We start from the raw sequence: 48765 nt of genomic DNA, 5'->3' as shown, positions 1-48765 counted from the left end.
CTGCTCTTCGTCAGAGACAGAATTCAACGCAATACCAAGTTTTCATCTTAACCCTGTAAGCTAAGATATTCTCATGTATCGCGTCGGGATGAGTGCATTATAGGGGAAAAAAATTAGTACGCAAGCACTTTTCCAAACACATGCACTCGACCGTCTCTTTTTTACTCAAATAAATTAACAACAAAGCTTAATTTAAGTATATATCATTGATATAAAACAGAAAACTATATGGAAATTTATTTTCATTCTTTTTTGATTTTGATATCTATTATCTTAATAGATTGTTTAGGTACGTTCTGATGGGCTCCATCATTGGTTGTTGGCACTTTTACAATGCGATCAACGACATCCATACCTTTAACCACTTTTCCGAAAACTGCATAACCTGCATTACCAGCTGAGCGATTTAGAAAACTATTATCAGCAACATTAATAAAGAACTGACTAGTAGCTGAATCAGGATTTGCGGTACGAGCCATTGCTAAGGTTCCGCGTGTGTTAGCAATTCCATTTCCAGCTTCGTTCTTAATTGGTGCTCGAGTAGTTTTTTCCTGCATATTTGCAGTAAGTCCACCACCCTGTACCATGAATCCAGGAATTACGCGGTGGAAGATCGTATCTTTATAAAAGTTCGACTTTATATAGCTTTTAAAATTCTTCACACTGATTGGAGCTTTCTCATCATAAAGCTGTATTTCAATGTTGCCTAAATTCGTTTGCATTTCAACTAAAGTGTCAGCCCAGACTGAATGACTGCTTAAACCCAAGCAACATAGCATTAATAATTTTTTCATATCTTCCTACAGTAAAATGCAAAACTTAATAAAGGTTAAATTTAATCGTCTATATAAAAGAATTCTAGTGAGTATTTATTATCTTTTATTTAAAGCCTTATATTTTAGATTTGAGTATAAGCCCACGTTCCACGTGAAACATGGACCAAACTATTATTTAGCTATTTTTATCCCAGAATTTTCTAAAGTTTTTACTGAACTCGATGGTGTAACGTTTGGCCTTTTTAGAAATAGGCGTCAAATTTATAAATCCATGAGTTTGATCTGCGTATTCTTCATAATGCATTTTGACGCCATTTTGGCGTAGCTTATAACTATAGATTTTTCCTTCATCATGTAATACGTCATGCCCAGCAGTAATCACAAAAGCCGGTGGATTCTTTTTCAAGTTACCATAGGTTGGAGAGATAATAGGATCGTCTAACTCTACATTATGCTGAGTTGCATAATATTGAGTGACATTATTGATATCGTTATCTGTCAAAACCAATCCTTCGTTATAAGCATAAAAGGATGGATGTCGGCTCTTGAAATCCACTGCAGGGTAAATAAGAAGTTGTGCCTGTGGAGCATAAGGTTTATTTACTGATCTTTGAGCCACGACTGTACTGATGTTTCCACCTGCACTGTCACCCGCTACAGCAATTCGACCTTTTAATATTTTTAATTGTCTACGATTTTGATATACCCAAGCCAAAGCATCTTCGCACGATTGGATTAAATGTTGAGGAGAAACCTCAGGTGCAAGAGGATAATCAATACTGAGTACTTGTACTTTTGCATATTTTGCTAATAAGCGGCAAACCTCATCATGAGTATCTAAACCACCAACAACAAACCCTCCTCCGTGATAGAAAACAAGAAGAGGTAATTTTTTACTAGGTGCCGGATGATAGTGTCTTGCGAAAACAGTTCCGCTTTGGAGCGGTAACCGAATATCTTCTACTGAATCAATATCTGTTGATTTCTGGCGTATAGCCAGCATTTGAGTATCGAACAGCCTTCTAGATTCAATTGGGTCTGAACCAATGAAACCGATACGACCCTGTTTAATTTGTACAGCCATGAGACATTTAGTAAATGAGTCGAGATCTGGATATTGGTAAGAATATCCAAGAATTTTGGCAAGTGATTCTTGAGCTAATCGAGGTAACTTATCAAGAGCTCGAGCAGCGGGGCCTTGGCCCTTATCTAGCAATGTTTGAATTTTTTGATTGAATGCTGTCATGCCTATCTCCATGAATTCCTCTTATCCTTCATATTTTCTACAGAATTCTGTTGTTATTTGACTATATTCGCATACAACTCATGTAATCAAGATACAAAGGTAAAACCCAAATTACGCTAATCTGATTTAAAGCAAATGTCATTAACAAATGTGTCACTTAAAACAGGAATTTTTTGCCAATTATTGTTACCAGACAAAAAGAGGTACGGTTATGTCAACAAAAATAGTTGTTACTTTATTAGCAACCAGTCTTTTAACTGTAGGCTGTGTGGCTTATACGGACGATCCTTCTTATCGTAGTGGTTATGGTTACCATGATACTAATCGCTATGATCGCAATGATGGACGTCGATATAATGATTGGGAACGAAAACGTTGGGAAGAACGTCAAAGAATATATGAACAACAACGAAGAGTTGCTCGCGAACAGGACCGAAACCGTCATGAATGGGATAAAAGACGCCATGACGAGGATAAAAAACACCGTGATGACGATAAAAGACGCCACGAATGGGATAAAAAACGGGTAGAAGATCGTGATCATCGAGATTATCGTCATGATGACTAAATTCTTTACTATATAAAAAGCCCCAATAAGCTACGTCTTTTGGGGCTTTTTTGAGAATTCTAAACTCTCTTAATTATAGAATAATGAGTAGCAGCTCATTTCATATATAAATCGGCATCTTGAATATATGTATTCTATAATCTTTTAACTGTTCTTATCGCTAAGAATTACTGAGCAGTTGCAGAACCTGAAACTGAACCTGAAGCACCAGCATCAACTTGACCTGGTTGTGCTTGGCCAGAAACGCCAGCATCAACACCTACACCAGCTTCTACGCCAGATGGGCTAGCACTTGTTTGAGCAGAACCTGATGCATTTAAACCAGCTTCAGATGCACAACCAACAGCTGTAAAAGCAACACCAGCAAGTACTACAGAGATAAGACCTAATTTTTTCATAATCATTTTCCTTTCATTACGACAAACACTTAAATGCAAAGTTCATCTTCGCGCTGCCTATAATTCACAATTTTTTTTTCTGGCGTGCGTATCATTGGTTGTCTTTTGTAGTAATAGAAGTACAAATTGTGCAATTTTTTATTAAATTCACTTCCCTACCCTTACTCCTATCTTTTATATAAATGCTTGAGGCTAAGCTTTTGTTTAACTTTATCAATTTCTAATTTTTATATTGCACTTTTTATTGGCTTAAAAAATTTCTCTTTATAGAAACGCAATATAAGGTACGTAGACTGTTACAGAGATTTTTCGCTTAAAAAATCCTCTTTCCCACAAAAAAAGCCGTGTATAGATCACGGCTTTTTTAAAAATTTAAGATATATGGCTTTAAATTATGGCCATTGCATCTCGCTTTTTACAACTTTTGCACCTAACTCGAGGCTATCCACACTTTTTAAGGCTGGATATTGTTTTTGCATGAGCTGACTCAATTCGCTAGCATTCTTACTTACTTTGGCTGCTTTCTCATAATTCTTGAGATAATCGATCGAAAAGTTAACTGCATTCAAACCTTGTGGAGCGCCCTCAACCATATGGGCAGGAACTACCGTTTGAGGTTGAAGAGCTTTGATACTTTCTAGAGATTGAATCACTTCAGCACGATCTTTAGTTTTAGGAGTATCTGCCATCCATAAATGGATACCTGAAGATACTGGAATACCGCCTACTACTGCTTTTGCAGAAGGAATCCACAAATAAGTAAGATCTTTTTTACCTTTAATTTCAATTGCTTCATTCTCAAGTTTTAAAGTTTTGGCAGTGTAAGCTTTAGGCACAATAATTTGGCTAGGTGCATTGGCACCCATCTGTGGTCCCCAATATTTCACTTTCAGTGCTTGAGTATCTTGAATATGTTTAACGGTTTCCGGAGTTGCAATGATTTGTACATTCGGAAAGTATTGTTTAAATACATCTAATCCGAAATAGAAGTCTGGGTCACCATAACTTACGAAAATTGTTTTTAAAGTTTTACCACTATCAAGGATATCAGCCGCAATACGTAATGCTTCAGATTTTGAGAATTGCGCATTCACTAATAAAACTTCTTTATCACCTTCAATTAAAGTGGAAGTCACTCCAAAATGTTCTGGTTTAGCCAGAAAATTTTGGATTTTTAGATCTTGTGCAAAAGCTGAGGGAGCCATCGTTAAAGCTGTGGCAGTTGCTAGGGCTGAAGCAGTTAATTTAAAAAGTTTCATTGTGTATTCTCCAATTTCATAAAGAACACTTTAAATTGCAATTCCTGCAAGATAAATGCCCAAAATTAAGATAAACTGTTGCATATATTGTAATAATGATAAAGCATATGGATACTTTAAAAGCCATACAGGTCTTTGTTTCTATTGCTCAGCACGGCAATTTAACCAAAGCCGCCGAGCATCTTAATTATTCCCGTGCCATGGTTTCTCGCTATCTTGAACACCTAGAGCATACATTCTCAACTCGACTATTTCAGCGGAATACCCGAAAAATATCTCTCACTCCAGCCGGTGAAAAAGCCCTACTCTACTGCGAAAATATTTTACAACAACAACAACTTCTACAAGAGCTGGCAGCACCCGAACAACATAACGGTACGATTCGCTTTACCTGTGGTTTATTTTTATTTCAATTGGGTGTTGGGGAATGTATTCGTCAATTTAAAAAACAACATCCACATATTCAATTTGACGTATATCTTACTGAAAATACAATTGACTTGATTGATGCACAGGTCGATTTAGCCTTGCGTATAACGCAAAAAGTTGCAGATGGATTAATTGCGAGACCAGTCTGTCAGATTGAATCGATATTTTGTGCTCATCCAGACTATTTAAAAGAGCATAGCCCCCTCTCTCACCCAAGACAACTTATTCAATATGAATGTTTAACTCACCATAGCCAACATCAATTTTGGACACTTTTTGATGAAGAACAACAACCGCAGAATTATCCTTTAAACGTCACCTTTAAAAGTAATGATGTAAATGCTGTTTATGATATGTGTCTACATGCCCAAGGTGTGGCTATGTTGCCGTCACTATTAGTTAAAAAAGATTTAAAAGAAAAACGACTAATTCCTTTATTTAAAAACTTTTCAGCTCCGGAATTAAGTCTGTCAGTGGTATATGCATCGAGGCAACATTTACCAAAAATAACGCAGGAATTTATTGCTTTTATGATCGAAAATTTAGATTTTTACTTAAAACCGCAAAATTAAAAGTTTTAAATTGCCGTGTACGCTTGAATTTTTAGGCAATGCCCATACTTCATCCCTATTAATGAATTACAGCATATGCATGGCAGTTCAGGTTTTACACAGTAAATACTGATGCCAAAAGGACTGTACATGTTTAAAAACCCATTTAAACGGAGATCATCAATGGCTAATGAGCAAAATGAGCAAGCTCAAGACATTCAACACGAGCAAGCAGAGCAATCTAATGAGCAAACTCAGGCTGAAGGTGGAGAGCAAGCAAACGACGTTACCGTTGAATCTTTACAAGCGCAAATCACTAAATTAGAAGAAAGTCTTAAACTTGAAAAAGCACGTACAGCAAATGCTGTTTACGAAGCACAAAAGAGTGTAGAGCGTATTCAACGTGAGTCTGAAAAGCATAAGGAAACTGTGCTTGAAAAATTTGCAAAAGAATTACTGGATTCTGTAGACAATCTAGAGCGCGCAATTCAAGCGGCGGGTGATGAAGAAACACCGGTACTTGAAGGTATTAAATTAACCTTGAAGTCACTGTTAACTGCGCTTGAAAAATTTGGCGTTGTAGAAGCTGACACTAAGAATGGTTTCAATGCGGAGTTACATCAAGCAGTTGGTATTGATCCAAATGCTAAAGCGAATGAAATCGGTACTGTTTTACAAAAAGGCTATACCTTAAATGGTCGCTTATTGCGCCCTGCTATGGTTATGGTCGGTCAATAAGTAAATTTTTGAGAGTTTTTAGATTTTTTTTAGCTAAAATGCTTGAAAAAAATAGATTCACTCTCATATCGGATAACAAGCAAAAACATTGCAAAAGAATTTTTGAGGAAAACGTCACATGGCAAAAATTATTGGTATTGACTTAGGTACTACCAACTCATGCGTTGCTGTACTTGAAGGCGATAAAGTAAAAGTAATCGAAAACGCTGAAGGCACACGTACAACTCCATCGATCATCGCTTATAAAGATGGCGAGATCTTGGTTGGTCAAAGCGCTAAGCGTCAGGCAGTAACTAACCCGAAAAATACATTATTCGCTATTAAGCGTTTAATTGGTCGTCGTTATGAAGATCAAGCAGTACAAAAAGACATCGGCCTTGTACCTTATAAAATCATCAAAGCTGACAATGGTGATGCTTGGGTAGAAGTAAACGATAAAAAATTAGCACCTCAACAGATCTCTGCTGAAATCTTGAAAAAGATGAAGAAAACTGCAGAAGACTATTTAGGTGAAACAGTTACAGAAGCAGTTATTACTGTTCCTGCTTACTTTAATGATGCTCAACGTCAAGCAACTAAAGATGCGGGTAAAATTGCTGGCTTAGATGTTAAACGTATCATTAACGAACCAACTGCTGCTGCACTTGCGTTCGGTATGGACAAAAAAGAAGGCGACCGTAAAATTGCTGTTTACGACTTAGGTGGTGGTACTTTTGACGTATCAATCATTGAAATCGCAGATCTTGATGGCGACCAACAAATCGAAGTGTTATCAACAAATGGTGATACTTTCCTTGGTGGTGAAGACTTTGATAACGCTTTAATTGAATTCTTGGTTGAAGAATTTAAGAAAGAACAAAGTGTGAACTTGAAAAATGATCCACTTGCATTACAACGTTTGAAAGAAGCTGCTGAAAAAGCAAAAATCGAGCTTTCTTCATCGAATGCAACTGAAATCAACCTTCCATATATCACTGCTGATGCGACTGGTCCTAAACACTTAGTGATCAATGTAACACGTGCAAAACTCGAAGGTTTGGTTGCTGATTTAGTTGCTCGTACAATTGAGCCTTGTCGTATCGCGCTTAAAGATGCTGGTCTTTCGACTTCTGACATCTCTGACGTAATTTTAGTTGGTGGTCAGTCTCGTATGCCGCTTGTACAACAAAAAGTACAAGAATTCTTTGGTAAAGAGCCACGTAAAGACGTAAACCCTGATGAAGCAGTTGCAATTGGTGCTGCGATTCAAGGTGCGGTATTGTCTGGTGACAAAACTGACGTTCTTTTATTAGACGTAACACCATTAACTTTAGGTATTGAAACAATGGGTGGTGTATTAACACCAATCATTGAGAAAAACACGACGATTCCTGCGAAGAAATCACAAGTGTTCTCTACTGCTGCTGACAACCAGCCTGCTGTAGACATTTCTGTTTACCAAGGTGAACGTAAGATGGCTCAACAAAACAAATTGTTGGGTAACTTCCAATTAGGTGACATTCCACCTGCTCCACGTGGTGTGCCACAAATTGAAGTATCTTTCGACATCAATGCTGATGGTATCTTGAAAGTATCTGCTAAAGATAAGAGCACTGGTAAAGAGCAATCGATCCAGATTAAAGCAAACTCAGGTTTGTCTGATGCTGAAATCGAAGCAATGATTAAAGATGCTGAAGCGAATGCTGAAGAAGATCGTAAGTTTGAAGAACTTGCAAAAGCTCGTAACGAAGCTGATGCATTAATTTCAAGCTCGAACAAAGCAGTTAAAGATCTTGGTGATAAAGTTACTGAAGATGAAAAAACAGCTGTAAGTACTGCGGTTTCTGAACTTGAATTAGCAACCAAAGAAAATGATGTTGAAGATATCAAAGCTAAAAATGAAGCTTTACAAAACATCTTAATGCCTATCACTCAACGTGCTTATGAACAAGCACAGCAAGCTGGTGGTGCAGAAGGCTTTGATCCAAATGCATTCCAAGGTGGCGATGCAGGTCAACAAAAAGCTGATGATGGCGTTGTAGATGCAGAGTTTACTGAAGTTAAAGATGACAAAAAATAATTTGTTTCTTTAATAAAAAACCGCGCTTAGGCGCGGTTTTTTATCGGTTACAAAAAATAACAATAGCTTTTTAAGTATATTTTTTAATTGTCTAATGTCAAAAAAGTCAATTATAAAAACTAATCTATTAATTATAAAAAAGATTTTATAAAGTAAAATACATTGTTACTTATTCCATTAATTATTCCATTATTGCCAAGTGTAAAAACATCTTTTTCAATTTTTGTACCAAGATCACAAAGCTCGCCCACTCTCTTGTCTTTTTTATCATTTTGACGAAATTGATTAAGTAGCTAACAATAAGATTTATTTATATTTTTTATTTTGCCATGAAAAAATTTTTATGGTGGGGATTGAGCTTGTGTTTATGCATAGGCTTTCAAACGAAGATCTTTGCTCAAAGTAATCTACCAATGGGTTCATCTCATCAACCTTTGAAGTATCAAATTGCTTTTATTGACCCACGGTTTCAACTCACTAAAGAACAATTTATTGAAGTAAGCCAACAAGCTGCTGAAATCTGGCACAAAGAGACTGGAAAAACCTATTTTATTTATGATTCAGGAGCACAGTTATCAGTTAACTTAATTTATGATGATCATCAAATGATGAAAAGTGAGCAACAGGAAAATTTAAATACACTTTTGCAAAAGCAGGAACAATGGCGCATTAAAAATGAAGAGATTATTTTAAACAAACAAGAAATTGATCAGCTATCATCAGATTTAAACAAAAAAAAGATCAGTCTAAAAGCTGAGTTTGAACAATATCAACGAGACGTGACACGCTTTAATCAAGGAGAACAACGATACTATCGTGCCGATGAGTTAAAAGAGCAGCAAAATCAACTACAGCAAAAATCTGGAAATCTGCAAAACGAATCAAATAATTTAAATATTAAAATTCAATTGCTTAATGCAAAAATTAAAAATCTAAATCAAGAGCAAAGTGATTTAATGACTTTAATGACACAATTTAAGCTAGAGCAAAAAGCCAGTATTCAGCCTTTTCATAAAGGCCTATTTAGTCAAAACCAAATTCAAATTTATGGTTATACTTCTTTAAATGATTTACGTTTGACCCTTGCTCATGAGTTTGGTCATGCTTTAGGATTAAAACATACTACTGATCCTAAATCTTTAATGTACCCGCGTTTAAAAGAGCAAGATATCTATAATTTCAAATTAACAGATTCAGATTTAGAGTTATTAGGCTCTATTTATAGTTCAATTAAGGAAAATCATTAAAGTTAAATGATTAAAAAAACTAAATAAAACCAAATATATTGAATTTTTTCTAAAAAATAATTTGGCATTTGGTAAAAATAACGAGACTAAAGTCTCATTTATTTATTGAAATTGTATATTTTTTGATTGATTTTTCACTTTATATTCTTATAATACGTTTTTTTTAAAATCTCCCCCCATCAATTATGCGTTTAACATCTTTGTTACTAGGCGTAGCCTTTGCTTTTTCTAATTTTCAAGCCAATGCTAATCTTGCCACCCCAGCTCATACTCAAATTCAGCAAAAAACAGGTCAGCATCTGACTTATAAAATTGCTGAAATTGACCCACGTTTTGGTTTGAGCCAAGATCAATTGATTCAGATTAGCCAACAAGCTGCGGATATTTGGAAACAAGGTACTGGGCAGGATTATTTTACTTATGATCCAAATGCAAAGTTAGAAATTCGCCTAGTTTACGATAATGGTCAAAGTCGTTCTGAACAGCGTCAAAAAATTGCAGCTCAGTTCCAGCAAGAACAGCAACGTGTAATTGATGAACAGCAACAAATTAAGCAATTAAAGCAAACCCTTGGTCAAACTCAATCTGACCTTGAAAATAAAAAGCAGATTTTGAATGGAAAATTGAAAAATCTAGACCAGCAAATGATGCAACTTAACCAAGGCAAATTAGCACCTGAATACAGTGCTAAATCTTTGGCTAAAACCCAGAAAGATTTGCAAAAGCAAACTGTTGCTTTAAAGAAAGAAATTGCTGCATATAATGAGCAAGCTAAAGATTTAAATACTAAAGTTACTCACTTTAATCAGATTAATAATGAGTTTAATGATTCATTAAACCAATTTAAGCAAAATGCTCAAGCGGATGTCTTTAAAAAAGGTATCTACAACGGCAAACAAATTGTGATTTACGAGTTTAAGTCTATTGATGATTTACGTTTAACGATTGCTCATGAGTTAGGGCATGCGCTTGGTTTAAAACACAGTGATCAACCAAATGCCTTGATGTACTCCGTTCGTAAAGATGGTGACAAAAAAATCACTGGCCTTACCGATGCTGATCGCGATCTATTAAGTGCTTTACCTCAATAATTAAGAACTTCATATAAAATGATGTATCTATTTCTAAATAGATACATCGAAATTCATGTCAAAGTCATGTTATTGTGGTCATCAAAGCTAACGAAAATAGAATGGAGATGAAGATGAGTTACTATCATATCCTGATTGAAGTAAATGATCATATCAGTACAATTGAACAAACACGTGATATTGAACTGTTTGATATTATTGAAATTAAACCTTACCTTCATTCTATTCTAATCCCCTTTTTCAATGAGCATGAAATCGAGCTTGAAGATGAAAATATTGAATATAAAGATATTCTACATCTTGAAGTAAAACAGACTCTGTTACCGATTGAACATTTAATTGAAGAAGAACAAAAGCAATTACCAAGTGATACAGATGTTACGATCACTGCGTATGAAATCTTTAATGATCGCGATTTAAGCCAAGATGTCACTTCAGTTATTTTTGATATTTTGGAAGCGGTTAAATTAGATTAGCAATCTTATAAAAATATTTATAAAAAAGGTCTGCATGTGCAGACCTTTTTATTATTTTCATTTTATTGCATCATTTTTTGGGCTTGTTCTTGACGGAATGCGCGTAAGATTTGTTGCCCAGCCCGTCCTGTTGGATTTAAACCTAAACGAGTTTGCTCCTGACGAATAGCTACACGGGTTTTATCACCAATAAGGCCATCAACCGCGCCAATATCATAGCCACGATTAATCAAAAATTGTTGAATTTCACGACGTTCCATACGTGAAGTTCCTGGATCATCAGTTGGCCAAGATGTTGCAAAAGGACGAGCGCCTTTTAAACGATCAGATAGGTGAGCAATTGCAAGACCATAACTTTCAGCAGCGTTATAACTATAGATAGCATCAAAATTCTTAAATACTAAAAATACTGGACCATTTACACCTGCTGGTGCCATTAAACCTGCCGAAGTACTGCTAGATAAAGCGCCTTGAACAAGTGGAGAGCCATCAATCCGAGTAACACCTCTTGCACTCCAGCTACTTAAAGCTTTCTTTGAACGTCGCCCTTCTCCATCAATTGACATACCTTGGGGAACTTTTACTTCAAAACCCCATGGCATTCCTGCTTGCCAGCCCGCTTTATTTAAGAAATTCGCTGTTGAAGCCAGTGCATCAGCTGTACTAGACACCAAATCGCGACGACCATCTCCATCAAAATCAACAGCTAATCGTTCATAGGTCGATGGCATAAATTGCGTATGTCCAAATGCCCCAGCCCATGAACCTTTCAGTTGATCTTCGGTTAAATCACCACGCTGTAAAATACGCATGGTGGCAAAAAATTCAGTACGGAAATAACTTTGTCGGCGGCCTTCACAACTTAAAGTTCCGAGTGCCTGTAATAAAGGATATTTTCCAGAAATATCACCAAAATTACTTTCCACACCCCACACTGCCACAATTGTTTCTGGTGGTACGCCGTAGGTTTGAGAAGCACGATTTAAAACATCACGATATTGCGCCAGTTTTTGTTTTCCAAGCTCAACACGCTCTTCGTCGACTAACCCAGAAAGATAATCCCAAATTGGTGTCGAAAATTCTGGTTGATAATTTAATTTATCAATAACCGAATAATCTGGAGTTAAGTTTTGAGTATAACGATCATAAGACGCCCCCGAGACTCCGGCAGCAATCGCTTGAGAGCGTAAATTTGCCAAACAACTTTGGAAATTATTATTAGGCGTATAATTTTCGTTAGTCACTGCCGGAACAGTGGCACTGCTAGATATTGTAGAACCATTAATTACGAGCTCTGCTTGAGCCTGAGTCATTGCTAAAAATACAGAGCCAACAATACAAGAAAAACGTCGCATATTATCCCAGTTTCAATTTTTGAATTTAAATTTTTAAGTACCATACCATTATGAGTCTAAAATTTCAGAGAGAAAACGTAAATTTGAATTCATAATCTCTTCTTTAAATTCATTTCTCGTGTTTTAAATTCAAATACCCTACTTTGTTTTTGAATTTAAAAATTCTGCGATGCACATCACCAGTTTTGAATTCAAAATAATAGCGCATAGTTTAAATTCAAAAAACTTATTTTAAATTTAAACTATAAAACAGGTGCTTCTGTGGATAAACTTATCCACAATCAAGCAAAAATGCCCCTATTTATTGATTCTATTCTATATTCCATCATTTCTTAAACATAGAAAAGTCATTCAAATGAACAATCGGTATTTTTAAATTCAAAAGTTAACCCATGTTTTAAATTCAAACTTGCTACGTTATTTTGAATTTAAAACATTTCAACAAACATCATTCGTTTTGAATTCAAAATAACGTGGCCCTAACGTCTGTTATAAATAGAACCCTCTTGTGGATAACTAACTTTAAATTCAAAACAATGTAAAAAACTTGTTTCCATTTTTTTAAATTTAAAAAAACCCTCAATATTTAAATTCAAAAATTCCTACAAAAAGTTATCCACAACCTCAAATACTCATAATTTATTATTTTTTAAATTTAAAAAACGAAAAAAGCGATCCGAAGATCGCTTTTTAGGAAATTAAAATTACTTTAGAGAGTCATATTTTCTGTTAGAGCGAGTGGTTCTGGCAAAATTTTTGCCAATTGATGGCATAACGTCGTCAATTCATTACTATCCAAAGGCATTAAAGTGATATGACCTAACTTACGGCCAGCACGTTCTGACTTGTTATAAAGATGTAGATGAGCACCATTTAAGGCAAGTACATCTTCAGTTTTAGGATGCTGACCAATAATATTGATCATGACTGTTGGACGAATAACTTCTGTTGAACCTAACGGCAGACCAGCAACAGCTCGAATATGGTTTTCAAACTGAGAACAAACAGCGCCTTCAATTGACCAATGACCTGAGTTATGCACACGTGGTGCCATCTCATTTGCACATAAACCTTGCTCTGTCACAAACAGCTCTAGAGTCAACACACCAACATAGTTGAGGTGACTCAGCAAACGCGTAATGTAGTCTTGAGCAACAGGCTGTAAAGCTTCACTATTCGGTGCAGGAACAATTGAATGCGATAAAATGCCATTATGATGGTGATTTTCAGCCAATGGCCAAGTTTTTACTTCACCATTTTGGCCGCGCACCGCAATAATTGAAACTTCGCGAGAGAATTTAACAAAGCTTTCGGCAACTAGACTTTTTGCAGGACCAAGTTCAGCCCACGCGGTGTCAATCTGGTCTTCTGAACGAAGTACAAACTGACCTTTACCGTCATATCCACCAGTTGCTGTCTTAAGCACAATCGGCAAACCAAGCTCAGCAACAGCCTTTTTCAAACTTTCTAAACTATCTACAGCACGATACGGCGCAACAGGAATAGTAAGTTCATCAAACAATGCTTTTTCTGATAAACGATTTTGCGCAGTCGCTAAAGCAACACGGGGAGGGTGCAATGCTTTGGTTTTTGTTAAAACATCAACATCTTCCACGGGGGTGTTTTCAAACTCAAGACTGAAAACATCAGCACTTTCAATAAAATGCTTTAAACCTTGCTCATCTTGACTAGAAAAGACTTGGCCTAAAACACCTGCTGGACAATCTGTATTTGCTTCAAAAAAAGTACACTGAATATTTAATGGTAATGCTGCTTGAGCCATCATTCGACCCAATTGCCCACCACCAAAAATACCGATAGTTTTATCCATCTCAGCCTCTTACACCTGACCCGGAATATTTTTGCTTGCAACCTTATCGGTTTGCGCAGCGCGGAAATCAGCAACATTTTTTGCGATTTCAGGGCGAGTTAAACCTAAGATTTGTGCCGCCATAATTGCAGCATTCGTCGCACCTGCTGGACCAATCGCTAAAGTACCCACTGCAATACCTGCTGGCATTTGTACGATTGAAAGCAAAGAATCTACGCCATTTAAAATTGATGATTTAACTGGCACACCTAAAACAGGTAAATCAGTTTTTGCGGCACACATTCCAGGTAAATGCGCTGCACCGCCTGCACCAGCAATAATCACTTGAATACCACGATCACGCGCAGTTTCTGCATATTCAAATAAACGATCTGGAGTACGATGAGCAGATACCACTTCCGCTTCAAATGGGACACCAAGCTGTTTAAGCATATTGGCTGTGTTTTCGAGAGTTGCCCAATCAGATTGAGAACCCATAATAATTCCAACGAGAGGTTGAGCGTCTTGTGCTGCGGCCGCATTCATTGCTAATGTTCCAGAGACAAAAGTAAAAGAAGATAAATCTCGACGAGAGCCAAGTTTTAAATGGTTCGGAAGCCCATTATTATAGACTGATTTTTCATCTCACGAAAATTTAACTGACCAGCTCTGCGAATATTTTTAATCTCATAAAAAAAATGTCATGGTTTAACAGTGATACATTCTCAAATTTTATTAATATTATTTAAACATCCTGCAAAATAATCAGGTATTTGGAAAAGTAATAGCTTGTATTGAATAATTGATTCTATACAAGCTATTGCAGTTTATTGGCTTCTAAATACGAAATAGACACAACCAAATAGGCATACCATTGCCCACAAATAATCCAATTTAAATGGCTGCTTAAACAAGAAAAGCATAAACGGTACAAACACAATCAGAGTGACGACTTCCTGAGTAATTTTCATCTCGCCGAGTAGCCAGCCTTGCGCACTCAGCATACGAGTTGCGGGAATCATAAAACTGTATTCAAGCAGAGCAATAATCCAGCCGAATAAAATCGCTTGCCAAAGGGGAGCGTGATGTAAAAATTTTAGATGCCCATACCATGCAAGGGTCATAAAGCAGTTAGAAATAACTAATAACGCAAAAGCTAAAACCGTTGGGCTCAAAGGCACATCCTTCATCTTTACGATGATTTAAGTATTTTAAAGATACAAAACATTATAAAAGATAAAACTGTCATTCAGCTTAAATACAAAAAATAAAAGACACGTTTTCATTGGGGCTTCAACCATATAGAACAACAACGATTTTTGACTATCTTTTCCCGTTTAGCCTTGCTATCGTTGCTGCCAAATTTATCAATAATGAACGCGCAGACACTTGACGTGCTGTGTATAGAAGCAGTGGAGAAGGCGAGCAATGCATCTGCATATCTTGGGTATTTGTGGCACTTTTATGGGCTCTTTAGCACTTTTAGCTCGTGATTTAGGGCATAAGGTAACCGGTTCGGATTTAAACGTTTATCCACCAATGTCTACCCAGTTAGAAAATGCAGGCATTACACTCATGCAAGGCTATGACCGTAGCCATTTACAACCACATCCAGATTTAGTCATTGTCGGAAATGCCATGAAACGTGGTATTGATGCTGTGGAATATATGCTGAACGAAGGCTTGCCATATATTTCTGGTCCACAGTTCCTTGCTGACCATGTTTTACAAGGTAAACATGTACTTGGTGTAGCTGGTACTCACGGTAAAACTACGACTACAACCATGCTGGCTTGGGTACTTGATCAGGCGGGTTTAAACCCAGGCTTTTTAATTGGTGGTGTTCCACTTGGTTTTAGTGAAAGCGCTCGTTTAGGTGGCGGCAAATACTTCTGCGTTGAAGCCGATGAATATGACTCAGCTTTCTTTGATAAGCGCTCTAAGTTTGTTCACTATCACCCAAAAACGGCGATTTTAAACAACCTTGAATTTGACCATGCCGATATTTTTGATGACCTTGCAGCGATTCAAAAGCAATTCCATCACCTTGTGCGTACCATTCCAAGTGAAGGCCGCATTATTGCGCCAATTACGGAAATTCATATTGATGAAGTACTTGAAATGGGCTGCTGGACACCAGTGATTCGTACAAGTCTAGAAGCGAATGAAAAAGCGGCTTTATCTGCTGAACTCATTTCAATTGATGGTAGCCATTTTAAAGTCCTCGAAAATGGCAATGTCATCGGTGAAGTGAAATGGACAATGACAGGACAACATAGCGTAGCTAATGCTTTGGCAACGATTGCAGCTGCTCAGCATGTGGGTGTTGCGCTTGAACAAGCCTGTGAAGCTTTGTCTAACTTTGGTGGCGTGAAACGTCGTATGGAGTTACTCGGCACAGTCAATGGCATTGAGGTTTATGATGACTTTGCTCACCATCCGACTGCAATTGACACGACTTTAGATGGCGCACGTAAACGTTTAGGCGAACGTCGTTTATGGGCGATTATCGAACCACGTTCAAACACCATGCGTATGGGCAGCCATAAAGAAGGTTTAGCACACTCAGCACGCTTAGCAGATGAAGTCATCTGGTATCAGCCAGAAGGTTTAGATTGGGATTTACAACCCGTGATTGAAGCTGCGTCTAACCATGCTCAAGTCAGCCGTTCACTTGATGAAATTATTGAGCGTATTGTTAATGAAGCAGGTGAGGGTGATGCAGTTGTGATTATGTCTAATGGTGGCTTTGGCGGATTACATCAAAAATTAATGAATGCATTAAAAGCAAAAGCTGCTTAACTTTTGCTTTAAAGATTCAATAAAAACGGGTTTCAAATGGAAACCCGTTTTTTTTATTCAGCCGTTTTAAACTTGTTCTGGATCTATATTGGCTATAAATTTATTAGAAACCATTAAACGTAAACTATAGACAATACCCATCGCAAAAACACTATATCCCACGTTATTACAAATAAACGGAATACATAAAATGATGAGGGCCGTAATAGGGTAAAACCATTTGCTGATTCCGGCTAAACATTCAAATTCATATAGCACCCAAATACAGGTGGTATAGAGCACTACACTCACCGCAACAACTATTCCCATATATAAATTGGAAATATGGGCATGATGAGTTGTGACATCCACTGCCGCTGCAAGCGCAGCGCCCACCGTAGCAATACTCACAAAAACAAAGTAATGACCATATCCCCATACAAACGGGCGCACACCTTTCAAATGGTGATGCTGTTCACTACGGTCAAAATAAGCCCACCACATCGCGAACATAAGCATCAATCCACCGATCATTAAAAAAACGGCAGGAATATTAATAGATTGAGCAGTCAGCGCATCGCGGATTGCATTAAAGCTACCAATAATTGATTCACCCAACACAATAATTGTAAGCAGGGCATAACGCTCTACAATATGATGTGGATGCCACGGCGTAGGTGAATATTTTTCTGCATAGTAGGGAACAAATAGCTCCATCGCAGCCAGAAATAAAAATAAAGGGACTGAAAGTACATGGGTAAAATTGGCAACTAACCAACCAATCTGTACCAGTACAATCCCTATTGCATAGCGATAAGCCGTAATACGTCGAGCAGGATCATATTTTGCTGCACGCAACCACTGGGTCACTAACGCCATTCGCATAATGACATAACCGATGATCATTACGTCAAAATCCTGACTATGAAATACATCGGGAATGCCTGCTGCCATCACCAATGAACCTGCAATTTGCACAAAAGTGAGGCATCGATACAACGCATCGTCGTTATCGTAAGCCGAAGCAAACCATGAAAAATTCATCCATGCCCACCACAACGCGAAAAATACCATCAGGTAACTTGGTAACGCATGCCATAGATGATTTTCAATAATAGCGTGATGTAGCTGCTGACCTGCTGTTGCAATCGCGACCACAAAAATTAAATCGAACAATAATTCGAGGGGAGTTGCTGCTCTATGCGGCTGTTCTGGATCTCTTGGAGATAAAGGCCTCAAACTTAATTTTTTCTGTTTTTCTTGAGTAGTCATAAAATAACGTTCTCGAATAAAATGCCAACACGTTAGCACTTTAATATTAACGCCCAGTTCACGCATTAAAAATTATCTAGATTTGCTGTTTAATCTTTACTCACAAACAAACTATATTTCATTTTTGTGACAATTCTTTATCAAGACATTAAACTGAATTCTTTATCATAGCTCACGTTTTTGTTCTTGTTTGGAATATGAATGTCTTTAGAAACACTCAACCTTAGCTTATTCCATGTAATTAATGGTGCTCAGGATGCGAGTCAATTTATCATTCGTCTTGCTGTCTTTTTTGCTAATGATCTCCTGTATATCCTTTTATTCATTCTTACTTTTTTATGGTTCTATGGCGACCAAGATTTAAAAAATAGGGTGGTTAAATCTGTCTTTTTAACATGTGTCTCGCTTTTAGTAGGATACGTTATTTCTCTGTTTTACCATCATTCACGGCCGTTTGTGATGGGTGTTGGTACCACTTTTATCGAACATGCGCCAACCGCGTCTTTTCCCAGTAATCATATGCTGATTTTCAGCACCATAGCCCTGTCTTATTTATTTGCTCAGCGCAAACTGATTGGAATTATTCTTCTATCCTTGTCATTTGTCGTGGCATGGTCGCGTATTTATTTAGGCGTGCATTTCCCTTTAGATATGTTGGGCGCTTTTATTGTAGCGCTATTGGTCAATACAGCCGGATATTACTTCTGGAATGCTTACGGCACACGCATAACTGCATTTTTTATTCATCTCTACAAAATCATATGCAAACCGCTTTTAGATCGGGGTTTAATTAAATAGCTTCTAAATCCATTGTTGTGTTAAAAAACACGAAATTAAGTTCAGTTGCGTAATCCTAAAAAATCTGCCATTCTATGCGTAGTTGGATATGTTTTATCCAAAACAGAATTTAGTTTGACAAGGGGAGTAGCCTCCTCCAAACATAGCAGCAATGTTATGTGTCAGATATCGTCAATACACTTTTATTAAAAAGTCGGTATCTGAGCATCATGAAATTCATGATGTAGGCAAGACCTTGATCATGTTGGTACAGATGTTTTATTCATCTGGCAACGGGTCAAGGTTTTTTTATGCCCCATTGCCGGATGTGGAGGTTTTATGGAATCGATCGGCAATTTATGGCTGTATATAGCGTTCTTTGGCATTGTCATCGTAATGCTCCTGATTGACTTTTTAGGCTTTAAGCAAAAGCAAGGTCAGGATGTTTCAATTAAGCAAGCAGCTTACTGGAGCGTGGCATGGGTGAGTGTCGCGGCATTATTTGGTGGTGGTTTATGGCTGTATCTACAGCAAACTGCTGGTGTGACCTTAGCAAATCAAAAAACCATGGAATACTTCGCAGGTTACTTACTTGAAAAGTCACTCGCAATTGACAACGTTTTCGTCTGGTTAATGATTTTCGCAGCTTTTGCTATTCCACCTGCGCTACAACGTAAAATTTTGCTCTACGGCGTATTAGGTGCAATTGTACTTCGTACTCTCTTTATTTTTATTGGTGCATGGTTCGTTCAAGAGTTTTCTTGGGTGCTTTATATCTTTGGTGCGTTCTTGGTCTACACAGGCTTCAAATTCTTAAAAGGCCAAGAAGAAGAAACCAATATTGAAGACATCAAAGTTCTAAAATGGTTACGTAGGCACATGCGTATTACGCCACAGCTTGAAGGTGACAAGTTCTTTGTTCGTCAAAATGGTTTATTGTGGGCAACGCCGTTATTTTTAGTTTTAATTTTAGTTGAAGCGTCTGACGTCATTTTCGCAGTCGACTCTATTCCTGCTATTTTCGCGGTAACCAGCGATCCGTTTATTGTTCTAACAGCGAACTTAATGGCAATTTTAGGTTTACGTGCAATGTTCTTCTTACTTGCTGGCGCTGCAACTAAACTACATTACTTGCCATACGGTTTAGGCATCATCTTATTATTCATTGGTGCAAAAATGTTGTTGCTTGATGTATTCCATATGCCAATCTGGATCTCGTTAAGCTTTATCGTATTGGTGTTAGCAATTACTGCTTATCTATCATTGCGACACAACAAAAAGCAGTTGCAGTCTTAATTCATCATATCAAGGCATCTACAGATGAGATGCCTTGATATTCAAATTTTCAAAGTAGGCTGTATTTAAAAATACAGAAATATTATATATCCGCCTAAAAGTGCTTTTTATTGTGGCTTCTTCGCAATTAATGAGTGTCATTTAAGTGCATTGCCAACAATCACCTTAATTTTTTAAACATAGACTAGAACGAACATTCAAAAATAGAACCCTTTAATCTTTTGTATTTTAAAAACTTTATTCTCTTTTCCTTTATTAAAAATCTATATTGGCAAGCTCTTTGCATCTCCTAAAAAGAAAAAAGCCCAAATTTTAAGGGCTCGTGAGAGCCCTAATTTTTTAAGGAGTAATGCCATGAATGCTATTCCCACTTTAACGCCGCTTGCTATGCCGTGTAACAGCAGTTTTGATGCAAAAGATTGGGAAATTTTATCTAGTCACTGGTATCCAGTTGCCCGTATTCAAGACGTTTCTACCGCACCGCAACGAGTAACGCTATTAGACGTGAATATGGCCCTGTATAAGACAGAAAGTGGTGAAATTCACCTCGTTCGGGACATTTGCCCTCATCGTGGTGTGCCTCTAACCAAAGGGTGGGTAGAAGGGGAGGAAATTGTGTGTCCCTATCACGGTCTACGTTATAACACCGAAGGGAAATGTACCCAAATTCCCGCACAGCCCGAATTAACCAAAATTTCAGATCGCTTTTCTTTAACAAAATTTCCAGTCGTGCAACGTTATGGCCTAATCTGGACCAGTATTCATGGTCGTGATATTGCTAAAGCCAATATTCCTGTATTAGATACTTGGGACCAGACAGACCATCAAGCGATTTTGCCACCTTTTGTCGATATTGGCGGTTCTAGCGGACGTCAACTTGAAGGTTTTATTGATGTCGCACATTTTGCATGGGTACATCACAACGCATTTGCTGATCGCGATAACCCTGTAGTGCCCAAATACCAAACTGAACGTACCAATTATGGCTTAAAAACGGTCTATATCAGTAATGTCAGCAACTATCCACATGAGCTAAAACATTTAGAGCCGAAAGGCTTTTCATGGAAACGCACCTTTGATATCTATCCACCTTTTTCAGCAATACTTACTGTCGATTTTCCAGAAGGCGGCATTTTAAAAATCTTGAACGCTTGTTGTCCTGTATCAAGCAATAAAACCCGATTATTTGTTCCTTTAACACGTAACTTTGATCAAACAGGTGATTTAGAAAAAGTATATGCATTTAATGCCCAAATTTTTGCCGAAGATCAGGACATCATCGAATCACAAAAGCCAGAAGAGCTTCCTTTGGACTTGATGATGGAAGCTCATTTTGAAGCAGACCGCTCTTCAACAACTTACCGCCGGATTTTGGCTGAATGGGGACTAAGTAAACGTTATACCGTTTAAATCTTGGCTAACTGGGGTACAATCAACCGAAAAAAGTGAAAATATAAAGGCTTTCCATGTCATTGATAGCAAATACCACTGTAGTTCGTGGTCGTTTTTTAGATATCCAACAAACTGTCTCAGAGCCAACTGATATTCCAAATTATGTGCGCTATTTGGAAGATGGTGTATTGATTAGTGAACATGGAAAAATCATTTGGTTTGGCGCATGGGAAGAAGCTCAAAAGCATCTTCCTGCTGGAGTTGAAATTCAACACTATCCAGAACAGTTGATTGTACCCGGCTTTATTGATACCCATATTCACTTCCCACAAACTGAAATGGTTGGAGCTTACGGCGAACAACTTTTGAGTTGGTTAAATACCTATACTTTTCCAACTGAAATCCAGTTTAAAGACAAAGCATATGCAAGTGAAATTGCCCAGTTCTTTGTTCAGGAACTCTTAAAACACGGTACAACCACCGCTCTAGTCTTCTGTACAGTTCATCCTGAGTCAGTAGATGCTTTATTTGAAGCCGCAGAAGACGTTCAGATGCGTTTAATTGCAGGTAAGGTACTCATGGACCGCAATGCGCCAGATGCGCTGTGTGACACACCAGAAACCGCTTACAGCGATACAAAAGCACTTATTGAAAAATGGCATGGTAAAGGTCGTGCTCTTTATGCGATTACCCCACGTTTTGCGCCAACCTCTACTCCTGAACAGTTAGAAAGAGCAGGGCAGTTAAAACAAGAATTCCCTGATGTCTATGTCCATACGCATTTAAGTGAAAATAAAGATGAAATCGCATGGGTGAAATCTCTATTTCCAGAACAATCAGGCTATTTAGATGTCTATCAACATTATGGTTTAACTGGCAAACGATCTGTTTTTGCTCATTGTGTTCATTTAGAAGATGAAGAATGGCAATGTATGCACGATACACAATCGGCCATCGCATTTTGTCCAACTTCAAACTTGTTTTTAGGTAGTGGTTTATTCCCGTTGAAAAAAACATGGGAAAAACAAGTGAAGGTGGGCTTAGGTACAGATATCGGTGCAGGTACATCATTTAGCTTATTACAAACCGTTAACGAGGCTTATAAGGTCCAACAATTACAAGGCGATAAGCTTTCTGCTTTTGAAGCGCTCTATCATGCAACGTTAGGTGGAGCAAAAGCGCTTGATCTGCACGATCAGTTAGGCAATTTCAACATCGGTAAAGAAGCAGATTTTGTTGTATTGAATCTTAAGCCAACAGCATTACAGCAACTTCGCCAGTCTAAATCTAAGTCTGTTGAAGATGCGCTGTTTGCATTATTTACTTTAGGTGATGACCGTAATATTGAGGCGACTTATATTTATGGAAAACGTGCTTATCAAAAAGAAACAGCCCAATAAAAATCGGGCTGTTAAGTTTTTGTTATTATTTGGAATATGCGCTCTTGCATTAAAACGAGATCAACATATTGCTCAAAATGATAAAATTTCAGAGTCATCAAAGGGTGCATGAAAAGTCATTTTGCTTTAAAATTTTACCATTAACTCAGATTTTAGAGGTGTTGCAGGTCAACACCTTTTTTATTTTTTCTTTTATATCTTGTAGGAATCTGACATGACTGTTGCAATGAGCATCATGATTTCAACCGAAGAAATTCAAGCAAAAGTCAAAGAGCTCGGCGAGCAAATTAACGCTCACTACGCCAATAGTGACAAAGAGTTGGTCCTGATTGGGCTACTGCGTGGTTCTGTTATTTTCATGGCAGACTTGTGCCGAACAATTACCAAACCGCATGAACTCGACTTTATGACAGTGTCTAGCTACGGCGGCGGTACGACTTCAAGTCGGGATGTTAAAATCTTAAAAGATCTTGATGGTGAAATTCGCGGTAAAGATGTGTTAGTTGTTGAAGATATTATCGACTCAGGTAATACCTTAAGCAAAGTCATGGAAATGTTGCAAACTCGAGATCCAAATTCAATTCAATTGTGCACATTGGTGAGTAAACCATCTCGCCGTGAAATTGATCTCGAAGTTAAATTTTTAGGTTTTGAAGTTGAAGATAAATTCATTGTAGGTTATGGATTAGACTACGACCAAAAATATCGCCACTTACCATTTATTGGCGAAATTGGCTTATAAATTTCAAAAAAATAGCACCGTGAGGTGCTATTTTTTTTATATAAAACTTTAGCTTCGAACAAAAAAGACACAAAAAGTCGCAATCTGCTACAGACAAAATAGACAGCTCTCAAGCACGATAGAATATGAAGCAAAATCATTAACTTCACCAAAAAAACAACTGGAGAACAAATATGTGGTCACTTATTGTTGCTATTGTGGTTGGTTTCTTTGCTGGTTTAATCGCTCGTGCCTTACATCCTGGCGATGATAAAGCAGGTTTTATCGTAACAACCCTCATCGGTATTGCAGGTTCACTTTTAGCTACCTATGGCGGACGATTACTGGGGCTTTACGGAGAAAATTCAGTGGCGGGCTTTATCGCATCTATTATTGGTGCAGTGCTTATTCTCTTTATTTACAACTTGATTGCACGAAAAAGTTAATTACTTTCAGGCAATAAAAAAAGCACCGAATGGTGCTTTTTTTAATTCATTTTATAGTCCTAACTCTTTCCAAACTGACTGAATTTCTTCGGCAGATCGAGCACCTACCAGTTTAAATCCGTTTGCAAAAATCAGAGTAGGAGTACCATTAAAGCCTAACTTTCTTCCGAGCTCTAAATTACGGTCAATTGGATTAGCACAGCTCGTAACCGTTGGTTTAACACCTTGCTGAATCAGTTTTTTCCATGAATATGATTGATTTGGCGCACACCAAACCTGCCTAGAAACAACGATAGACTGAGGTTTTAAAGGATAGATGAACGTGTAAATGGTCACATCTTTCAACTTGTCGAGTTCAGGTTCAAGCTGCTTGCAATAAGGGCAGTTTGGATCAGTAAATACTGCTAAAACATGCTGTCCATTACCTTTAACCGTTTTAATTGCATCTTTTAAAGGGAGTTGTTTCCAGTCAATTGAGTTCTGTCCTAAAACTAGATCTTTGGTCAAATTCTTCTGATCTTTTAATCGAATCATAGAGCCAACAAACATATGCTGACCATCTTCGCCGACATAGATGATTTGTTCATCCAAATTAGCGCTATATAACCCTTGCATTTCGGTTTTCTGAATATTGCTAATTTTCAAATTAGGGTACTGTTTTTTAATATTTTCCTTAACAGTATCCACATTAGCCAAACTCAAACTTGCCGTTAAGCTAAATAATGCCAATATTCCTAGTTTTTTAAGCATAAAACCGACTCATAGGTAGGAGAGGACCTCATTTTAATCAGTTCCGCTCTTTGAAACAGAACTGATTACCGAGTTATAACCAAACTGCCACTCATTTATGCCAATGTTTCACGTGGAACATAAGTAGGTTTTAGAATATTAATTTCCACGGATATATGCACAATTTCATCATGAATCGATAAGGCATGACGAATCTGGTCTGCGGTTAAAGAAATATCATCGGTTTCGAGCGCCAGAATACAAGAAAACTTGCCTTTTGCGACTTTCCAGACATGAATATCCGTGATTTCAACATACTGTGGAAATTCAGCAATCACTTCACGAATTTCTTCAACCACAGGATGATCCATTTCTGCATCTAGAAGGGTTTTTCCTGTTTCTTTCATTAATCCCAAAGACCATTTCGCGACTAAAATAGCCCCTAAAATGCCTAAAAGTGCATCTAAAAAATCCCAACCGAAATACTTACCCGCACAAAGCGCAATAATTGCAAAAACAGAAGTCACGGCATCTGCAACTACGTGTAAAAAAGCAGCTTTTTGATTTAAATCATGGTGCTGATGCCCATGTTCATGCTGGTGATGGTGATGGTGATGGTGATGGTGATGGTGATGGTGATGGTGATGGTGACCATCATCGTGAAGTAACCATGCGCAAATCAAATTAATGATCAACCCTAGAATTGCAATGGGAATCGCTTCATTATAAAAAATCTCAACCGGATTAAATAAACGTTGTATCGACTGAAACGCCATAAAAATGGCTACAACCATTAGCAAAATCGCACTGCTATAACCCGCTAAAATCTCAATTTTCCAAGTTCCAAAACTAAACCGATGATCTTTGGAATAATGACGAGCCGCACGATAAGCAAAATAGGCTAAACCGAGTGCCAACATATGCGAACTCATATGCCAACCATCAGCCAGAAGCGCCATTGAATTGAAAAACCATCCACCGAATATTTCTAACACCATCATGGATGCCGTTAAAATGGTTGCAATCAAAATACGTTTTTGCGCCAGTGGATTTCCTTCATCAAACTGATGTTGATGATGACGTGATACACTATGATCCTGCATAAAATTCAAACCCAATATACTCCCTACCAGTATATTGAATTATACAAGAGAACACAGATGAGTCACATTGGTCAGGATAAAAAAATACTTAATCGTGTAAAACGACTAAAAGGGCAAATTAACAGTATTGAGCATGCCGTTGAACAGTCGGATATTTCATGCATAGAAATACTACAGCAAGTCGCTGCAATTAAAGGGGCAATAAACGGCCTGATGAGTGAATTGATGGAACAACATTTACATCACCATGTGCTCAAAGAAGCACAGGTTGATCAAAATGAATTAGATGAGTTTTTAAAAGTTCTAAAAAGATACGGCTAACGAGATGACTGAATGACACAGCCATCTGCATCATTCAGTTTTTTAATTATTTTCCAATACAAAACGAACCAAAGATTTTGCCTAATAGGTCATCGGCGCTAAAGTCACCGGTAATTTCACCTAAAGCATTCTGAGCAAGTCGTAATGATTCAGCAACAAGTTCACCTGCGTTAAATACCACAAGTTGTTCATGGGCCTCTGAGAGATAGAGCTGTGTGCGTTTCATTGCGTCTAAATGACGTGTTCTGGCAATAAAGGTGTCTTCCTCAGGATGAAAGCCTGCATGAGCTGTAATCGCGTCTACGAGGCCTTGTACGCCCATCTCTTGTTTGGCAGAAACGGTAATATGACGGAACCCTTGAAAATCGCTTATTTCAGCTAACTGACCAGTTAAATCGCATTTATTACCAATTAACATTAAACGACGCGGCTCAATATGTTCAGCAAAATATTCTTGAGCTAGTTTTAATGGATCATCGCCTTGATTTAAGTCATAAACCAACAATAACAAATCAGCCTGTTCAATTTCTTTAATTGCTCTGCGAATCCCTTCTTTTTCAACGATATCACCCGTTTCACGGAGACCTGCGGTATCTGTTAAGGTAATTGGCAAACCATTTAAACTAATTTTTTCATGTAAAACATCGCGAGTTGTACCAGCAATGTCTGTCACAATTGCACGCTCAACGCCAGCAAGCGCATTCAACAAGCTCGATTTACCCGCATTTGGCTTACCAGCAATCACAACTTGCAAACCTTCACGTAGTAATTGGCCTTGTCGTGCAGACATTTGCACGCCATGTACAGACTGTCGTACATCTTCAAGTAAAGCTAAAATTTTGCCATCAGCCAAAAAGTCGATTTCTTCTTCAGGAAAATCTATTGCGGCTTCCACATGCAAACGTAAATGAATCAGTTTTTCTAAAACGGTATTAATTTTTGTTGAAAAAGCGCCTTGCAAAGAACGAACAGCAGAACGTGCAGCAGCTTGCGATGTCGCATCAATCAAATCTGCAATCGCTTCAGCTTGCACTAAGTCCATCTTGCCATTTTCAAAGGCTCGCATGGAAAACTCACCCGCTTTTGCGGCAATGGCACCAAGTTCAAATAGTCGACCTAGCAAGGCATTTTGGATAACTGGGCCACCATGGCCTTGTAGCTCTACAACATCCTCACCTGTAAATGAGTGAGGATTTGGAAAACATAGAACAATGCCTTCATCCATAATGCTCCCATCGACATCATAAAACTTACGGAAACCCGCCATACGTGCTTCAGGCAAGTTTTTCTGTGTCAGGTTTTGAGCAATTTCATAAGCCTTAGGTCCCGATAGGCGAATAACCCCCACACCACCACGCCCTGGCGGCGTTGCAATTGCGGCAATTGTGGTTTGACTTTGCATATTATTCACCTAAAAACCTAAAATCCAGCCAAAGAAAAATCCGCCTAAGATTACCATCTTAAGCGGATTTATTCAGCAAAAGTTCAACGATTAAGATGCTGATTCAGTCTTACTTAAACGACTTTTTTCAACACTCTTATTAATAAACGACTGCTGTAAAATAGTAATACTGTTGTTCACAATCCAATACAACACGAGACCTGCAGGGAAGAACAGCATAAATACCGTAAACATGATTGGCATAATACGGAACACTTTTGCCTGCATTGGGTCAGCTGGTTGCGGGTTCAGCATTTGCTGTGCAAACATGGTTACGCCCATGATTAACGGTAAGATGAACCAAGGGTCCATTGCTGACAAGTCTTGAATCCAGCCTAACCATGGTGCGTGACGTAATTCCACACTTTCCATGAGTACCCAGTACAAGGCAAGGAAAATTGGCATTTGTAGCAACAATGGTAAACAACCTGAAAGAGGATTCACTTGTTCACGTTTGTATAAAGCCATCATTTCTTGCGAAAAGCGCATGCGGTCTTCACCGAACTCTTCTTTCATGCGTTGCATTTCTGGTGCAATCACACGCATTTTCGCCATAGAACGATAACTTTTTGAAGATAAAGGCCATAAAATCATCTTCACCATAACGGTAAGTAAGATGATTGACCATCCCCAGTTGCCCACAATGCTATGGAAGAATTGAAGACCTAAGAACAATAACTTGGCAATCGGCCATAACCACCCATAATCAACAGTCTGATTCAAGCCAACCGCTAAATCTTTTAATTCAGATTGTACTTTTGGACCTGAATAAAGTTTTGCGTCCACTTCCATTGAAGTGCCTGCCGGAACATTAATCACTGGTGAGGTAAAACCAATGATATTCATATGATCAGCAGATTGACGAGATTCAAGTTTAGCTACATAAGGCTGACCATTTGCTTGAGTCAGTTTAAGATTTCCAGGAATCCAAGCACTTACAAAATAATGCTGAACAATCCCAACCCATCCACCTTTAGCTTCAGTGCTTACTTTTTCTTCTGAGAAATTAGCAAACTTAAGCTTGTTGTAGTGTGAATCAGGTGTTCCCCAAGCTCCACCTAAGAAAGTTCCTAGAGTGAAAATACCTTGAGAAGATTTACCAGGATCGTCAGAGTTATCACGCTTTAATTGTCCGAACATCTGACCTTGCCAGCTTTGTTGGCTACGGTTAATAACTTGATGTCTTACAACAATTGGATATTGCCCTTGGGTAAAGGTAAAAGTTTTAATAATTTCAACGCCTTCAGGTGTTTTAAATACCATCGGAACGTTTAAAACTTTTTCAGATTGACCCTTTTGATCCTGTACACCTTTAGCATCAGCCAAAGTATATGATGTTTTTTCAACAGCATATAATGGTCGACCACCACGACTACTATCTGGTCCATTCAAACCAATTAAGCCAGATTGAGCAACGTATGTACGCTTGGCATCATTTTCAAGCATAACAAATGGCTGATCGCTGTCTTTGCTTTTGTCGTGTGAGAGTAATTCAATACGAACAATATCACCACCTTTTGGATTGATCCAAATATGGTAAAGGTCAGTTTGTACTGAAATAAGCTGTTGATTCACAGGTGCAGTTGCATCTGTGGTTTGTGACTGCGCAATATTTGCTTGTGGCACATCGGAAGCCACTGTTGCATTTTTAGCATTTGGCAAATCAGCAGATACTTCATGTGAACTTACAGCCGCCGCTTGTTTTTGCGGTGCAGTTGCAGCATTTCCATAATCTTTTTGCCAAGCCAAAATGAGCAAATATGCGGTGACAAACATGGCCCCGAGAATTGCAAACCTGGCCCATTGTTGCATATCTATTACCCCAAATGGTTAGAGAGATTTTGCTTCAGTAAACGATCACGAAAGGGTACAGCAACATGATGCGTTTGAGAATCTATTTGATGAAACGAAATAAAACGAATTGCTTTTGGCGGTACCGGATCATATCCAGATCCTCCCCACGGATGACAACGACAAATCCGTTTAGAAGATAACCAAACGCCTTTTATCGCACCATGAGTTTGCAATGCTTCTATCGCATATTGGGAACAGGTCGGAATATAACGACAACGGGGTCCAAGAAGCGGACTAATCGCAATTTGATACAGTCGAATCAACCAACGTAGAAAACGAACCATTGGCTATCTCTTAATTTTGCGAGGTTGTGCCAACTTTAGAATGTTTTTTTGCCAAACGTTGTAATTTTTGCCAAGCAAAATCTAATTGTTGATATAGCTCAGCATTCGTAATCGTTTCTATACCAACTTTCGGCATGACCACAATATCTATGTCTGATCCAAAATTCGGCTGATGTAGACGAAAGCTCTCACGAGCAAGACGTTTTATTCGATTTCTTTCATGCGCACGGCGCACTTTTTTCTTAGCAACAACAATACCCAAACGGCTATTAGGCTGTTCGGTTAATTTTGCAAGAAATAAAAAATGGGGTTGATGCACTTTAAAAAGCGCACCATCGAACACACTTTTATAATCTGCAGCACAGCGTATTCGCACATCTGTGCTAAAATTGTAAAGTGTCATCACACCCAAGTCTGGTCAGCGTAACAGTATTAAACAGTTAAGCTATGACGACCTTTTGCACGGCGACGAGCTAATACTTGACGACCAGCTTTAGTTGCCATACGAGCACGGAAACCATGAACGCGTTTACGCTTTAATTCAGATGGCTGGAAAGTACGTTTCATATCGAAACTCCCAAAAATGATCTTTTATAAGGTCCGCGATTTTATTGTGCAATGTTTACGCTGTCAATGAAAAACCAAGAAAGTTTTGTATTTAACCCAAATTTTAATCTCTCTACTTCTTTTTTACGATTCTCATAATTCAGTGCAATATATAGTTTTCAAAGTTATACACAAAGTAATTGTCTATTTTTATTAAAGCTTTTATTATATACATACCTTATATACATACTTATCAACAAAATAAGATATCATCTTGGCTTTGATTTTCTACTTTTGAATTTAAATTCACATTTTGCAGTTATCCACAAAAGATCTAACCCCTATTAAATAAATTCAAATTTTAAAATTTATATTTATTCTTATTAGGAGGCACTTTTTCTGTGGATTTCGCACTTTTAAATTTAAAAAACATATGTTTGGGTTGTTGATAACCCTGTTTCTATTATATTTATGGATTGTGGATAAGTTTATGTGATAATTTATCCACAGGTTGTGCAAAAAGTTATACACAAGTGGTTTTGAATTTAAATTTATTCACAAGAGATTTCTTTTTAGGCAAAATCAGTCGAATTCATCATGACAGATGTGGATAACTTGGTTAGAATGGCGACCCCTTCTCATCAGGAAGGGTTGATCTTTGGATTATTTGAATTTAAAAATGCAGGAATAGGGGATACACATGCTTTGGACAGACTGCTTAACTCGCTTGCGACAAGAGCTCTCTGATAACGTCTTTGCGATGTGGATTCGCCCATTAGTTGCTGAAGAAGTAGAAGGAATACTCCGTCTTTATGCTCCTAACCCTTATTGGACGCGTTACATTCAAGAGAATCATTTAGAATTAATTTCTATATTGGCTGAGCAGTTATCAGAAGGGCGTGTCCGTCAGGTTGAGATTTTAGTTGATTCTCGTCCTGGGAGTATTTTGTCATCTGCTGAACAACCAGCAACCACTACGGCTGCTTTGCAAAGTGCGCCACCACAAAGTTTTAAAGTAAAAAAAGAACCCGAATCTATTTCTAGTCCTCATGCTAATAGCGTGGTCAATCCAAAAACATCGAAAAAGAAACTGCTCAATCCTCAGTTTACTTTTTCTTTATTTGTTGAAGGCCGTTCGAATCAGATGGCTGCTGAAACATGTAGAAAAGTATTAACTCAGTTAGGTGCATCACAGCATAACCCTTTGTTTTTATATGGACCTACAGGGCTAGGTAAGACGCACTTAATGCAGGCAGTTGGTAATGCTTTATTACAAGCCAAACCTAATGCCCGTGTGATGTATATGACTTCTGAAAGTTTTGTTCAGGATTTTGTGAGTTCTTTACAAAAAGGCAAAGTAGAAGAGTTTAAGAAAAACTGCCGTTCTTTAGATTTGTTGTTAGTCGATGATATTCATCTCTTAGCTGGTAAAGAGGCGAGTCTAGTTGAGTTCTTTTATACATTTAATGCCTTACTTGATGAATCTAAACAAATTATTTTAACTTCCGACCGTTATCCAAAAGAATTAACAGAGTTAGATCCGCGTTTAGTTTCCCGTTTTTCTTGGGGACTTTCAGTAGGTGTTGAACCACCAGATATTGAAACTCGTATCGAAATTTTATTAAAGAAAGCGGAAAATAGCGGCGTTGATTTACCTCGAAATTGTGCATTATTTATTGCACAACAAGTTGTTGCGAACGTGCGTGAACTTGAAGGGGCACTTAATAAAGTCGTTGCAATTTCCCGTTTTAAAGGTGCGCCAATCGATCTTGATGTTGTTCGTGAGTCTTTAAAAGATGTGTTGGCTATCCGTGCACGAACAATTAGCGTAGAAAATATCCAGCGTGTGGTTAGTGAATATTTCCGTATCCCATTAAAAGAATTAGTAGGACCGAAACGTACGCGAATTTATGCCCGACCACGTCAGTTGGCAATGGGACTTGCTCGTGAGTTGACTGGTGATAGTTTTCCAGAAATTGGAATGGCTTTTGGTGGGCGCGATCACAGTACTGTGATGCATGCTTGTGAAAAAGTAGCCAGTCTGCGTGGAGAAGATCCAATTTTTGATGAAGATTATAAAAATCTACTGCGTCTACTTCAGAGTTAATGAAATAATAAGACCTTGTTGCAAAGTCTACGCAAGTGCAGCATAGTACACAGCTAAAAAATGAAATATTTGCTCCAAGTTGCTAGAGGAATGAATCGTGCGTTTGAAAATCGCTAAAGAAAGTTTACTCAATGTTTTATCGCATGTTGTCGGTGCAGTAGAACGTCGTCATACATTGAATATTCTTTCAAACGTCAAAATTCAGACTAATGCTCAGGCGCTCACCATTACTGGTTCTGATCTAGAAGTCGAACTGGTTGCGAGCACTGTTTTAACAGAAGGGGCATGCCTTGAAGCAGGGGAAACCACAGTCCCTGCCCGTAAGTTAATGGAAATTTGTAAATCATTGCCTACAGCTGCATTAATTGATTTACAAATTACTGAAGATCAAAGATGTATCTTAAAGTCTGGTAATAGCCGTTTCGTATTAGGAACTTTACCAGCAGAAGATTATCCATTATTGACGACTGAAAATAGTCAAGGCACTCAAGTACATGTAACCCAACGTGAGTTAAAGCGTTTATTTGAAAAAACTGCTTTTGCGATGGCTGTACAAGATGTACGTTTCTATTTAACGGGTACTTTATTGGAAATTGATGAAAATCAATTGCGTGCAGTAACAACAGATGGTCACCGTTTAGCACTTTGTGAAATTACGGCTTCTTCTACATCATCTCAATTGGTTCAGGCCATTGTACCGCGTAAAGCTGTGGGTGAATTACAGCGCTTACTGAGTATTGAAGATGAACAATTAACTTTGCTGATTGGTCGTGAGTTGTTAAATGTAACCATCAATACGCCAAGTCGTGATAAGGAACAGGGTGATATTACTGTTCGTTTTACTACAAAATTGATTGATGGAAAATTCCCTGATTATCGTCGTGTAATTCCACGTGGTGGCGATAAGCATGTATTAATTAACCATGATGTATTTAAGCAATCATTACAGCGTGTCGCAATTTTGAGTAATGAAAAGTTGCGTGGTGTTTTCTTGAACTTTAATCAGGATTCTTTACAGCTTCGTGCGAATAACCCTGAGCAAGATGAGGCTATTGAAGATTTAGCTATTCAATATCAAAATATACCGCTCGAAATGTCATTTAATGCGCAATATTTACTTGAAGTATTGAGTGTACTTGATGGCGATGATGTAAATATGAGTATGAGTGAGGCAAATCAGTCTGTTTTAGTTCAAGATCCGGCCCATGCTGATCAAACTTATGTAGTTATGCCGATGCGTGTATAGTCTGGTTATCTTATATGCATCTTACGCGCTTAAATATTGAACGTGTGCGTAATTTAAAAACGGTTGCACTCCAAGGATTGCAACCGTTTAATATATTTTATGGCGCCAATGGTTCAGGAAAAACCTCAATTCTGGAAGCAATTCATTTGCTTGCAACAGGGCGTTCATTCCGCACTCATATTCCTAAAAATTATATTCAGTATGCTGCCGAAGATGCGATAGTCTTTGCGCAATCTACAACTGAAAAAATTGGCATGCAAAAGTTGGCATCTGGTGAGCAATTGATGAAGGTCAATGGCGATACCGTGGCTACCCAAGGCCAACTTGCTAAATTACTTCCTTTGCAGCATCTTGATCCACAAAGTACAGATATTATTGACCATGGGGCAAAACCTCGGCGCCAACTTTTGGATTGGCTGATGTTCCACGTGGAACCTGAGTTTTATTTTGCATGGCAATACTATTCGCGTGCATTAAAACAGCGAAATACGTTACTTAAAACCCGACGGAATTTGTCTTTGGCTGATTTAGAGCCTTGGAATAAAATGCTGAGTGACTATGGTGAAATTTTACACTCTCAACGCTTGGGTATTGTGGAACAATGGAATGTCTTTTTTCAAAATGATTTAAGTCAATTACTGCCTGATCTTGAAATTGAACTGGAATACAGTCCAGGTTTTCATACAGAGCAGGGACTCATGCAAGATCTGCTTAATCAACACCAAAAAGACATCGAACGACGTTATACCGAATATGGTCCACATCGAGCAGATTTACGCTTAAAAACCCCTTATGGACATGCTGACGTGGTTTTATCAAGAGGTCAGAAAAAACTCCTGATTATTGCCTTAAAACTGTCACAAATTGCAATGTTGCATGCGAGTAATAAGGAAACTGTGGTATTATTAGATGATCTGACAGCAGAATTAGACTTAACCGCACAACAACGTTTAATTGAACGATTAAGCCAACTTGGTAGCCAGGTTTTTATGACAACTTTAGATCATGCATTGGTAAAAAAACATTTACATGATTTGTCTATTTCATATCAATTATTCAGTGTTGAATCCGGTCAAGTTAGTCTTGCTTCACCATAATTTTTTGATGTTACCCATCTTTGAATAAATCTATATTTGCTAGGGAGAAACCATGAGTTCAGAGTCTCAATCAGCCTCTCAAACAGAACAAACCAATGAAAAGGCTTATGATTCCTCTAGTATTAAAGTATTACGTGGATTAGATGCAGTTCGTAAACGTCCAGGTATGTATATTGGGGATACAGACGACGGTACCGGTTTACACCATATGGTATTCGAGGTAGTCGATAATGCAATCGATGAGGCCTTAGCTGGTCACTGTGATGAAATTATTGTCACTATTCATGAAGATGAATCAGTAAGTGTTTCCGATAATGGCCGTGGTATTCCTACCGATATTCACCCTGAAGAAGGTGTTTCAGCAGCGGAAGTAATTCTTACCATTCTGCACGCAGGCGGTAAGTTTGATGACAACAGTTATAAGGTTTCCGGTGGTTTACACGGCGTAGGTGTTTCTGTAGTAAACGCACTGTCGCGTAAATTACATTTAATGATTTCTCGTGCTGGTCAAGTGCATGAGCAAGAATATCAACATGGTGATCCGCAATACCCATTACGTGTGATTGGTGAAACGGATAAGAGCGGTACAACGGTACGCTTTTGGCCAAGTGAACTAACATTTACTCAAACCATTTTTAACGTAGAAATTCTAGCGCGTCGTTTACGTGAGCTTTCATTCTTAAACGCAGGCGTACGTATTGTTTTGCGTGATGAACGTATTAACCTTGAACATGTATATGATTACGAAGGTGGATTATCTGAGTTTGTAAAATACATTAACGAAGGTAAAACTCATCTAAATGAGATTTTCCATTTTACTGCGGATACAGATAACGGTATTGGCGTAGAAGTAGCCTTGCAGTGGAATGAAAGTTATCAAGAAAATGTTCGTTGCTTTACCAATAACATTCCTCAAAAAGATGGCGGTAGCCATTTAGCTGGTTTCCGTGCAGCTTTGACTCGTGGTTTAAACCAATATCTTGAAAGTGAAAATATTCTCAAGAAAGAAAAAGTTAATGTAACGGGTGACGATGCACGTGAAGGTTTGACGGCTATTATTTCGGTAAAAGTACCTGATCCGAAATTCTCATCTCAAACCAAAGAAAAACTGGTATCAAGTGAAGTAAAGCCGGCGGTTGAGCAAGCGATGAACAAAGAGTTCTCAGCTTACTTACTTGAAAATCCACAAGCTGCGAAGTCAATTGCAGGTAAAATTATTGATGCCGCACGTGCTCGTGATGCCGCACGTAAAGCGCGTGAAATGACGCGTCGTAAGAGCGCACTTGATATTGCTGGTTTACCAGGTAAATTGGCAGATTGTCAGGAAAAAGATCCAGCACTTTCTGAATTATATCTTGTCGAGGGTGACTCGGCGGGTGGTAGTGCCAAGCAAGGTCGTAACCGTAAAATGCAGGCTATTTTGCCGTTGAAAGGTAAAATCCTGAACGTTGAACGTGCACGCTTTGACAAAATGATTTCTAGTCAGGAAGTGGGTACTTTAATTACCGCACTTGGCTGTGGTATTGGCCGCGAAGAATATAATCCTGATAAGTTACGTTATCATAAAATTATTATCATGACCGATGCCGACGTTGATGGTTCGCACATTCGAACCTTGTTGTTAACGTTCTTCTTCCGTCAAATGCCAGAGTTGGTTGAGCGTGGATATATCTATATTGCACAGCCACCTTTATATAAGTTGAAAAAAGGCAAGCAAGAACAATACATCAAAGATAATGATGCATTGGAAAACTACCTAATTTCGAATGCAATTGATGAACTGTCGTTACATATCAATGCTGAAGCTCCTGCAATTACTGGTGTAGCACTTGCAAAGGTTATTCAGGATTACCAAGTTTCACAAAAGAGCTTACAGCGCTTAACGTTGCGTTATCCAGCAAGCTTACTTGATGCTTTACTTGAAGTAGAAGCATTTAAAGCTGATCAAAATCATGATCAAGCTTATGTAGAGCAATGGACTGAGAAAGTACGTGAAACAGTTGTTAAATTACAGCCAAGTTTACGCCCGGAAATTACGCTTGAAGCGTTTGAACGCGAAAATGCTCAAGGTGAAAAATCTGCACATTATTGGCCACGTATTACAGTATATGTTCATAACTTGCCACACGCCTATTTGCTTGATGCAGGTTTATTAAATTCAGCTGAATATGCACGTTTATTGAAAAACTCGAAAAGCTGGTTCAGTTTAATTGAAGATGGAGCCTATTTACAAAAAGGTGACCGTCGTATTCAAGTGGCTAACTTCCATCAGGTTTGGCAACACATTTTGCAAGATTCGCGCCGCGGTATGATGATCCAACGCTATAAAGGTCTTGGCGAGATGAATGCTGAACAGCTTTGGGAAACGACAATGGATCCTGATAACCGTCATATGTTGCAGGTAACCATTGACGATGCAATTGAAGCAGATCGTATGTTCTCTTGCTTAATGGGCGATGATGTGGAACCACGTCGTGCATTCATTGAAGAGAATGCTTTAAATGCAGATATTGATGCTTAATTCATAACATGATTCTAAATCAGTCTAGGGAGAGAAGATGATGGGTCAGAAATTATTAGCAGGCTTGTTAATCTCATGTGTGTTTTTAGGAAGCTCTGCGGTTTGGGCAGCTGATTTAGAAACGAATATGAAAACTTTAGCTAAGAGCACTAAAGCATTTGCTGAAGCGAAAGATGCTGCTAATGCGAAACAACAACTTGTTGTAATGCGTGAAGCAACGGTTTCTTCTAAGCAATATTTGCCGCATAAACTCGAAGGTTTACCTGCAGAAAATGTACAGATAAAAGAGTACCAAGCTGGTTTAGATCAGCTTGTTGCTGAAATTGATAAAGTAACAGTATTGGTTGAGCACGGACAGTTAGATCAAGCAAAAACTGAAGCAATCAATTTAGTCAAAATTCGAAATGAAAATCATAAAAAATTTAGATAATTCTTTTTTATGATGATTAAGAAAAGGCTTTGTTTAATTTAAGACAAAGCCTTTTTTTTATAAGAAACGAACTTTTAAACTTTCATTCAGATGGTATTTTCCATTTATATCAAGAGAATATAATTTTGAAAAAAACACAAAAACTCTTATGCATTGGAATCATGTTTTTTAATTGCTTATTTCAACTGCATGCTGCTACAGCCCCGACCTTTTATGGAAAACTAGTATTTCATCGTTATAGTGATTATGACGCATGGGACAGTAAGCTTTATCTTTATAATTTCACCACGCAGCAAACCACATTACTGGGCGCAAATTGGAAAATTGACCATATGATGAATGGCCATTTTTCTCCAGATGGGAAATGGCTCACTTTCATGGGGGTTAATTCTGGACAGTATTATGGCGATGCATGGGATGTGTATGCCTGGAAAGTAGGAAGTACGGAATTACCTATTAATCTGACTCAGGGAAATAATAAACGGGATGAAGATCCAAAATTTATAGATAATCAACGTATTATTTTTAAGCAAAATGGTGATTTAAAAATCGTCAAAATGACTGATCGTGCAATTACTTCAGTCACTCAAAATGGTTGGGATATCGAAGAGTCTATGCCTTATCCAATGGTCAATACTACGCAAATCTTATATGCCAAAGGTGCGAGTAGTAATTCTAGAATTTTTAGTATTGATCAGTCAGGTGCATATGATACGCAGTTGACTAATATTGCCTCATATTATCCAGTATGGTGGCAGGGAAGCCGATTTTTATATGTACGCTGGTATAGCGCAACAAATGAACATGATCAGATTTATGTTTATGATACGAGTACTAAACAAACCACACGGTTGCCATTTAACAGCACTGTTGTAGATACATCAGACCCAGCACCTTTAGACCAGCGTTACATAGTGGTTTCTCTTGCGGGACAAACTGGAAATCGTGGTGGTTATGATCTATATATTGCGGATAGTTTATCAAGCAATGTTTGGCCTTTGCCAATCAATACCAATTTAAATGAATTAGGGGCTTTTTATACCCCTTATTAATGAATAAAAAAGCCGATTAAGAAATCGGCTTTTTTATTTTGAAAAATAGATTAATCAAAAGAGGCTTCCATCTCTTCTAATTCCATCATAAGTTCTAAAAGCTGTTCTTCATATTGCTCAAGTTTAGCTTTCAGCTCAGTCTGTTCATTCATAAGCTTGAGTAGATCATCTTTACGTGCTGCATCATATAAAGATGTATCTGCTAAAGACTCTTCAATTTTGGCAAGTTGTAGTTGAAGTTTCTCAATTTGAGACTCAATTTTTTCGATATTTTTACGAATAGGTCGAGTTTGTTCACGACGGCGAGCTGCTTCTTTACGCTGTGCTTCTTTATCGACTTTAGCTGGGGCAGGAGCGGCAGAGGAAGAATTATTCTGCCCTACAGTAGTTTGAGCATTGATGAGTTGCTGACGTGCTTCACGTAGCCATTTTGCATAATCCTGTAAATCACCTTCAAACTCGGTACATTTCCCGCCGTGTACCAAAAGAAGCTCGTCACAAACACTTGCAATGAGTTGACGTTCGTGGGAAACCAGTACGACAGCGCCTTCAAAATCTTGTAATGCCATGCTCAATGCATGACGCATATCAAGATCTAAATGGTTCGTCGGTTCATCCAGAATCAAAACATTTGGACGCTGCCATACAATCAGTGCAAGGGCCAAACGAGCACGCTCTCCACCAGAAAAGGTTTCACATGGTGTATCCATGCGTTCGCCACTAAAGCCAAAACTACCTAAAAAAGAACGTAAAGACGCTTCACTAATTTTTTTATCGGCTAAACGGGCAATTTGTAACATTGGAGTAGCATGGCCATCTAAAGCATCCATTTGGTGCTGTGCAAAGTAACCAATATTAAGTAACTCTGATGCCTTGCGTTCACCAGCTAAGAGCGGTAAATCACCTACTAAGCTCTTAATTAGGGTCGATTTACCTGCGCCGTTCATACCAAGTAAACCAATACGAGAGGTTGGTGTAATTTGTAATCTGATTTTTTCGGCGATTTGTTTATCGCCATAACCAATGCTGGCATTGTCTAAAGTCAGTAACGGCGAACTCATTTTGGTCGGTTCACGGAAACTAAAAGTGAAAGGTGTATCAATATGGGCTGGAGCGAGCTCTTGCATGCGCTCAAGTTGTTTAATTCGACTTTGTGCTTGACGAGCTTTCGTCGCTTTTGCTTTAAAACGATCAATAAATTTTTGTAGGTGAGCACGTGTTTCTTCTTGCTTCTCAAAAGCTTGTTGCTGCTGAGCAAGACGTTCACTACGCGTAGTTTCAAATGTAGAGTAGTTTCCGGTGTAAAGGGTGAGTTCCTGATTTTCAATGTGCAGAATATGATCTGTAATCGCATCTAAAAAGTCGCGGTCATGCGAAATTAAAATGAGTGTACCTTCATAAGCTTTAAGCCAATCTTCTAACCACAAGATTGCATCTAAGTCTAAGTGGTTTGTTGGTTCATCTAGTAATAATAAATCTGAACGACTCATTAGGGTACGCGCCAAATTTAAACGCATACGCCATCCACCAGAGAAACTCGCAACGTTTAAACGCAATTGATTTTCTAGAAAACCAAGACCAGCCATGAGTTGAGCCGCTTTAGATGGTGCTGAATAACCATGAATTTCATCAAAGCGACCATGCAATTGAGCCAGTTCAGAGTCAGTAAGTTGGTCGGGTTGGGTAAGCTTATTTTGAATATCCCAAAACTCTTCATCACCTGAAAGAACGAAATCGATTGCAGACATGTCCAGTGCTTTTACTTCTTGCGCCATATGCGCCACGATCCAGCCTGAAGGGCGAGTCAGCGAACCTTCATCGGCACCTAAACTTCCAAGTAAAGCTGCAAATAAGGTGGATTTGCCTGCACCATTCACTCCCGTCAGACCAATCTTCCAGCCTGGGTGTAATTGCATAGACGCTTTTTGAAATAGAACACGTCCACCGCGGCGTAAAGAAACTTGGTCAAATTGAATCATCTTATTGTATCGAGGTGAGTTAGGGATGCTGTATTTTAAAGAGAACTGCCGATGAAAACAAAACTTTCCGGATTTTAGTTAGAAGCAGACAATAATTATAGAAATAGAAAAACTTTAGACTCAGCTATTCATCCGAAATTTTCAAAATATTGAATAAGATAGAACACATTTAAAAAAAATATGACTAAAATAAAAACAGTTTAAAATTTGGTTAATTAATAAGCTACTAATAAAACCAGACTAAGGAAAGTAAAATGAAAAAGGGATTGGGGATGATGAGTACAGTATTTTGCTGTGCTATGGGGACAGCACATGCGGGACAAAATGTATGTGTATTTGATCTATTAGGAAAATCAGGGGAATCTTATAAAATGATGGAAGAGTGGGCACTTGCAGCTAAAAGCTGGCAAGCTGATATCACTTTAATTCCATTTCAAGATGAAGGTCTGGTTGACCGTAAACTGCGTGAAGGCAAATGTGATGCAGCTTATATGACTTCAATGCGCGCGCGAAATTATAATAAATTTGCGGGTTCTATCGATGCAATTGGTGGTGTGACGAGTAACGCTATTGCCCAAAAAGCAATTAGTTATGTTCTAGATAAACGCAATAAACAGCGCTTAGTAACTATCCAAAATGGAACGAACTATGAGGTTGTTGGTATTGTTCAGATTGGTTTGGCTTATTTATTTGTAAGAGATAAGAGCCTTAATTCGATCGAAAAAGTAAAAGGTAAAAAATTCGCTATTTTACATTATGACCTTGCTCAAAAAATTATGGTAGAAAGTGTAGGGGCTGAGCCTATCCTCTCTGAAATAACCGATTTTGTGAAAAAGTTTAATAGTGGGCAAGTCGATGCAATTGCCGCTCCAGCCTATGCTTATAAACCATTAGAGATTGGCAAAGGTATTGGAACAAATGGAGCTATGTTTAACTTTCCAGTCGTAAATGTCACTGGAGATTTAATTACGCGAAGTGATAAGTTCCCTGCGGATTTTGGCCTAAAGTCCCGCGATTGGTTTATACAACAATTACCTCAGAACTTTGCCATGATTAAACGGCTAGAAATGAATGTACCCTCAAAAATTAGAATGAGTTTTTCAACAGAAGATAAAACTAAATACCAAAAACTTTTGCGTGAAGGACGTCTCAAATTAACAAAACAGGGCGTATATGATGTGACAATGATGAATGTACTGAAGCGTGCCCGTTGTACAATTGAGCGGACAAATTTCGAATGCACACTGACTGGAGAGTAGATTATTTTTTCATCACAAAAACGCTACATATATTTCAAAACTAAATATGGATATGAAAATTATGAATATAAAAAATAACTTACGCAAAATCAGCCATTTTTCTGGCTAGTAAATAATTTATAGCAGACAAACAATGGTCCAAGAGAGTAAAAAAAATTGAGTAAAAGCTCTATTTTTTTGTAGAAAACATGATTAATATCTGTCTTTGAAAGGAAACTTCAAACAAAAAATCTATTCCGTGGAAGGATGAAGAAAATGAAAAAAATCGTACTTGCTATGGCTGCCGCTTCTGTTGTTGGTTTTTCTGCTTCAGCGCAAGCAGCGAGTACCGTATGTGTATTCGACCTCTTAGGAAAAGCAGGCGACTCATATAAAATGATGGAAGAATGGGCTCTAGCTGCAAAAGGCTGGGGTACTGAAATTAACTTGGTACCTCGTCAGGACGAGGCTGTCGCAGACAATGATTTTAAAGCTGGTAAATGTGATGCTGTAGCAATGACAGCAATGCGTGCCCGCCAATATAACAAATTCGCAGGATCTATCGACTCACTTGGCGGTGTTCCAAATAACCAAATCGCTCAACGTGCAATTACTTATGTATTAGATGCGCGTAATGCTGCAAAAATGACCACTAATATGGGTGGTAAAAAATACGAAGTTGCTGGTATTTCTCCGCTAGGTTCAGCGTTCATTTTCGTACGTGACAAAAACATTAACTCTGTTGAAAAAGCTGCGGGTAAAAAATTCGCGGTATTAGGTTATGACGATGCACAAAAAATTATGGTGCAACGTGTAGGTGCTCAAGCAGTTCTTTCTGATATCTCAAACTTTGCTGCTAAATTTAATAATGGCCAAGTAGATATGGTTGGTGCGCCTGCTTACGCTTATAAACCATTAGAGTTAAATAAAGGTTTAGGTGCAAACGGTGTAATGTGGAACTTCCCTGTATTGCACGTTACAGCAGATCTAGTATTACGTTCTGATAAATTCCCAGCTGGTTTTGGTCAAAAATCTCGTGACTGGTTTGTTAAACAGTTACCTAAGAACTTTGCAATGATCAACCGTTTAGAAGCTCAGATTCCTGGCAAATACAAAATGAATTTAAGTGCAGAAGACAAACTTAAGTATCAAAAAATGTTGCGTGATGGCCGTATGGACTTAACTAAACGCGGTGTTTACGATGCCGGAATGATGTCTGTATTGAAAAAAGCACGTTGTTCTGTAGACAAGGCTAACTTTGAATGTTCAATGCCTGGTGAATAATCCTAATTTCTCTCAAAAAGCCTAGACTTAGTTCTAGGCTTTTTGTTTTATAGGTGCTGTCATTTCTGCCATTGTTGTTAACCAGAAAGACGTTAAGCTAAATTTAGATAAAAACTTCATAAGGAAACATGAAGGTATAAAAAAGGACTAAGGACTTCTGTGATTAAAATAATTGCGAATAGGTAGGTCAATCGCTATCTATTTTTAATGAAAATAAAATCATAAAAGCAAAATGGATCCGTAAAAATATCTTCAACATGATTTTTTATATGAAGCCTATCCGATTCATACCATTTCGGTGTGAAATTTCTTGGTATCGAAAAACAAAAACTCCACAAGGAAAGGAAAAAGAATATGCAATTTTCCAAAATGCTATTACTTGCGATGGGACTTACAACAGTTTCTTTTGCAGCTCAGGCTAAACAAACAGTATGTGTTTTTGACTTCGTTGGTAAAAATGGTGATGTATATGCGCTGATGAAGGACTATCAACTTGCCGCTAAAACTTGGGGAGCTGATATCGAACTTAAAGTAAACCAAAATGAAGCCGTGATTGCCGAAGATTTTAAAGCAGGCAAATGTGACGGTATTAGTGTATCAGGCATGCGTGGTCGTCAATTTAACTCTTTTACAGGCTCATTAGATGCCATTGGTGCCATTCCTGACCTCAAGCTTGCTGTAAAAGTGATGCAAGGTCTGGCAAGTTCGACTTTTAGTAAATATATGGTTAATGGCCGCTATGAGGTTGTAGGTGTTATACCAGTTGGAGATGCCTATCTGTTAGTAAATGACCGTAGCATCAATACAGTAGCAAAAGCCGCAGGTAAAAAAATTGCTGTTCTTGATTATGATGAAGCGCAAAAGATTATGGTTCAGCAGGTAGGGGCGCAGGCTGTTAGTGCCGATATAACAAATTTCGGTGCTAAATTTAATAACCATCAGGTAGACATTATTGGTGCGCCAGCGGCGGCCTTTAAACCTTTGGAACTACAAAAAGGTTTAGGGACAAAAGGGGCGATCGTGAACTATCCGATCTTACAAGTGACAGGAAATATTATTATCCGTCCTGATAAGTTCCCAGCTGGTTTTGGTCAGAAATCTAGAGAGTGGGTTTCGGGTCAGTTACCACGTGCCTTTACCATTTTAGGTAAAATGAAAGCTGATATTCCACAAAAATACTGGATGGATGTTCCACCAGCAGATAAACCGGGTTACCAAAAGCTGATGCGTGAGTCACGAATTAGCCTTACACAACGTGGTGTATATGATAAACGTATGATGAAATTATTATGGCAATTCCGCTGTAAGCAAGATGCTAAAAACTTTGAATGTGGCTTGCAAGACGAGAATTACAAATAATCTTGATAAAAACACTCAAGATTAGCTTTAAACTTCGAAGACAGACCCTATATTGATTATGCTATACTCAATATAGGGTCTTTTTTATTTTGAAAGACACAGCAAAATCCGAGGAACAATCTCATGAATGCCCAAGCTCTAGTTTTGACAGATAATGCTGCCAATAAGGTACGCCAACTCCGTGATAGTGAAGGGAATGACGATCTCATGTTACGTGTATATGTGACAGGAGGCGGGTGTTCAGGGTTTTCATATGGCTTTAATTTTGCTGAAAGCGCAAATGAAGATGATGCAGAATTTGTAAATGGCGATGTAAAAATGCTTGTTGACTCGCTCAGTTACCAATATTTAATTGGCTCAGTGGTTGACTATGTAGAAGGCCTTGAAGGGTCACGTTTTATCATACAAAACCCGAATGCGACAACAACATGTGGTTGTGGTTCTTCGTTCTCGATTTAAAAAGAATTTTAAAATTTAAAAACCTCTCTGTTTTGAGAGGTTTTTTTTATTGATCAGATCATTACTTTTCACGGATAGATTCTAAAAAGTATTGCACAAGTTCAGGTGCATTCTGATATGGAATCCAATGCGAAGCATCCATAAAAACTGCGTTATAACTATTTTTAAAATAACTTGAGTTTAACTTGGCACTTTTTTCTGTAACGGCAATATCATGTTTACCCCAAATAAAAAGAGTAGGAACATCTATTGTTTTAAACGGGCTTTGAGGCTTATCCCAAAAAAAGCCACGATACCAATTCAACGCCGTAGATAATCTATTTTCCTTTATAAACTCAGCCTCAAATATCGCAATTTGCTCTTCGGTCATACCAGATGACTTAAGAAATTTACGACCTAATTTAGGCAACTTTTTAAATAAAAATTCAGGAAGAAGAGGAAGCTGAAAAACTGCAAAATAATAAGATTTAAAGAGTTGGCTGCTGCTTAGGCAGGCTTTTAAAAATGCAGCTTGGTGAGGAACTGAAACTAAAGTGAGATGTTGAATATATTGTGGATACTTCATTGCTACGCCTGAAGCGATTGCCGATCCCCAGTCATGCCCAATTAAATAGACGGGTTGATCTAATTGCTTAATAAAACTTGCAACATCTTCTACAAGTTCACTCAGTGAATATTGAAATCGGCTTTGAGGTCTAGCATTTAAGCTATAACCGCGTTGATGAATTGCAAGTGTTCTAAATTGATGTTGATGCAATAACTTGGAGGTTTGCTCCCAACTATGAGCAGTTTCTGGAAAACCATGCAATAAAACAACGAGTGGACCATCTATATAGGGCCGGAATCAATTACATCGAATGTCCAAGCCCCACGTGTGTATTGATGAATACGTTTGGTCAGATCCATGAAAACATGCCTTAAATTATTTTTGTCGGCATTTATCATGAGTTTTTATACTCATTTAAATAACAGCATTTCGGGTCAGTAAATGTGCTATGAGGTCGAATCTGACCAATCAAATCAATAAATAGCTTTATACTGCCGTGATCGTCCCTAAAATTCTGAAATCCGAAGCACCTGTTACCGCTGGCAAATTACCACTTAATCCGTTTACAAAACGCATTGCTAACCAAGCAAACGCTGTAGCCTCGACCCAAGTCGGGGATAGTCCTAACACATCTGTAGGTTGAACTGACCAATTGTGTTTACGTAAACGCCAACGTAATTGTTCTAATAAATAAGAGTTATAAGCACCACCACCACATACATATACTTCACCTGTTTCCATCTCAGAACGGTAAATCGCTTTTTGAATGGCACGCACAGTAAGCTTTAATAAGGTGGCTTGAATGTTTTCAGGTGTGTCTTCCAACTCATCATAAGTTAAATCGTTTCGCCAATCGATTAACTGATCATCTAACCAGTCAATATTGAAATCTTCACGTCCTGTACTTTTCGGTGGTTCTTTAGAAAAATATTCATGTGCATGAAGACGGTCGAGTAAAGAGCGGATAGGGTGTCCATAAGCTGCCCAATCGCCATTTTCGTCATATGGATGACCCGTGTGGCGATGACACCACGCATCCATCAAAATATTTGCGGGGCCTGTATCAAAACCAAATACACCATCTGCATTGTTGGCAGGTAGCATACTCACATTGGCAATACCACCCAAATTTAAAATCACACGATGAATACTTGGGTGCTGAAATAATGCTTGATGGAAAGCTGGAACTAATGGTGCACCCTGACCGCCAGCTGCCATATCTCTGCGACGAAAATCAGAAACGACAGGAATTTGAGTGATTTCTGCAATGATATTCGGATCACCAATTTGTAAAGTAAAACCATGCTCTGGGCGATGACGAATTGTCTGCCCATGTGAACCAATCGCTTTAATTTGACTACGATCTAATTGATGTTTTTCAATGAGAGTATTAATACCATGACCAATCATTTTCGCTAGAGCAACATCAGCTTTACCCATGCGGTCAATTTCATTGTCATCGGGTAAAGTTAATGCCATAAGCTCATCACGTAACTCGGGTTCAAATGGAACTGTAAGAGTGGCATGAAGCTGTAGTGGCTCAAATGAAGCCGCAACAATATCCACACCATCCATACTAGTGCCAGTCATTACGCCGATATAGATTGCGCTCATATGCAACTTCCCCTGCAAGACGCTGAAAAAATGTTAGTATATCGCACAAATTGAATAACTGATGTGTTTAGGTTTTGTGATGTCAAATTTCTTGCCCGCCGAAGAACAGCTTGCCCTCATCCAACGAGGCACGCACGAAATTATTTCAGAAGAAGATTTACTGAAAAAGCTCAAAGAGAACCGTCCTCTTAAAATTAAAGCTGGTTTTGACCCTACAGCACCAGATTTACACTTAGGACATACTGTTCTTATTAATAAATTAAAAACGTTCCAAGATTTGGGTCATGAAGTAACCTTCTTGATTGGTGACTATACTGCCATGATTGGCGACCCGACAGGTAAAAGCGCAACACGCCCGCCATTGTCACGTGAACAAGTAGAAGCCAACGCTAAAACTTATCAAGAACAAGTTTTCAAAATATTAGACCCGAATAAAACAAAAGTACGTTTTAACTCAGAATGGTTTAATCAAAAGTCTGCTGCTGACCTTATTCAGTTAGCAAGCCAACAAACTGTATCTCGCATGTTAGAGCGTGATGACTTTACAAAGCGTTATAGCAACCACCAGCCGATCGCAATCCACGAGTTTTTATATCCTTTAGTTCAAGGCTATGACTCTATTGCACTTGAAGCTGACGTAGAATTAGGTGGTACAGACCAGACCTTTAATTTACTTATGGGTCGTACTTTACAAAGTCGTTATGGTCAAGAATCACAAGTGTGTATCACTGTTCCGATTCTAGAAGGTTTAGATGGCGTAAATAAAATGTCTAAATCTTTGGGTAACTACATTGGTGTATTTGATACACCAGGGGCAATGTACCAAAAAGTTTTATCAATGCCTGATTCTTTAATTGAACGCTATTTCGATTTACTCAGTTTTAAATCTCTAGATGAGATCAAAACCTTATTAGATGAAATTGCTGCTGGTCGTAATCCACAAGAAGTAAAACGTATTCTTGCACTTGAACTAGTTGAACGTTTCCATGATGCAGAAGCTGCAGCTAATGCACATAAAAGTGCTGGCAACCTTATTACAGAAGGTGAAGTACCCGAAGATACCCCAGAAGTGACTATTTCACGTGGTGAGTTTGGTGGAGAAATCTTTATTGCCACGATTCTACGTTTAGCAGGCCTGAATCCAAATGCAGCAGCTGCAAAAGATGCGGTAGCTCGTGGTGCAGTAAAAGTTGACTGGAAAGCTGTTGATGCAAGTTTCTCTGTAAAAGAAAACGGTACTTTCATTATCCAGTCAGGTAAAAAAGCAATTGCACGTGTAACGTTTACTGACTAAGAATGTTGTGTCGTGATAAAAAGCAGGAGTAATCCTGCTTTTTTTATTTAAGGATTACAAAAACAATTCAACGTTCCACGTGGAACAATCTAATCATCGTAATAATGAAAAAGTAATCAAAGCAAATAAGAAGAAAGAAATATAGGTTGAGCGTAGAGTATTTGCTCTAATA

The 48765-nt window shown here is 38.2% G+C and carries 43 protein-coding genes and 2 pseudogenes; 26 read left to right on the top strand and 19 right to left on the bottom strand.

From position 1 onward, the window contains the following. Nucleotides 1–242: 242 nt before the first annotated feature. Complete coding sequence (locus tag MSG66_RS13190; RefSeq protein ID WP_324654345.1) at nt 243–794, bottom strand: peptidylprolyl isomerase; 552 nt, start codon at nt 792–794, stop codon at nt 243–245. A gap of 157 nt (nt 795–951) precedes the next feature. Further along, on the bottom strand, nt 952–2022 hold the full coding sequence (locus tag MSG66_RS13185) for an alpha/beta hydrolase (RefSeq protein WP_324654344.1): 1071 nt from the start codon (nt 2020–2022) through the stop codon (nt 952–954). Between the two features lie 211 nt (nt 2023–2233). On the opposite strand from MSG66_RS13185, the gene MSG66_RS13180 reads away from it, so the two are divergent. Further along, on the top strand, nt 2234–2590 hold the full coding sequence (locus MSG66_RS13180; protein ID WP_324654343.1) for a hypothetical protein: 357 nt from the start codon (nt 2234–2236) through the stop codon (nt 2588–2590). Nucleotides 2591–2757: 167 nt separating this feature from the next. Here the strand turns inward: MSG66_RS13180 and MSG66_RS13175 are convergent, their stop codons facing one another. Both MSG66_RS13175 and MSG66_RS13170 read right to left on the bottom strand, forming a co-directional pair. Next, on the bottom strand, nt 2758–2988 hold the full coding sequence (locus tag MSG66_RS13175; protein ID WP_004640301.1) for a hypothetical protein: 231 nt from the start codon (nt 2986–2988) through the stop codon (nt 2758–2760). A gap of 392 nt (nt 2989–3380) precedes the next feature. Beyond that, nucleotides 3381–4247 carry an MBL fold metallo-hydrolase gene (locus MSG66_RS13170; RefSeq protein WP_324654341.1) on the bottom strand — a complete coding sequence of 289 codons (867 nt, stop codon included), beginning with the start codon at nt 4245–4247 and terminating at the stop codon, nt 3381–3383. 107 nt (nt 4248–4354) lie between these two features. On the opposite strand from MSG66_RS13170, the gene MSG66_RS13165 reads away from it, so the two are divergent. The 6 genes and pseudogenes from MSG66_RS13165 (at nt 4355) to MSG66_RS13140 (ending at nt 10838) form a co-directional block, all read left to right on the top strand. Then, nucleotides 4355–5248, top strand: coding sequence for a LysR family transcriptional regulator (locus MSG66_RS13165; protein WP_324654340.1), 894 nt, complete (start codon nt 4355–4357; stop codon nt 5246–5248). A 162-nt stretch (nt 5249–5410) separates the two neighbouring features. Continuing rightward, a complete protein-coding gene (grpE, locus tag MSG66_RS13160; RefSeq protein ID WP_324654339.1) occupies nt 5411–5965 on the top strand; it encodes a nucleotide exchange factor GrpE in 555 nt (184 codons plus the stop codon). Between the two features lie 118 nt (nt 5966–6083). After that, nucleotides 6084–8024, top strand: a complete 1941-nt coding sequence (gene dnaK / locus MSG66_RS13155) for a molecular chaperone DnaK (RefSeq protein ID WP_324654338.1) — start codon at nt 6084–6086, stop codon at nt 8022–8024. A gap of 329 nt (nt 8025–8353) precedes the next feature. Then, on the top strand, nt 8354–9271 hold the full coding sequence (locus tag MSG66_RS13150; RefSeq protein WP_262474612.1) for a matrixin family metalloprotease: 918 nt from the start codon (nt 8354–8356) through the stop codon (nt 9269–9271). Nucleotides 9272–9348: 77 nt separating this feature from the next. Then, nucleotides 9349–10362 (top strand): annotated as a pseudogene (locus tag MSG66_RS13145) (M57 family metalloprotease). Between the two features lie 101 nt (nt 10363–10463). Further along, complete coding sequence (locus MSG66_RS13140) at nt 10464–10838, top strand: hypothetical protein (protein WP_080645631.1); 375 nt, start codon at nt 10464–10466, stop codon at nt 10836–10838. A gap of 62 nt (nt 10839–10900) precedes the next feature. On the opposite strand, the gene MSG66_RS13135 is transcribed toward MSG66_RS13140, so the two are convergent. From MSG66_RS13135 to MSG66_RS13120, 4 genes are all read right to left on the bottom strand, one after another. Beyond that, nucleotides 10901–12193, bottom strand: coding sequence for a lytic murein transglycosylase (locus tag MSG66_RS13135; protein WP_197730956.1), 1293 nt, complete (start codon nt 12191–12193; stop codon nt 10901–10903). A 709-nt stretch (nt 12194–12902) separates the two neighbouring features. After that, nucleotides 12903–14024, bottom strand: coding sequence for a 5-(carboxyamino)imidazole ribonucleotide synthase (locus MSG66_RS13130; RefSeq protein WP_324654337.1), 1122 nt, complete (start codon nt 14022–14024; stop codon nt 12903–12905). A 9-nt stretch (nt 14025–14033) separates the two neighbouring features. Beyond that, nucleotides 14034–14549 carry a 5-(carboxyamino)imidazole ribonucleotide mutase gene (gene purE / locus MSG66_RS13125; RefSeq protein ID WP_002115451.1) on the bottom strand — a complete coding sequence of 172 codons (516 nt, stop codon included), beginning with the start codon at nt 14547–14549 and terminating at the stop codon, nt 14034–14036. A gap of 281 nt (nt 14550–14830) precedes the next feature. Then, nucleotides 14831–15193, bottom strand: a complete 363-nt coding sequence (locus tag MSG66_RS13120; protein WP_016139717.1) for a DMT family protein — start codon at nt 15191–15193, stop codon at nt 14831–14833. Between the two features lie 238 nt (nt 15194–15431). Between MSG66_RS13120 and mpl the strand changes: the two genes are divergently transcribed. Beyond that, on the top strand, nt 15432–16805 hold the full coding sequence (mpl, locus tag MSG66_RS13115) for a UDP-N-acetylmuramate:L-alanyl-gamma-D-glutamyl-meso-diaminopimelate ligase (RefSeq protein WP_324654336.1): 1374 nt from the start codon (nt 15432–15434) through the stop codon (nt 16803–16805). A gap of 66 nt (nt 16806–16871) precedes the next feature. Here mpl and MSG66_RS13110 read toward each other — a convergent pair whose 3' ends face one another. Then, nucleotides 16872–18122 carry a low temperature requirement protein A gene (locus MSG66_RS13110; RefSeq protein WP_324654335.1) on the bottom strand — a complete coding sequence of 417 codons (1251 nt, stop codon included), beginning with the start codon at nt 18120–18122 and terminating at the stop codon, nt 16872–16874. Nucleotides 18123–18257: 135 nt separating this feature from the next. On the opposite strand from MSG66_RS13110, the gene MSG66_RS13105 reads away from it, so the two are divergent. The 6 genes from MSG66_RS13105 (at nt 18258) to MSG66_RS13080 (ending at nt 24088) form a co-directional block, all read left to right on the top strand. After that, nucleotides 18258–18854, top strand: coding sequence for an undecaprenyl-diphosphatase (locus tag MSG66_RS13105; RefSeq protein ID WP_324654334.1), 597 nt, complete (start codon nt 18258–18260; stop codon nt 18852–18854). A 318-nt stretch (nt 18855–19172) separates the two neighbouring features. After that, nucleotides 19173–20129 carry a TerC family protein gene (locus tag MSG66_RS13100; RefSeq protein ID WP_202743908.1) on the top strand — a complete coding sequence of 319 codons (957 nt, stop codon included), beginning with the start codon at nt 19173–19175 and terminating at the stop codon, nt 20127–20129. A gap of 354 nt (nt 20130–20483) precedes the next feature. Beyond that, nucleotides 20484–21539, top strand: a complete 1056-nt coding sequence (locus tag MSG66_RS13095; protein ID WP_324654333.1) for an aromatic ring-hydroxylating oxygenase subunit alpha — start codon at nt 20484–20486, stop codon at nt 21537–21539. A gap of 56 nt (nt 21540–21595) precedes the next feature. Next, complete coding sequence (gene guaD / locus MSG66_RS13090; RefSeq protein ID WP_133976089.1) at nt 21596–22921, top strand: guanine deaminase; 1326 nt, start codon at nt 21596–21598, stop codon at nt 22919–22921. Nucleotides 22922–23135: 214 nt separating this feature from the next. Then, complete coding sequence (hpt, locus tag MSG66_RS13085) at nt 23136–23663, top strand: hypoxanthine phosphoribosyltransferase (protein ID WP_004640259.1); 528 nt, start codon at nt 23136–23138, stop codon at nt 23661–23663. Between the two features lie 173 nt (nt 23664–23836). Next, the gene (locus tag MSG66_RS13080) at nt 23837–24088 is read left to right on the top strand and encodes a GlsB/YeaQ/YmgE family stress response membrane protein (RefSeq protein ID WP_324654332.1); all 252 of its coding nucleotides are present in this window, start codon (nt 23837–23839) and stop codon (nt 24086–24088) included. 51 nt (nt 24089–24139) lie between these two features. Here the strand turns inward: MSG66_RS13080 and MSG66_RS13075 are convergent, their stop codons facing one another. Both MSG66_RS13075 and dmeF read right to left on the bottom strand, forming a co-directional pair. Next, a complete protein-coding gene (locus tag MSG66_RS13075; protein ID WP_133976091.1) occupies nt 24140–24838 on the bottom strand; it encodes a DsbC family protein in 699 nt (232 codons plus the stop codon). Nucleotides 24839–24933: 95 nt separating this feature from the next. Beyond that, entirely contained in the window at nt 24934–25920 is a 987-nt protein-coding gene (gene dmeF / locus MSG66_RS13070) for a CDF family Co(II)/Ni(II) efflux transporter DmeF (protein WP_324654331.1), read from the bottom strand. Nucleotides 25921–25977: 57 nt separating this feature from the next. Between dmeF and MSG66_RS13065 the strand changes: the two genes are divergently transcribed. Further along, nucleotides 25978–26241, top strand: coding sequence for a metal/formaldehyde-sensitive transcriptional repressor (locus MSG66_RS13065; RefSeq protein ID WP_133976095.1), 264 nt, complete (start codon nt 25978–25980; stop codon nt 26239–26241). 46 nt (nt 26242–26287) lie between these two features. Here MSG66_RS13065 and mnmE read toward each other — a convergent pair whose 3' ends face one another. The 5 genes from mnmE to rpmH all read right to left on the bottom strand — a co-directional run bounded on the left by mnmE (nt 26288) and on the right by rpmH (nt 30387). Beyond that, nucleotides 26288–27643 carry a tRNA uridine-5-carboxymethylaminomethyl(34) synthesis GTPase MnmE gene (mnmE, locus tag MSG66_RS13060; RefSeq protein WP_133976097.1) on the bottom strand — a complete coding sequence of 452 codons (1356 nt, stop codon included), beginning with the start codon at nt 27641–27643 and terminating at the stop codon, nt 26288–26290. Between the two features lie 90 nt (nt 27644–27733). Beyond that, on the bottom strand, nt 27734–29494 hold the full coding sequence (gene yidC, locus MSG66_RS13055) for a membrane protein insertase YidC (protein ID WP_133976099.1): 1761 nt from the start codon (nt 29492–29494) through the stop codon (nt 27734–27736). A 5-nt stretch (nt 29495–29499) separates the two neighbouring features. Next, nucleotides 29500–29820, bottom strand: a complete 321-nt coding sequence (gene yidD, locus MSG66_RS13050) for a membrane protein insertion efficiency factor YidD (protein WP_003656027.1) — start codon at nt 29818–29820, stop codon at nt 29500–29502. A 10-nt stretch (nt 29821–29830) separates the two neighbouring features. Beyond that, the gene (rnpA, locus tag MSG66_RS13045) at nt 29831–30223 is read right to left on the bottom strand and encodes a ribonuclease P protein component (protein WP_004640245.1); all 393 of its coding nucleotides are present in this window, start codon (nt 30221–30223) and stop codon (nt 29831–29833) included. Nucleotides 30224–30252: 29 nt separating this feature from the next. After that, on the bottom strand, nt 30253–30387 hold the full coding sequence (rpmH, locus tag MSG66_RS13040) for a 50S ribosomal protein L34 (protein WP_000831329.1): 135 nt from the start codon (nt 30385–30387) through the stop codon (nt 30253–30255). 679 nt (nt 30388–31066) lie between these two features. Between rpmH and dnaA the strand changes: the two genes are divergently transcribed. From dnaA to MSG66_RS13010, 6 genes are all read left to right on the top strand, one after another. Further along, entirely contained in the window at nt 31067–32473 is a 1407-nt protein-coding gene (dnaA, locus tag MSG66_RS13035) for a chromosomal replication initiator protein DnaA (RefSeq protein WP_042898299.1), read from the top strand. Nucleotides 32474–32570: 97 nt separating this feature from the next. Continuing rightward, nucleotides 32571–33719 carry a DNA polymerase III subunit beta gene (gene dnaN / locus MSG66_RS13030; protein ID WP_042898300.1) on the top strand — a complete coding sequence of 383 codons (1149 nt, stop codon included), beginning with the start codon at nt 32571–32573 and terminating at the stop codon, nt 33717–33719. 14 nt (nt 33720–33733) lie between these two features. After that, nucleotides 33734–34816 (top strand): DNA replication/repair protein RecF, encoded by a 1083-nt coding sequence (gene recF, locus MSG66_RS13025; protein ID WP_042898301.1) that lies wholly within the window; start codon nt 33734–33736, stop codon nt 34814–34816. Nucleotides 34817–34868: 52 nt separating this feature from the next. Continuing rightward, the gene (gyrB, locus tag MSG66_RS13020; RefSeq protein WP_324654330.1) at nt 34869–37337 is read left to right on the top strand and encodes a DNA topoisomerase (ATP-hydrolyzing) subunit B; all 2469 of its coding nucleotides are present in this window, start codon (nt 34869–34871) and stop codon (nt 37335–37337) included. A 37-nt stretch (nt 37338–37374) separates the two neighbouring features. After that, nucleotides 37375–37767, top strand: coding sequence for a cytochrome b562 (gene cybC / locus MSG66_RS13015; RefSeq protein ID WP_324654329.1), 393 nt, complete (start codon nt 37375–37377; stop codon nt 37765–37767). 125 nt (nt 37768–37892) lie between these two features. Continuing rightward, nucleotides 37893–38819, top strand: coding sequence for a hypothetical protein (locus tag MSG66_RS13010; RefSeq protein ID WP_324654328.1), 927 nt, complete (start codon nt 37893–37895; stop codon nt 38817–38819). Nucleotides 38820–38869: 50 nt separating this feature from the next. On the opposite strand, the gene MSG66_RS13005 is transcribed toward MSG66_RS13010, so the two are convergent. Further along, entirely contained in the window at nt 38870–40798 is a 1929-nt protein-coding gene (locus MSG66_RS13005; RefSeq protein ID WP_324654327.1) for an ATP-binding cassette domain-containing protein, read from the bottom strand. Nucleotides 40799–41052: 254 nt separating this feature from the next. On the opposite strand from MSG66_RS13005, the gene MSG66_RS13000 reads away from it, so the two are divergent. The 4 genes from MSG66_RS13000 (at nt 41053) to erpA (ending at nt 45138) form a co-directional block, all read left to right on the top strand. Further along, nucleotides 41053–42057, top strand: a complete 1005-nt coding sequence (locus tag MSG66_RS13000; RefSeq protein ID WP_324654326.1) for a putative solute-binding protein — start codon at nt 41053–41055, stop codon at nt 42055–42057. Between the two features lie 255 nt (nt 42058–42312). Beyond that, nucleotides 42313–43320, top strand: coding sequence for a putative solute-binding protein (locus MSG66_RS12995; RefSeq protein WP_003656045.1), 1008 nt, complete (start codon nt 42313–42315; stop codon nt 43318–43320). Nucleotides 43321–43674: 354 nt separating this feature from the next. Next, entirely contained in the window at nt 43675–44679 is a 1005-nt protein-coding gene (locus MSG66_RS12990) for a putative solute-binding protein (protein ID WP_133971038.1), read from the top strand. 123 nt (nt 44680–44802) lie between these two features. Further along, nucleotides 44803–45138 (top strand): iron-sulfur cluster insertion protein ErpA, encoded by a 336-nt coding sequence (gene erpA, locus MSG66_RS12985; RefSeq protein WP_133971040.1) that lies wholly within the window; start codon nt 44803–44805, stop codon nt 45136–45138. Between the two features lie 61 nt (nt 45139–45199). Here erpA and MSG66_RS12980 read toward each other — a convergent pair. Next, nucleotides 45200–46044 (bottom strand): annotated as a pseudogene (locus tag MSG66_RS12980) (alpha/beta fold hydrolase). Nucleotides 46045–46171: 127 nt separating this feature from the next. Next, nucleotides 46172–47299 carry an anhydro-N-acetylmuramic acid kinase gene (locus MSG66_RS12975; RefSeq protein WP_324654325.1) on the bottom strand — a complete coding sequence of 376 codons (1128 nt, stop codon included), beginning with the start codon at nt 47297–47299 and terminating at the stop codon, nt 46172–46174. A gap of 61 nt (nt 47300–47360) precedes the next feature. Between MSG66_RS12975 and tyrS the strand changes: the two genes are divergently transcribed. Beyond that, complete coding sequence (gene tyrS / locus MSG66_RS12970) at nt 47361–48593, top strand: tyrosine--tRNA ligase (RefSeq protein ID WP_133971046.1); 1233 nt, start codon at nt 47361–47363, stop codon at nt 48591–48593. Nucleotides 48594–48765: the final 172 nt, after the last annotated feature.

It is taken from the genome of Acinetobacter sp. IK31, from assembly GCF_035615195.1.
GTDB classification, from domain to species: domain Bacteria; phylum Pseudomonadota; class Gammaproteobacteria; order Pseudomonadales; family Moraxellaceae; genus Acinetobacter; species Acinetobacter calcoaceticus_C.
The sequence above is the reverse complement of the archived record's forward strand: the minus strand, read 5'-3'. Positions and strand labels throughout refer to the sequence as shown.

What these genes read in the sequence shown, in the direction of transcription:
- yidD (WP_003656027.1), bottom strand. Translation starts at nt 29,820, where the DNA reads ATGGTTCGTTTTCTACGTTGGTTGATTCGACTGTATCAAATTGCGATT.
- MSG66_RS12975 (WP_324654325.1), bottom strand. Translation starts at nt 47,299, where the DNA reads ATGAGCGCAATCTATATCGGCGTAATGACTGGCACTAGTATGGATGGT.
- dnaA (WP_042898299.1), top strand. Translation starts at nt 31,067, where the DNA reads ATGCTTTGGACAGACTGCTTAACTCGCTTGCGACAAGAGCTCTCTGAT.
- MSG66_RS13165 (WP_324654340.1), top strand. Translation starts at nt 4,355, where the DNA reads ATGGATACTTTAAAAGCCATACAGGTCTTTGTTTCTATTGCTCAGCAC.
- MSG66_RS13080 (WP_324654332.1), top strand. Translation starts at nt 23,837, where the DNA reads ATGTGGTCACTTATTGTTGCTATTGTGGTTGGTTTCTTTGCTGGTTTA.
- MSG66_RS13120 (WP_016139717.1), bottom strand. Translation starts at nt 15,193, where the DNA reads ATGAAGGATGTGCCTTTGAGCCCAACGGTTTTAGCTTTTGCGTTATTA.
- erpA (WP_133971040.1), top strand. Translation starts at nt 44,803, where the DNA reads ATGAATGCCCAAGCTCTAGTTTTGACAGATAATGCTGCCAATAAGGTA.
- gyrB (WP_324654330.1), top strand. Translation starts at nt 34,869, where the DNA reads ATGAGTTCAGAGTCTCAATCAGCCTCTCAAACAGAACAAACCAATGAA.
- MSG66_RS13105 (WP_324654334.1), top strand. Translation starts at nt 18,258, where the DNA reads ATGTCTTTAGAAACACTCAACCTTAGCTTATTCCATGTAATTAATGGT.
- guaD (WP_133976089.1), top strand. Translation starts at nt 21,596, where the DNA reads ATGTCATTGATAGCAAATACCACTGTAGTTCGTGGTCGTTTTTTAGAT.
- mpl (WP_324654336.1), top strand. Translation starts at nt 15,432, where the DNA reads ATGCATCTGCATATCTTGGGTATTTGTGGCACTTTTATGGGCTCTTTA.
- rpmH (WP_000831329.1), bottom strand. Translation starts at nt 30,387, where the DNA reads ATGAAACGTACTTTCCAGCCATCTGAATTAAAGCGTAAACGCGTTCAT.
- recF (WP_042898301.1), top strand. Translation starts at nt 33,734, where the DNA reads ATGCATCTTACGCGCTTAAATATTGAACGTGTGCGTAATTTAAAAACG.
- MSG66_RS13140 (WP_080645631.1), top strand. Translation starts at nt 10,464, where the DNA reads ATGGAGATGAAGATGAGTTACTATCATATCCTGATTGAAGTAAATGAT.
- MSG66_RS13095 (WP_324654333.1), top strand. Translation starts at nt 20,484, where the DNA reads ATGAATGCTATTCCCACTTTAACGCCGCTTGCTATGCCGTGTAACAGC.
- MSG66_RS13000 (WP_324654326.1), top strand. Translation starts at nt 41,053, where the DNA reads ATGAAAAAGGGATTGGGGATGATGAGTACAGTATTTTGCTGTGCTATG.
- MSG66_RS13185 (WP_324654344.1), bottom strand. Translation starts at nt 2,022, where the DNA reads ATGACAGCATTCAATCAAAAAATTCAAACATTGCTAGATAAGGGCCAA.
- MSG66_RS13005 (WP_324654327.1), bottom strand. Translation starts at nt 40,798, where the DNA reads ATGATTCAATTTGACCAAGTTTCTTTACGCCGCGGTGGACGTGTTCTA.
- MSG66_RS13135 (WP_197730956.1), bottom strand. Translation starts at nt 12,193, where the DNA reads ATGCGACGTTTTTCTTGTATTGTTGGCTCTGTATTTTTAGCAATGACT.
- yidC (WP_133976099.1), bottom strand. Translation starts at nt 29,494, where the DNA reads ATGCAACAATGGGCCAGGTTTGCAATTCTCGGGGCCATGTTTGTCACC.
- MSG66_RS13075 (WP_133976091.1), bottom strand. Translation starts at nt 24,838, where the DNA reads ATGCTTAAAAAACTAGGAATATTGGCATTATTTAGCTTAACGGCAAGT.
- MSG66_RS13130 (WP_324654337.1), bottom strand. Translation starts at nt 14,024, where the DNA reads ATGGATAAAACTATCGGTATTTTTGGTGGTGGGCAATTGGGTCGAATG.
- MSG66_RS13065 (WP_133976095.1), top strand. Translation starts at nt 25,978, where the DNA reads ATGAGTCACATTGGTCAGGATAAAAAAATACTTAATCGTGTAAAACGA.
- rnpA (WP_004640245.1), bottom strand. Translation starts at nt 30,223, where the DNA reads ATGACACTTTACAATTTTAGCACAGATGTGCGAATACGCTGTGCTGCA.
- mnmE (WP_133976097.1), bottom strand. Translation starts at nt 27,643, where the DNA reads ATGCAAAGTCAAACCACAATTGCCGCAATTGCAACGCCGCCAGGGCGT.
- MSG66_RS13110 (WP_324654335.1), bottom strand. Translation starts at nt 18,122, where the DNA reads ATGCGTGAACTGGGCGTTAATATTAAAGTGCTAACGTGTTGGCATTTT.
- dnaK (WP_324654338.1), top strand. Translation starts at nt 6,084, where the DNA reads ATGGCAAAAATTATTGGTATTGACTTAGGTACTACCAACTCATGCGTT.
- MSG66_RS12990 (WP_133971038.1), top strand. Translation starts at nt 43,675, where the DNA reads ATGCAATTTTCCAAAATGCTATTACTTGCGATGGGACTTACAACAGTT.
- hpt (WP_004640259.1), top strand. Translation starts at nt 23,136, where the DNA reads ATGACTGTTGCAATGAGCATCATGATTTCAACCGAAGAAATTCAAGCA.
- cybC (WP_324654329.1), top strand. Translation starts at nt 37,375, where the DNA reads ATGATGGGTCAGAAATTATTAGCAGGCTTGTTAATCTCATGTGTGTTT.
- MSG66_RS12995 (WP_003656045.1), top strand. Translation starts at nt 42,313, where the DNA reads ATGAAAAAAATCGTACTTGCTATGGCTGCCGCTTCTGTTGTTGGTTTT.
- MSG66_RS13170 (WP_324654341.1), bottom strand. Translation starts at nt 4,247, where the DNA reads ATGAAACTTTTTAAATTAACTGCTTCAGCCCTAGCAACTGCCACAGCT.
- MSG66_RS13150 (WP_262474612.1), top strand. Translation starts at nt 8,354, where the DNA reads ATGAAAAAATTTTTATGGTGGGGATTGAGCTTGTGTTTATGCATAGGC.
- MSG66_RS13100 (WP_202743908.1), top strand. Translation starts at nt 19,173, where the DNA reads ATGGAATCGATCGGCAATTTATGGCTGTATATAGCGTTCTTTGGCATT.
- MSG66_RS13180 (WP_324654343.1), top strand. Translation starts at nt 2,234, where the DNA reads ATGTCAACAAAAATAGTTGTTACTTTATTAGCAACCAGTCTTTTAACT.
- MSG66_RS13175 (WP_004640301.1), bottom strand. Translation starts at nt 2,988, where the DNA reads ATGAAAAAATTAGGTCTTATCTCTGTAGTACTTGCTGGTGTTGCTTTT.
- dmeF (WP_324654331.1), bottom strand. Translation starts at nt 25,920, where the DNA reads ATGCAGGATCATAGTGTATCACGTCATCATCAACATCAGTTTGATGAA.
- grpE (WP_324654339.1), top strand. Translation starts at nt 5,411, where the DNA reads ATGGCTAATGAGCAAAATGAGCAAGCTCAAGACATTCAACACGAGCAA.
- MSG66_RS13190 (WP_324654345.1), bottom strand. Translation starts at nt 794, where the DNA reads ATGAAAAAATTATTAATGCTATGTTGCTTGGGTTTAAGCAGTCATTCA.
- purE (WP_002115451.1), bottom strand. Translation starts at nt 14,549, where the DNA reads ATGAATGCGGCCGCAGCACAAGACGCTCAACCTCTCGTTGGAATTATT.
- tyrS (WP_133971046.1), top strand. Translation starts at nt 47,361, where the DNA reads ATGTGTTTAGGTTTTGTGATGTCAAATTTCTTGCCCGCCGAAGAACAG.